Origin of the sequence: Streptomyces lomondensis (genome assembly GCF_014651035.1) — a bacterium.
Classification (GTDB): Bacteria; Actinomycetota; Actinomycetes; order Streptomycetales; family Streptomycetaceae; genus Streptomyces; species Streptomyces lomondensis.
On the sequence record NZ_BMWC01000005.1, the window covers coordinates 112,258 to 169,928 of the forward strand.

At 71.7% G+C, this 57,671-nt stretch carries 47 protein-coding genes and 1 pseudogene (2 of these 48 only partly in view); 28 read left to right on the forward strand and 20 right to left on the reverse strand.

Features of this window, described 5'->3' with window-relative positions:
• Nucleotides 1-52: the 5' end (the start) of a helix-turn-helix transcriptional regulator gene (locus IE255_RS18875; RefSeq protein ID WP_190051486.1), read on the reverse strand. 299 nt of this gene lie to the left of the window's left edge; the window shows 52 of its 351 coding nt (coding positions 1-52); its start codon is at nucleotides 50-52; its stop codon lies off the left edge, out of view.
• A gap of 228 nt (nucleotides 53-280) precedes the next feature.
• On the opposite strand from IE255_RS18875, the gene IE255_RS18880 reads away from it, so the two are divergent.
• The 10 genes from IE255_RS18880 to IE255_RS18925 all read left to right on the forward strand — a co-directional run bounded on the left by IE255_RS18880 (nucleotide 281) and on the right by IE255_RS18925 (nucleotide 12,871).
• Nucleotides 281-1,057: an ANTAR domain-containing protein gene (locus IE255_RS18880; RefSeq protein WP_229906475.1), complete on the forward strand. Its 777-nt coding sequence runs from the start codon at nucleotides 281-283 to the stop codon at nucleotides 1,055-1,057.
• A 195-nt stretch (nucleotides 1,058-1,252) separates the two neighbouring features.
• Nucleotides 1,253-2,500, forward strand: coding sequence for an ROK family transcriptional regulator (locus IE255_RS18885; protein WP_190051488.1), 1,248 nt, complete (start codon nucleotides 1,253-1,255; stop codon nucleotides 2,498-2,500).
• Nucleotides 2,501-2,720: 220 nt separating this feature from the next.
• Nucleotides 2,721-3,986, forward strand: a complete 1,266-nt coding sequence (locus tag IE255_RS18890) for an ABC transporter substrate-binding protein (protein WP_190051489.1) — start codon at nucleotides 2,721-2,723, stop codon at nucleotides 3,984-3,986.
• A gap of 20 nt (nucleotides 3,987-4,006) precedes the next feature.
• A complete protein-coding gene (locus tag IE255_RS18895; RefSeq protein WP_190051490.1) occupies nucleotides 4,007-4,978 on the forward strand; it encodes a carbohydrate ABC transporter permease in 972 nt (323 codons plus the stop codon).
• A complete protein-coding gene (locus tag IE255_RS18900) occupies nucleotides 4,975-5,859 on the forward strand; it encodes a carbohydrate ABC transporter permease (RefSeq protein WP_190051491.1) in 885 nt (294 codons plus the stop codon). Before IE255_RS18895 ends, IE255_RS18900 begins: the two co-directional genes overlap by 4 nt.
• A gap of 12 nt (nucleotides 5,860-5,871) precedes the next feature.
• Nucleotides 5,872-8,742, forward strand: a complete 2,871-nt coding sequence (locus IE255_RS18905; protein ID WP_190051492.1) for a glycoside hydrolase family 2 TIM barrel-domain containing protein — start codon at nucleotides 5,872-5,874, stop codon at nucleotides 8,740-8,742.
• 139 nt (nucleotides 8,743-8,881) lie between these two features.
• The gene (locus IE255_RS18910) at nucleotides 8,882-9,877 is read left to right on the forward strand and encodes an ABC transporter ATP-binding protein (RefSeq protein ID WP_190051832.1); all 996 of its coding nucleotides are present in this window, start codon (nucleotides 8,882-8,884) and stop codon (nucleotides 9,875-9,877) included.
• 1 nt (nucleotide 9,878) lies between these two features.
• Complete coding sequence (locus tag IE255_RS18915; protein WP_190051493.1) at nucleotides 9,879-10,682, forward strand: ABC-2 family transporter protein; 804 nt, start codon at nucleotides 9,879-9,881, stop codon at nucleotides 10,680-10,682.
• A gap of 1 nt (nucleotide 10,683) precedes the next feature.
• Nucleotides 10,684-11,490 carry an ABC transporter permease gene (locus IE255_RS18920; RefSeq protein WP_190051494.1) on the forward strand — a complete coding sequence of 269 codons (807 nt, stop codon included), beginning with the start codon at nucleotides 10,684-10,686 and terminating at the stop codon, nucleotides 11,488-11,490.
• Nucleotides 11,491-11,905: 415 nt separating this feature from the next.
• A complete protein-coding gene (locus IE255_RS18925; RefSeq protein WP_190051495.1) occupies nucleotides 11,906-12,871 on the forward strand; it encodes an AraC-like ligand-binding domain-containing protein in 966 nt (321 codons plus the stop codon).
• A 37-nt stretch (nucleotides 12,872-12,908) separates the two neighbouring features.
• Here IE255_RS18925 and IE255_RS18930 read toward each other — a convergent pair whose 3' ends face one another.
• Nucleotides 12,909-14,207 carry an MFS transporter gene (locus tag IE255_RS18930; protein ID WP_229906476.1) on the reverse strand — a complete coding sequence of 433 codons (1,299 nt, stop codon included), beginning with the start codon at nucleotides 14,205-14,207 and terminating at the stop codon, nucleotides 12,909-12,911.
• A 116-nt stretch (nucleotides 14,208-14,323) separates the two neighbouring features.
• Here IE255_RS18930 and IE255_RS18935 point away from each other — a divergent pair, with 116 nt between their 5' ends.
• Together IE255_RS18935 and IE255_RS18940 are read left to right on the forward strand one after the other, a co-directional pair.
• Complete coding sequence (locus IE255_RS18935; protein ID WP_229906477.1) at nucleotides 14,324-15,397, forward strand: glycoside hydrolase family 10 protein; 1,074 nt, start codon at nucleotides 14,324-14,326, stop codon at nucleotides 15,395-15,397.
• Nucleotides 15,398-15,470: 73 nt separating this feature from the next.
• A complete protein-coding gene (locus IE255_RS18940) occupies nucleotides 15,471-16,238 on the forward strand; it encodes a hypothetical protein (protein ID WP_190051496.1) in 768 nt (255 codons plus the stop codon).
• Between the two features lie 28 nt (nucleotides 16,239-16,266).
• On the opposite strand, the gene IE255_RS18945 is transcribed toward IE255_RS18940, so the two are convergent.
• On the reverse strand, nucleotides 16,267-16,779 hold the full coding sequence (locus IE255_RS18945) for a hypothetical protein (RefSeq protein ID WP_190051497.1): 513 nt from the start codon (nucleotides 16,777-16,779) through the stop codon (nucleotides 16,267-16,269).
• Entirely contained in the window at nucleotides 16,776-18,470 is a 1,695-nt protein-coding gene (locus IE255_RS18950; protein ID WP_190051498.1) for a PHP domain-containing protein, read from the reverse strand. Before IE255_RS18950 ends, IE255_RS18945 begins: the two co-directional genes overlap by 4 nt.
• Nucleotides 18,471-18,718: 248 nt before the next feature.
• Here IE255_RS18950 and IE255_RS18955 point away from each other — a divergent pair, with 248 nt between their 5' ends.
• Entirely contained in the window at nucleotides 18,719-20,038 is a 1,320-nt protein-coding gene (locus IE255_RS18955) for a jacalin-like lectin (RefSeq protein WP_190051499.1), read from the forward strand.
• 5 nt (nucleotides 20,039-20,043) lie between these two features.
• Here the strand turns inward: IE255_RS18955 and IE255_RS18960 are convergent, their stop codons facing one another.
• Nucleotides 20,044-20,745, reverse strand: coding sequence for a CPBP family intramembrane glutamic endopeptidase (locus IE255_RS18960; protein ID WP_190051500.1), 702 nt, complete (start codon nucleotides 20,743-20,745; stop codon nucleotides 20,044-20,046).
• 103 nt (nucleotides 20,746-20,848) lie between these two features.
• On the opposite strand from IE255_RS18960, the gene IE255_RS18965 reads away from it, so the two are divergent.
• A complete protein-coding gene (locus tag IE255_RS18965) occupies nucleotides 20,849-21,436 on the forward strand; it encodes a TetR/AcrR family transcriptional regulator (protein ID WP_190051501.1) in 588 nt (195 codons plus the stop codon).
• Nucleotides 21,429-22,184, forward strand: a pseudogene (locus tag IE255_RS18970) (aminoglycoside phosphotransferase/kinase family protein); the annotation flags it as partial. The gene IE255_RS18965 and the pseudogene IE255_RS18970, both read left to right, overlap by 8 nt.
• A 62-nt stretch (nucleotides 22,185-22,246) precedes the next feature.
• Here IE255_RS18970 and IE255_RS18975 read toward each other — a convergent pair.
• Together IE255_RS18975 and IE255_RS18980 are read right to left on the reverse strand one after the other, a co-directional pair.
• Nucleotides 22,247-22,738, reverse strand: a complete 492-nt coding sequence (locus IE255_RS18975; protein WP_190051502.1) for a nitroreductase/quinone reductase family protein — start codon at nucleotides 22,736-22,738, stop codon at nucleotides 22,247-22,249.
• Nucleotides 22,735-24,264 carry a GMC family oxidoreductase N-terminal domain-containing protein gene (locus IE255_RS18980; protein WP_190051503.1) on the reverse strand — a complete coding sequence of 510 codons (1,530 nt, stop codon included), beginning with the start codon at nucleotides 24,262-24,264 and terminating at the stop codon, nucleotides 22,735-22,737. The genes IE255_RS18975 and IE255_RS18980 overlap by 4 nt, the downstream gene beginning before the upstream one ends.
• Before the next feature lie 76 nt (nucleotides 24,265-24,340).
• Between IE255_RS18980 and IE255_RS18985 the strand changes: the two genes are divergently transcribed.
• The 4 genes from IE255_RS18985 to uppS are packed head-to-tail and all read left to right on the forward strand — an operon-like array spanning nucleotide 24,341 to nucleotide 28,643.
• Nucleotides 24,341-25,786: a cytochrome P450 gene (locus IE255_RS18985; RefSeq protein ID WP_190051504.1), complete on the forward strand. Its 1,446-nt coding sequence runs from the start codon at nucleotides 24,341-24,343 to the stop codon at nucleotides 25,784-25,786.
• A gap of 10 nt (nucleotides 25,787-25,796) precedes the next feature.
• Nucleotides 25,797-26,378 carry a DUF6230 family protein gene (locus tag IE255_RS18990; protein ID WP_190051505.1) on the forward strand — a complete coding sequence of 194 codons (582 nt, stop codon included), beginning with the start codon at nucleotides 25,797-25,799 and terminating at the stop codon, nucleotides 26,376-26,378.
• On the forward strand, nucleotides 26,375-26,767 hold the full coding sequence (locus IE255_RS18995) for a DUF6114 domain-containing protein (RefSeq protein ID WP_190051506.1): 393 nt from the start codon (nucleotides 26,375-26,377) through the stop codon (nucleotides 26,765-26,767). The genes IE255_RS18990 and IE255_RS18995 overlap by 4 nt, the downstream gene beginning before the upstream one ends.
• A gap of 1 nt (nucleotide 26,768) precedes the next feature.
• Nucleotides 26,769-28,643, forward strand: coding sequence for a polyprenyl diphosphate synthase (gene uppS / locus IE255_RS19000; RefSeq protein WP_190051507.1), 1,875 nt, complete (start codon nucleotides 26,769-26,771; stop codon nucleotides 28,641-28,643).
• A 31-nt stretch (nucleotides 28,644-28,674) separates the two neighbouring features.
• On the opposite strand, the gene IE255_RS19005 is transcribed toward uppS, so the two are convergent.
• The 4 genes from IE255_RS19005 to IE255_RS19020 form a co-directional block, all read right to left on the reverse strand.
• Nucleotides 28,675-30,366: a DUF2264 domain-containing protein gene (locus IE255_RS19005; RefSeq protein WP_190051508.1), complete on the reverse strand. Its 1,692-nt coding sequence runs from the start codon at nucleotides 30,364-30,366 to the stop codon at nucleotides 28,675-28,677.
• Between the two features lie 69 nt (nucleotides 30,367-30,435).
• Nucleotides 30,436-31,473, reverse strand: coding sequence for a rhamnogalacturonan acetylesterase (locus tag IE255_RS19010; protein WP_190051509.1), 1,038 nt, complete (start codon nucleotides 31,471-31,473; stop codon nucleotides 30,436-30,438).
• 194 nt (nucleotides 31,474-31,667) lie between these two features.
• On the reverse strand, nucleotides 31,668-33,080 hold the full coding sequence (locus IE255_RS19015; protein WP_190051510.1) for a family 43 glycosylhydrolase: 1,413 nt from the start codon (nucleotides 33,078-33,080) through the stop codon (nucleotides 31,668-31,670).
• Between the two features lies 1 nt (nucleotide 33,081).
• The gene (locus IE255_RS19020) at nucleotides 33,082-34,179 is read right to left on the reverse strand and encodes a glycoside hydrolase family 43 protein (protein ID WP_190051511.1); all 1,098 of its coding nucleotides are present in this window, start codon (nucleotides 34,177-34,179) and stop codon (nucleotides 33,082-33,084) included.
• Nucleotides 34,180-34,423: 244 nt separating this feature from the next.
• Here IE255_RS19020 and IE255_RS19025 point away from each other — a divergent pair, with 244 nt between their 5' ends.
• The 3 genes from IE255_RS19025 (at nucleotide 34,424) to IE255_RS40580 (ending at nucleotide 36,027) form a co-directional block, all read left to right on the forward strand.
• Entirely contained in the window at nucleotides 34,424-34,888 is a 465-nt protein-coding gene (locus IE255_RS19025) for a hypothetical protein (RefSeq protein ID WP_190051512.1), read from the forward strand.
• Between the two features lie 145 nt (nucleotides 34,889-35,033).
• Nucleotides 35,034-35,546 (forward strand): hypothetical protein, encoded by a 513-nt coding sequence (locus IE255_RS40575; RefSeq protein ID WP_308280874.1) that lies wholly within the window; start codon nucleotides 35,034-35,036, stop codon nucleotides 35,544-35,546.
• Between the two features lie 325 nt (nucleotides 35,547-35,871).
• The gene (locus IE255_RS40580) at nucleotides 35,872-36,027 is read left to right on the forward strand and encodes a hypothetical protein (RefSeq protein ID WP_308280873.1); all 156 of its coding nucleotides are present in this window, start codon (nucleotides 35,872-35,874) and stop codon (nucleotides 36,025-36,027) included.
• Between the two features lie 49 nt (nucleotides 36,028-36,076).
• On the opposite strand, the gene IE255_RS19035 is transcribed toward IE255_RS40580, so the two are convergent.
• Both IE255_RS19035 and IE255_RS19040 read right to left on the reverse strand, forming a co-directional pair.
• A complete protein-coding gene (locus tag IE255_RS19035; RefSeq protein WP_190051835.1) occupies nucleotides 36,077-36,931 on the reverse strand; it encodes a class I SAM-dependent methyltransferase in 855 nt (284 codons plus the stop codon).
• A 356-nt stretch (nucleotides 36,932-37,287) separates the two neighbouring features.
• Entirely contained in the window at nucleotides 37,288-38,667 is a 1,380-nt protein-coding gene (locus IE255_RS19040) for an amino acid permease (RefSeq protein WP_190051513.1), read from the reverse strand.
• Nucleotides 38,668-38,799: 132 nt separating this feature from the next.
• Between IE255_RS19040 and mmuM the strand changes: the two genes are divergently transcribed.
• The 3 genes from mmuM to IE255_RS19055 all read left to right on the forward strand — a co-directional run bounded on the left by mmuM (nucleotide 38,800) and on the right by IE255_RS19055 (nucleotide 41,781).
• On the forward strand, nucleotides 38,800-39,711 hold the full coding sequence (mmuM, locus tag IE255_RS19045; protein ID WP_190051514.1) for a homocysteine S-methyltransferase: 912 nt from the start codon (nucleotides 38,800-38,802) through the stop codon (nucleotides 39,709-39,711).
• A gap of 153 nt (nucleotides 39,712-39,864) precedes the next feature.
• Nucleotides 39,865-40,926 carry a LacI family DNA-binding transcriptional regulator gene (locus IE255_RS19050; protein ID WP_190051515.1) on the forward strand — a complete coding sequence of 354 codons (1,062 nt, stop codon included), beginning with the start codon at nucleotides 39,865-39,867 and terminating at the stop codon, nucleotides 40,924-40,926.
• Nucleotides 40,927-40,980: 54 nt separating this feature from the next.
• Nucleotides 40,981-41,781 carry an SDR family oxidoreductase gene (locus IE255_RS19055; protein WP_190051516.1) on the forward strand — a complete coding sequence of 267 codons (801 nt, stop codon included), beginning with the start codon at nucleotides 40,981-40,983 and terminating at the stop codon, nucleotides 41,779-41,781.
• Between the two features lie 22 nt (nucleotides 41,782-41,803).
• On the opposite strand, the gene IE255_RS19060 is transcribed toward IE255_RS19055, so the two are convergent.
• The 7 genes from IE255_RS19060 to IE255_RS19090 all read right to left on the reverse strand — a co-directional run bounded on the left by IE255_RS19060 (nucleotide 41,804) and on the right by IE255_RS19090 (nucleotide 52,975).
• Nucleotides 41,804-43,405, reverse strand: coding sequence for a carboxylesterase/lipase family protein (locus tag IE255_RS19060; RefSeq protein ID WP_190051517.1), 1,602 nt, complete (start codon nucleotides 43,403-43,405; stop codon nucleotides 41,804-41,806).
• A 161-nt stretch (nucleotides 43,406-43,566) separates the two neighbouring features.
• Nucleotides 43,567-44,814, reverse strand: coding sequence for an alginate lyase family protein (locus IE255_RS19065; protein ID WP_190051518.1), 1,248 nt, complete (start codon nucleotides 44,812-44,814; stop codon nucleotides 43,567-43,569).
• A 25-nt stretch (nucleotides 44,815-44,839) separates the two neighbouring features.
• Complete coding sequence (locus IE255_RS19070; protein ID WP_190051519.1) at nucleotides 44,840-48,181, reverse strand: alginate lyase family protein; 3,342 nt, start codon at nucleotides 48,179-48,181, stop codon at nucleotides 44,840-44,842.
• A gap of 26 nt (nucleotides 48,182-48,207) precedes the next feature.
• Nucleotides 48,208-49,740 carry a glycosyl hydrolase family 28 protein gene (locus IE255_RS19075; protein WP_190051520.1) on the reverse strand — a complete coding sequence of 511 codons (1,533 nt, stop codon included), beginning with the start codon at nucleotides 49,738-49,740 and terminating at the stop codon, nucleotides 48,208-48,210.
• A gap of 33 nt (nucleotides 49,741-49,773) precedes the next feature.
• On the reverse strand, nucleotides 49,774-50,637 hold the full coding sequence (locus tag IE255_RS19080) for a carbohydrate ABC transporter permease (protein WP_190051521.1): 864 nt from the start codon (nucleotides 50,635-50,637) through the stop codon (nucleotides 49,774-49,776).
• A complete protein-coding gene (locus tag IE255_RS19085) occupies nucleotides 50,634-51,629 on the reverse strand; it encodes a carbohydrate ABC transporter permease (RefSeq protein WP_190051522.1) in 996 nt (331 codons plus the stop codon). Before IE255_RS19085 ends, IE255_RS19080 begins: the two co-directional genes overlap by 4 nt.
• Nucleotides 51,626-52,975: an extracellular solute-binding protein gene (locus IE255_RS19090; RefSeq protein ID WP_190051523.1), complete on the reverse strand. Its 1,350-nt coding sequence runs from the start codon at nucleotides 52,973-52,975 to the stop codon at nucleotides 51,626-51,628. Before IE255_RS19090 ends, IE255_RS19085 begins: the two co-directional genes overlap by 4 nt.
• Nucleotides 52,976-53,606: 631 nt before the next feature.
• Between IE255_RS19090 and IE255_RS19095 the strand changes: the two genes are divergently transcribed.
• The 3 genes from IE255_RS19095 to IE255_RS19105 form a co-directional block, all read left to right on the forward strand.
• Entirely contained in the window at nucleotides 53,607-54,620 is a 1,014-nt protein-coding gene (locus IE255_RS19095) for a hydroxyacid dehydrogenase (protein WP_190051524.1), read from the forward strand.
• A 562-nt stretch (nucleotides 54,621-55,182) separates the two neighbouring features.
• On the forward strand, nucleotides 55,183-56,271 hold the full coding sequence (locus tag IE255_RS19100; protein WP_031119424.1) for a LacI family DNA-binding transcriptional regulator: 1,089 nt from the start codon (nucleotides 55,183-55,185) through the stop codon (nucleotides 56,269-56,271).
• 553 nt (nucleotides 56,272-56,824) lie between these two features.
• Nucleotides 56,825-57,671, forward strand: the 5' portion of a protein-coding gene (locus tag IE255_RS19105) for an ABC transporter substrate-binding protein (protein ID WP_190051525.1). The gene runs 491 nt beyond the window's last position; the window shows 847 of its 1,338 coding nt (coding positions 1-847); it begins with the start codon at nucleotides 56,825-56,827; the stop codon falls past the right edge of the window.

Genomic DNA, 57,671 nt, shown 5'->3' on the forward strand with positions numbered 1-57,671 from the left:
CATGGTTGGTGAGGAACGTCCATCCGATGTGTGGCTCGGGCACTCCGTCCATGCTCCAACTCTAGCGACCGAACATTCACGCACCCAAAAACACGTACTGCGTTTCGTGTATTGGTTGACGTGTTTGGGGTAGAGGGGCAACGCTGGAAAGCGGAGGCAGGGCGAACAGACAAGGGAGACGACAGCCATGCCGGAGCCGGCGTACTCTGCGCGGCCGCACGCCCGGGAGGGCGCCCGACCCGCGGCGGCAAACGCCGCGGCGACGGCGATCCCGCCCTGCATGGCGACCGTGGACGTCGCACCGGACGGCGACCGGATGAGCGTGACCCTGTGGGGCGAACTCGACCTGGGCAGCCGGCGGCTCCTGCCCGAGCTGCACGACATCCTCACGCTCTCCGGCAGCGGCATCGACCTGCGCCTGGACGCGGTCGGGTTCTGCGACGGCTCCGGCCTCAACGTGCTGCTCGACCTGCGCACGCGCGCCCTCGACCAGGGCAAGACCGTCACCGTCCGCTCCAGCGGTCTCGCGGTCGAGCGGCTGCTCGACCTGACGGGCACGCGGGAGCTGTTCACGGAGCCGGACCCGCGGGAGAACGCCGTACGCCCGGCCGCCCCCGGCACCGGGCCGGAGACCGAGACCGAGCCCGGGGCCGCGACCGACGCCGAGCCCGGAGCCGTGACCGACGCCGAGCCCGGAGCCGTGACCGACGCCGAGCCCGGAGCCGTGACCGACGCCGAGGCCGACCAGGACCTCCGCGCCGAAGTGGCCCAGCTGCGACGCGCGATGCAGACCCGGCCGACCATCGATCTGGCCCGCGGCATCCTGATGGCGTCCTTCGGCCTGAGCCCCGAGGCGGCCTGGAGCGTGCTGGTGAGGACCTCCCAGAACACCAACACCAAGCTGCACCACCTGGCCCGGGACCTGGTGGGCAGCGTGCACGGCAGCACGCTGCCCGAGCCGGTGCGGCAGCAGCTCGCCGCCGCGGTCGCCGGCGCGAGCACCCGGAGCGAGACGGCGATGTGCCCGGCGAGCGGTCCGGCCGAGGACGGGGACTGACGCACCCGCCTTCACCCCCTCCAGGGCATCATGGTCGGGCCACGTCCGACCGCCACCGGCCCTCACCAGCGCCGCACTTTATAAAGCCCCTTTCCTAACCCCTTGTCGAAAGTCCCGGCAGCCCATAGCCTTGCGCCGCGCCGGTGCCGACGTCGACCCGGCCCGGGCCGGCCTGGGAGAGGATGGGGCACTCCGGTGAAGCGCACATCACGTGACATCCGCACCGCGAACCGCTACGAGGTGCTGCGCCAGATCATCGCCGCGTCACCCACCTCGCGACAGGAGCTGGCCGCCGCCACCGGCCTCAGCCTCGCCACGGTCGCCACCCTCGTGGGCGAGCTGCTCGACCTCCGGATGATCACGGAGGTCGGCTTCGAGGACTCGGCCGGCGGCCGCCCCCGGGGCCTGGTGGCGGTCAACACCTCGGGCGGGGCGCTGATCGGCGTCGACATCGCCGAGACGTACGTCCATGTGGAGCTGTTCGACCTGGGGCTGAACGTCCTGGCCCGCGCCGAGGAGGACGTCCGGGCCAGCGAGAGCCTGCCCGAGCAGGTGGTCGCCCATGTCGCCACCGCCGTCGGCTCGGTGGTCGCCCAGGCCGGGATCGAGGGCGCCCGGGTGCTCGGGGTCGGCGTGAGCGTGCCGGGGCAGGTCGACCGCGCCACCGGCATCTCGGAGTACGCGCCCAACTGGGACTGGCACGACGTACCGCTGCTCCACCTGCTCACCGAGCACATCGCCTACCCGCTGTACCTGGACAACCCGCTCCGGGCGAGCGCGGTGGCCGAGCTGTGGTTCGGGGCCGCGCGCGGGCGCGGGAACGCCGTGGTGGTCAACCTCGGGACCGGGGTGGGCGCCGGGCTCGTCCTGGGCGGCGGGCTGCACCGCGGGGTGAGCAACAGCGCCGGGGAGTGGGGCCACACGACGATGGTGCTGGACGGGCGGCTGTGCCGCTGCGGCAACCACGGCTGTGTGGAGGCGTACGTCGGCGCGCGCGGCATCATGATGAACCTGCGGGAAGCCGGCCCCGACAGCACGCTGCTGCACCCCGAGGACCAGACGGCGACCATCGACGCGCTGGCCCGCGGGGTCGCGGCGGGCGACCCGGTGGCGCGCCGCGCCGTCCACGAGACCGCCCGCTACCTGGGCGCCGGCGTCGCCGACCTGGTGAACCTGTTCAACCCCGAGATCGTCGTGCTGAGCAGCTGGGTCGCCCTCGCCCTGGGCGAACCGCTGCTGCACGAGGTGCGCGAGGCCGTGGCCCGGCACGCGCTGCCGCGGCCGCTGGCCGCCACCGAGATCGTCCTCTCCCCGATCCCCACCGATCCGGTGTGCCTGGGCGCGGCGACGTTCGCGCTGGAGGGCGCGCTCCAGACCGTCGGGCAGAAGAACGGCAAACGCACCACCCCCGTGCGGAGCCGCACCACCGCACCACCCTCGTAACGGCGGAAGCAACTCCTCCGCCACCTCCGCGTGTTCGAAATCGCGAACCGGACGCAACGCTTCGAACAGACTTCGTCCAACCCCTTGCCGAAGCCTTAGTCGAAGCTTTAGCGTCCCGCACCGCACCTTCCTTTGAGCCATCTGGCGCGAGCCACCGGGCCATGCGCCATCAGGCAGTGAGCCGAAGAGCCGCAGCCGCACTCGAGACAAGGACGTCAGCATGTCGGCATCGAGCAACAGCAACTGGGACCGCCGAACCGTACTGCGGGCCGCGATGGGCCTGGCCGCCGCCGGCGGACTGGCCGCGTGCGGCAGCAACACCGGCCGGGGCGGCGGGGCCGGGTCCGGCGAGGGCCTCGTCCAGTACTTCCACGCGTACGGCGAGCCCGGCGTGGAGCAGGCCGTCAAGCGCTACGCGAAGGCCTACAAGGAAGCCAACGTCACCACCCAGTGGATCACGGGCAACAACTTCGAGCAGAAGCTGTTCGCCGCGCTGCTCACCAAGAACGCGCCGGACGTCTTCGAGTTCCACCCGCAGATCCAGATGGTCAAGAGCGGTCAGGTGGCGGACCTGACCGACATCATCGAGCCGGTCAAGAGCGACTTCAACCAGGCCGACATCAAGTCGCACACGGTCGACGGCAAGATATACGGCATCCGGATGATCGACGACCCGCAGTTCCTCTTCTACCGGCCCTCGCTGTTCGAGAAGGCGAAGATCGAGGTCCCCACCACGCTGGAGGAGCTGATCGAGGCCGCCGACAAGCTGACCACCAGCAAGGTCAAGGGCCTCTTCCTCGGCAACGACCTGACCCCGGTGGTGCGCCCGCTGATCTGGTCGGCCGGCGCCGACACCCTCACCCCGGACAACAAGCCCGCCTTCAACACCGACGCGGTCGCCGAGGGGCTCAAGCAGCTGCGCGGTCTCTTCACCAGCGGCAACCTGCTCCTCGACGCCCCCGCCGACTCGTGGGACCCGTCGGCCCTCATCCAGGGCCTCACCGCGATGCAGTGGTGCGGCATGTGGGCCATGCCGGCCATGCAGAAGGCGCTCGGCGACGACATCGGCATCTTCCCGTTCCCGAAGGTCGGCTCGGCCGGCAAGCAGTCGGTCTACAACGGCGGCTGGTCGATGTTCGTCAACGCCAAGGGCAAGAACGTCGACGCGGCCAAGGAATACGTCAAGTGGCTGTGGATCGACCAGAAGGAGTACCAGGAGGACTTCGCCACCTCCTACGGCTTCCACATCCCGCCGCGCACCTCGCTCGCCGAGTCCGCCGACAAGCTGAAGTCCGGCCTGCCGGCCGAGGGCGTGAAGCTCTTCAACGAGTTCGGCCACTTCGACAACATCGGCTGGACGCAGGCCATGATCGCCGCGACCGAGGACGTGTTCGCCAACTCCGTCCGCAAGAACGGTGACCCCAAGGCCCAGCTCGACGCCGCTGAGAAGAAGGTCGACGCCGAGCTCAAGAAGCTCTTCGGTTAGGCCGCCGGACGGATCTCGACATGTCGACCACCACCACACCCGGGGTCGCCGAGAGCAGCCCCGCCCCGGCCAAGGTCTCCAAGGGCCGGCCGCGGCGGGGCCTCAGGGCGAGCAGCACCTTCAACTTCTGGCTCTTCACCGGGCCGTTCCTCATCGGCCTGATCATCTTCGTCTTCGTGCCCATCGGCTGGAGCATCTGGCTCAGCTTCTTCGAGGCGCGCTTCACCGTCACACCGAGCGAGTTCGTCGGCCTGGAGAACTACAAGTCGATCCTGACGAACGACGACTTCCTGAACTCGCTCGTCACGTTCACCGTGTTCGCCGCGTTCATCGTGCCCGCCACCTGGGCCATGTCGCTGGGACTCGCCCTGCTGGTGAACCGGCTGCGGTTCATGCGGGCGTTCTTCCGGTCGGTGTTCTTCCTGCCCACCGCGGTCAGCTACGTCGCCGCCGCGCTGATCTGGAAGATGTCCATCTTCAACGGCGTCCGCTTCGGCCTGGCCAACACCGTCATCGGCTGGTTCGGCATCGACAACGTCGCCTGGCTGGCCAACCCCGATCCGCCCTGGTACTGGCTGGTCATCGTGACCGTCCGCCTGTGGCTCCAGTCGGGCTTCTACATGATCCTGTTCCTGGCGGCGCTGCAGAACATCCCGCGGGAGCTGTACGAGGCCGCCTCCATCGACGGCGCCAAGCCGGGCTGGCAGACCTTCCGGCACATCACCCTGCCCCAGTTGCGGGCGACCTCGACCGCGGTGATCCTGCTCCTGCTCATCGCGGCCTACCAGGCCTTCGACGAGTTCTTCAACCTGCTCTCCAAGGCCACCTGGGGCCAGCCGCCGCTGGTCGAGCTGTACAAGATGGCCCTCGGCGAGAACCAGAACTACGGCGTGGGCAGCGCGGGCGCGGTCGTCCTGACCCTGCTCATCTGCGTCGTCACGCTGTTCCAGGGCAAGATCATGGGCTTCGGAAGGGGTGAGGAGTCCAAGTGACCACCACAGCACCCGACATCAAGAAGGTCACGAAGCCGGCCAAGGCCAAGCGCGGCGGCGGTGTGATCGGCAACACCGGTCTGTACATCGCGACCGGCATCGCCGCCGTCCTCTTCCTGATCCCCTTCTACCTGATCGTCCGCAACGCCCTGATGACGGACCAGGAGATCACGGGCGAGAACTGGAAGTGGTTCCCCACCACCATCCAGTGGGGCAACATCACCGAGCCGTTCGACGACGTCACGGTCGACTTCGCCCGCTCCCTGTGGAACTCCGTGGTCGTGGCGGTCCTGCACACCGCCGGCATCCTGCTGATCTGCTCGCTCGCCGGGTACGGTCTCGCCCGGATCCCGTACAAGCACGCCAACAAGGTGTTCTACGCCGTCCTGGCCACCCTGATGGTTCCCACCGCGGTCACCTTCGTGCCGAGCTTCGTCCTCGTCTCGTCCCTCGGCTGGGTGGACAGTTACCGGGGTCTCATCATCCCGGGCCTCTTCAGTGGTTTCACGTGCTTCCTGTTCCGGCAGTACTTCCTGGGGTTCCCGAAGGAGCTGGAGGAGGCGGCGCGCGTGGACGGGCTCGGCTACTGGGGCGCGTACTGGCGTGTCGTCGTACCGAACTCGCTGAACTTCTTCGCGGCGATCGCGACCATCACGTTCATCAACGGCTGGAACTCCTTCCTGTGGCCGCTGGTCATCGGCCAGGACCCGAGCGCCTGGACGGTCCAGGTGGCACTGTCGTCGTACATGACCAACCAGACCGTCAACTACCACCTGATCTTCATGGCCACCGCCATCTCGATCCTGCCCCTGGTGTTCGTCTTCCTCTTCCTCCAGCGCTGGCTGGTGCAGGGGATCGCGCAGACCGGCATCAAGGGCTGAGCTAGGAGACCGATGTCTTACCGCACCTCCCCATCCGCCGACTACGTCGAGGACGTCTCCCCGGGCCGCGGGGCCCTGCCGCCCCGCGCCTGGTACGCGTCCTCGGACGCGCCGTCCCTGTCGCTCAACGGCAGCTGGCGGTTCCGGCTGTCGGCGACGGCCGACGCCGAGGACGACGCGTTCGCCGAGCCGGGCTACGACGCCGGGGGCTGGGCCGAGGTCGCGGTCCCCGGGCACTGGGTCCTCCAGGGCGACGGGGCGTTCGGCTCCCCCATCTACACCAACCACCTCTACCCGTTCCCGGTGGACCCGCCGCACGTCCCGACGGAGAACCCGACCGGTGACCACCTGCGCGTCTTCGACCTGCCGTCCGACTGGCCGTCGGACGGCGGGGCGGTGCTGCGCTTCGACGGGGTCGAGTCCTGCGCCCGGGTGTGGCTGAACGGCACGGAGCTCGGCGAGTTCAAGGGCTCCCGGCTGCCGCACGAGTTCGCGGTCGGGCACCTGCTGAAGCCGGGCGGCAACGTGCTGGCCGTGCGCGTCCACCAGTGGTCGGCCGGCTCGTACCTGGAGGACCAGGACCAGTGGTGGCTGCCGGGCATCTTCCGTGACGTGACGCTGCTGCACCGCCCGGCGGGCGGCGTGGGCGACTTCTTCGTGCACGCCTCCTACGACCACACCACCGGCGAGGGCACCCTGCGCGTCGACTCCGACGTCGACGGGCGGGTGACCGTCCCCGCCCTGGACATCGATATCGCCACCGGCGAGTCGGTGACGGTCGCCGTCGAGCCGTGGACCGCCGAGACGCCGAAGCTCTACGACGGCGTGCTGGCCACCGAGGGCGAGCGGGTGCCGCTGCGGATCGGGTTCCGCACGGTCGTCCTGGAGGACGGCCTCATCAAGGTCAACGGCAGGGCCGTCCTCTTCAAGGGCGTCAACCGGCACGAGTGGCACCACGAGAAGGGCCGCGCCCTCGATCTGGAGACCATGCGCGAGGACGTGCTGCTGATGAAGCGGCACAACCTCAACGCCGTGCGCACCTCGCACTACCCGCCGCACCCGGCCTTCCTGGACCTGTGCGACGAGTACGGGCTGTGGGTCATCGACGAGTGCGACCTGGAGACCCACGGCTTCACGGAGCAGGACTGGCGGGACAACCCCGTCGACGACGACCGCTGGACCCCGGCCCTGCTGGACCGCGCCGCGCGGATGGTCGAGCGGGACAAGAACCACCCGTCGATCGTGTTCTGGTCGCTGGGCAACGAGGCCGGCACCGGCCGCGGGCTCACCGCCATGGCCGAGTGGATCCACGACCGCGACCCCGAGCGGCTGGTGCACTACGAGGGCGACTGGAACTGCCGCGACACCGACGTGTACTCGCGGATGTACGCCTTCCACGACGAGGTCGACAAGATCGGGCAGCGGCTCGACGGCGGCACCCGCAAGCGCCGCGAACTGCCGTTCATCCAGTGCGAGTACGGCCACGCCATGGGCAACGGCCCGGGCGGGCTCGCCGACTACCAGGAGCTGTTCGAGAAGTACGAGCGGCTCCAGGGCGGGTTCATCTGGGAGTGGATCGACCACGGCGTCAAGCACCCCGAGCTGGGCTACGCCTACGGCGGCGACTTCGGCGAGGAGCTGCACGACGGCAACTTCGTCTGCGACGGACTGGTCTTCCCGGACCGGACGCCGTCGCCGGGTCTCGTCGAGTACAAGAAGGTCATCGAGCCGGTCCACATCGAGGGCGACGGCGCGAACGGCATCGTGCGGGTCACCAACAAGCAGGACTTCGCCGACCTGTCCGCGCTGGCCTTCGAGTGGTCGTGCCAGGTGGACGGCGAGACGGTCGAGTCGGGCGCGCTCGCGGTGCCGGCGCTCGCGCCGGGCGAGAGCGCCGAGGTGAAGCTGCCGGAGCCGCCCGTGGACGGCCGCGGCGGCGAGCGGCAGTGGACGGTGCGGGCGCTGCTCGCGGACGACACGCTGTGGGCGGCGAAGGACCACGTCGTGGCCTGGGGCCAGTTCGCCGCGGGAGCACGGCCGCTGCCGTCCTTCCCGGCGACCGACCGGCCCGTGCGCGAGGCGGACCGGATCACCCTCGGCCCGGCCGAGTTCGACGCCCGCACCGGTGCGCTGCGGTCGATCGGCGACGTCGAGGTGAGCGCCCCGCGGCTGGACGTGTGGCGGGCGCCGACCGACAACGACGCCGGCGCGGAGTGGCAGACCGACACCCGCTACGGGATGCTGTGGCGCACGCTCGGCCTGCACCGGATGCGCCACCGCTTGGTCTCGGTCGAGGCCGGTGACGACGCGCTGACGGTGCGGACCCGGGTGGCGCCCGCCGCCCGCGAGGTGGGCCTGGACACGGTGTACCGCTGGACGTCCGACGGCGAGCGGCTGCGGCTGTCCGTGTCCGTGACGCCGGAGGGCGACTGGACGGTGCCGCTGCCCCGGCTCGGCGTCCGCTTCGGGCTGGCGCAGGCCGACCGGGTGGAGTGGTTCGGCGGCGGCCCGGGCGAGGCGTACCCGGACACCAGGACGGCGTCCATGATCGGCCGTTGGCAGTCGAGCGTGGACGAACTCCAGACGCCGTACCTGCGGCCGCAGGAGAACGGCGCCCGCGCCGACGTCCGCTGGGTGGAGCTGGGCGGCCTCAGGATCGAGGGCGACCCGGAGTTCTGGTTCACGGCACGGCGCTGGACGACCGAGCAGCTGGACGCGGCCCGCCACCGCACCGACCTGACGCCCGGCGACACGGTGTGGGTCAACCTCGACCACGGGCAGCACGGCATCGGCTCGCAGTCGTGCGGTCCGGGCCCGCTGCCGCAGTACTTCCTGAAGGCCGAGCCGGCGGAGTTCGCGTTCGTGTTCTCGACCACCACGTAAGAAATCGAGGTAAGAACTCGATTAATCGATTGACCAATTGATCGACATTCCGACAGTGTCGGGACGTCATCCGCGGCCGGTCGGCCCTCGTAGCCGACCGGCCGCGACTGCGTTCACCGCAAGGAAGTTGGTGGGTCCGTTGAGTGTCGCCATCGAGGTCCGCGGGTTGTCCCGCACCTTCCACACCACCGTCCGCCGCCCCGGCTTCCTGGGCGCCGTCCGCTCCCTGGTCAACCCGGAGCGGGTGGCCAAGCACGCCGTCACCGACATCACCTTCGACGTGGCCCCGGGCGAACTCCTCGCGCTACTGGGCCCGAACGGCGCCGGCAAGTCGACCACCATCAAGATGCTGACCGGCATCCTCACGCCCACGGCCGGCGAGGCCCGGGTCGCGGGCGTGGTGCCGTACCGCGAGCGGGAGCGCAACGCCCGCAATGTCGGCGCGGTGTTCGGGCAGCGAACGCAGCTGTGGTGGGACCTGCCGGTGCGCGAGTCGTTCGCGATCCTGCGGGACATCTACGAGGTGCCGAAGGCCGAACACGCCGCCCGGCTCAAGGAGTTCGACGACATCCTGGACCTGTCGTCGTTCTGGGACACCCGGGTCCGCCACCTCTCCCTGGGCCAGCGCGTGCGCAGCGATCTGGCCGCCGCGCTGCTGCACGACCCGCCGGTGGTGTTCCTCGACGAGCCGACCATCGGCATGGACGTGGTGGTCAAGGAGCAGGTGCGGGAGTTCCTGCGCCACCAGGTGGAGCAGCGCGGCCGTACGGTGCTGCTGACCACGCACGACATGACGGAGGTCGAGCGGCTGGCCGAGCGGGTGGTGCTGGTCAACCACGGCCGGCTCGTGCTCGACGGCACCCTCGACGAGATCCGCCGGAAGTTCGGCTCGACCTGGCAGGTGCGGGCCACGCTCGCCGACCCGCACGCCGAGGTCGTGCCGCCGCCCGGCACCACACTGCTGCGGCACACCGGCGCGCAGGTCGTCTTCGGCCCCGACGGGGCGGACGCGCCCACCGTCCACCAGGCGCTCAAGGCCGTGATCGAGCGGTTCGAGGTGACCGACATCGCCCTGGACGAGGCGGACCTGGAGGACGTGATGCGGGCCGCGTACGTGCACGTCGGGGAGGTCTGACGTGGCCGTCCCGCATGCCTGGCGCGCCGCCCGCGTCACCCCGCTGGGCGAGCTGAACGCCCCGCCCCGGATGACCGCCGTCGCGCTCCGGCTGACCGTGCAGGTGGTGCTGGTCTGGTCGCTGTGGCGCGGCCTGTACGCGCACACCGGCACGACCGCCGGGCTGAGCCGCGACCAGGCCGTCACCTACGCCGTGCTGGCCGTGCTGGCCTCCCGCCTGCGGGAGCTGGACCAGTACGCGGGCCGGGACACGGTCCTGCAGCACATGCACTTCGGCACCATCGTCTACTGGTACCTGCGCCCGCTGCCGCCGCAGCGCTACTACGCCCTGCGGGCCGCCGGCGAGCAGCTGTACGGGCTCGCCTGGGCGCTGACCGGCTACCTGGTCTGTCTGGCCTTCGGGCTGGTCGAGCCGCCCCGGTCGGCCGCGGTGGCCGGGGTGTTCGTGTTCAGCATGCTGCTGGGGCAGTGGGTGCTGTACTACGTCATGCTCGTGCTCGACCAGTTGTGCTTCTGGACGATCCGCAACACCGCCGCGATGCTGATCCTGCTGTTCGCGCAGAACCTGCTGTCCGGGGTGTACGCGCCGCTGTGGTTCTTCCCGGACTGGTTCGTGACGATGAGCGCCTTCCTGCCCTTCCAGGCCACGCTGAGCGTGCCGCTGTCGCTGTACGTGGGGCGGATCCCCCTGTCCGACGCGGCGTTCCAGCTGTCCGTCCAGGCCGCGTGGGTCGTGGTGCTGGCGCTGTTCACCCGGCTGCTGTGGCGGCGGGCCGCCCGGCGCGTGATCTCGCAGGGAGGCTGAGATGTCGCTGAAGGCACTGCGGATCGTGTGGCGCGTGACGGCGCTCAACTTCCGCGCGCAGATGGAGTACCGCACCGAGTTCCTGCTGATGATCGCCATCGGCGCGATCTGGCAGGTGTCGGTGATCGTGTTCGCGACGGTGCTGCTGTCCCGGTTCGCCGGGATGGGCGGCTGGGACAGCTCGGACGTGCTGCTGATCCCGGCGACGCGGATGCTGGCGCACGGGCTGTTCGTGCTGTTCCTGGGGCGGATGCACTGGGCGGGCCGGCAGATCCAGGAGGGCCGGATCGACATCTACCTGATGCGTCCGATGCCGGTCCACCGCCAGATCCAGCTGGCGTTCTTCCCCACCAACGCGATCGGCGACCTGACGGTCGCGGCGGGCCTGATGGTGGGCGCGCTGTCGCGCAGCGACCTGGACTGGACGGCGGGCCGCGTCTCGTACCTGATCGCGGCCGTCCTCGGCGGCATGCTGCTGGAGGCCGCCCTGTTCACGCTGGTGGCCTCCGCGGGCCTGCGCTTCCCCGCCGCCGACTACTGGGGCCGCTGGCTGGAGGAACTCCTCGGCACCTTCGGCAGCTACCCGCTGAACGTCCTGCCGAAGGCCGTGGGCGGCCTCCTGACCTACGGTCTCCCCCTCGCGTTCGTCGCCTACTTCCCGGCGGCGGTCCTGACCGGCCACGGCCACACCACCGGCGTGCCGTACTGGCTGGCGGCGTCCGCACCGCTGCTCGGGCTGCTGGCGTACCTGGGGGCGCGGCTGGTGTGGCGGTGGAGTCTGCGGCACTACACCGGGATCAACGGATGACGCCTGGAGGGCCCGCAGCCGACTGCGGGCCCTCCCTTCCTCGTGCGGGCACGCCGCCCCCTCGCACAGCCTCCCCCGCGGCTGTGCCCCCGTGCCGACGCGTCGGCCCCCCCCGTTGGCCGACGCGTCGCCACTGCCCCTGTGGGTGCCCCTCGAAGGCGGCGTACCCGGTGGCGCGTTGGCACGCCGCATCAGGATGCTGCCGGGCTGCGGCCCTGTCGTTAGCACTCAGCGCCTCCCTTTTGGCGCTCAGCGCCAACAGGGCTGACGCCCGACGGCTCCGCTCGGGTGTAACCTCCGGCCTGCCGGGGATAGTTGACGCAGATGGTGCCTTCCCGTGCGATTGTGGTGACGCGGTCCGGGGATCGGCCATGGGCTGCTGGGGACTGACCGGGGGCTTCTGTTGTTCAGGACGGTGCTGGATACGGACGGCCTGCTGCGGGACGAGAAGACCGCAGCCTGGATGGAGGCCGCAGCGCTGGCCTTGGTGCCGAAGCGCTGCCTGGTCCCTGAGCCCGAACGCTTCGCGGCGCGCATCTCTGTCATGGAACTGGGGCCGGCCCAGCTCTCCGCGAACGTGTTCACCCCCTTCTCCTGCTACCGCTCGCCCCGCCATGTCCGGCAGTCGGACCTGGAGCTGTACCAGCTCGCCGTGATCACCTCGGGGCGGCAGGGCATCGAACAGGCCGGTCACCGCACGTCCCTCGACCCGGGCGAGCTGATCTTCTACGACAGTTCCCGGCCCTTCGAAGCCTCGGTCGGAACCGACGGGCGGGGAGCCGGCTCGCTCCTGGTGCAGTTTCCCAGGGAACTGATGCCGCTGCCCGACAAGGTGGTTGCCCCCTTGTGCGGGTCGAGGCTGTCAGGATCCACCGGCATCGGTCACGTCTTCCGGCAGACACTCAGCGCCCTGGCCGATACGGAGACCGACCTCACCGACCGGGACCGCGCCAGGCTCGGCACGACGATCGTGGATCTCGCGGCCGCTGTCGTCGCCCGACAGTGCGAGCAGACGTCCGCACTGGCACCGGAGGCACGCACCGAGGCTCTCTACCACGAGATCCTCGCGTTCATCCGCCGCCATGTGGACGACCCCGACCTCACGCCTCCCGCTGTCGCCGCGGCACACTGCATCTCCACACGAACCTTGCACCGCATTTTTCAAACGCGTGGTGAGACCGTGAGCGGAATGATCCGCGGCGAACGGATCAACCGCTGCCGCAGGGACCTGGCCGACCCTGGCCTGCGCGCCGTACCGGTCGGCAGTGTCGGTGCCCGATGGGGCTTTCCGCGGGCCTCGGACTTCACCCGCGCCTTCAAGGCCGCGACAGGCATGACACCCACCGTGTACCGGGCCAGTCTGCAAGAACAGGGTTCCTGACCGGCGCCGGCGCCGGTGTGCGCGCCGGTGTGCTCCGTCAGCCCCGGCCCGCTCCTCGGACGGGGGTGAACAGCGCGGCCACGGCGATCAGGACGCAGCAGGTGCCGGCGGCCAGGCTGACCGGGGCGGTGCCCCGGTGTTCCGCGGCCCAGGTCATGACGGCGGCGCCGATCGGGGCGGCGGCGTACTGGAGGGTCCAGAAGGCGGAGGTGACGCGGCCGAGGAGGGGTTCGGGGGTCACCTCCTGGCGCAGGGACATGGAGCAGGTGCCCGCCATGCCGACGCAGGCGAGGAAGGCCGCGCAGAGGGCGGCGACGACGGGGACGTCACGGGCCCAGCCCAGTCCGGCGAACGCGAGTCCGCACACCGCGACGGATCCGGTCCAGGTCGGCCCGAAGCCGAGCCGGCGGCGGATCCGGGCGACCAGCAGGGCGCCGGTGATGGTGCCGAGCGCGCCGACGGCCATGACGGTGCCGACCGTGCCGTCGCCGTGGCCGAGGTCGTGCTTGAGGTGGTAGATGACCAGGTCGTTCAGGCCGAGGGTGAGGAAGCTGAACACGAACAGCAGGGCGGTGAGGGAGCGCAGGACGGGGTGGCCGCCGAGGAAGGCGATCCCGATGCGCAGGTCCTGCCACAGTCCGGCGCGTTTGCCCGTCCGCTCGTCTCCCGGGCGGGCGCGGAACCGCACGAAGAACAGGCACGCGGCCGACACCCCGAAGCTGGCCGCGTCCACACCGACCGCGGCGGCCGGGCCGGACCAGGCGGCGACCAGCCCCGCGCACAGCGGCCCGAGGACGCCCGCCGCCGCGGCCGTCGCGTTGAGGCGGCCGTTGGCCTCGGTGAGCCGCTCGGTGCCGACCAGGCCGCGCACGACGGTGACGTAGCCGACCGCGAAGAGCATGCCGCCGGCCTCGCACAGCGGCAGCACCGCGTACAGCAGCCAGATCTGCGGGCCGAACAGCCACACCAGCGGGATCACCCCGTACAGCCCCATGCGGACGAGATCGCAGGCGATGAGCAGCCGGCGCCGGTCCACCCGGTCCACCACCGCCCCGGCGAACACGGCCGCCACGACCGCCGCCGCGCCGCCCACCGCCGTCAGCAGGCCCATCCGGGCGATCGACCCCGTCGCCTCCAGGACCAGCAGGGGCAGGGCGATCAGCGCGAAGGAGTCGCCGAGCACGGAGAGGGTCTGCGCGGCCCAGAAGATCCCGAAGTCCCGCTGCCGCCACAGCGGCCGGGCGCCGCGTAAGGCCTCGTCGGCGGTGTCGGAGGAGATGTCGGAGGCGGTGCCGCCGCCCGGCTCGTCCGCGCGCCGCGCCGCCTCGTGCGTCATGCCGCCTCCCCGCGTCCCGAGTCCCAAGTCCCATGTCCCAAGTCCTGGGCAACCTTATGGCGCCCGGCGGCGACCGGGGGATGTCGCACCCGCATCCCCACCCCACAGGAGGAGCCGTGCCGCACACCCCCAGAGGCCGCCGGGCCCCGCGTCCCCTCACGCTCGCCGCCGCCGGCGCACTCGTCGCCTCAGCCACCGTGGCGCTCCCGCAGTTCACCCCTGACGCCTCCGCCGCCACCACGCTGCGCGGCTACGCCGACGCCCGCGGTGTACGGATCGGCGCGGCCGTCGCCGACGGGCCGTTGCGCACCGAGTCGGCCTACACCACCGTCCTGAACCGGGAGTTCAACTCGGTGACGGCGGAGAACGCCATGAAGTGGGACGCGTTGGAGCCCAGCCGGAACAGCTACAACTGGGCCGCCGCCGACCGGCTGGTCAACCACGCCGCCGCCCACAACCAGGGCGTACGCGGCCACACCCTGGTCTGGCACTCCCAGCTGCCGTCCTGGCTGGCGAACGGCAACTTCTCGGCGTCCGAGCTGAACACGATCCTCAAGAAGCACATCGACACGACCGTCGGCCGCTACAAGGGGAAGATCTACTCCTGGGACGTGGTCAACGAGGCGTTCAACGAGGACGGCTCGATGCGCAACTCCGTGTGGCAGAGCAAGCTCGGCACCGGTTACATCGCCAACGCCCTGCGCTGGGCGCACGCGGCCGACCCGAGCGCCAGGCTGTACATCAACGACTACAACATCGAGGCGGACAACGCCAAGAGCGACGGCCTGTACAACCTGGCGCGGCAACTCCTCGCCCAGGGCGTGCCGTTGCAGGGCATCGGTTTCCAGGCCCACTTCGTCGTCGGCCAGCTGCCCGCGTCGATGAAGGCGAACCTGAAGCGCTTCTCCGACCTCGGCCTGGAGGTGTCGATCACCGAACTCGACGTGCGCATCCCGCTGCCCGCCTCCTCGGCCGAACTCGCCCAGCAGTCAGCCGACTACAAGACGGCCAGCGAGAACTGCCTGGGCGTGCCGCGCTGCGCCGGCGTCACGGTGTGGGGCATCACCGACAAGCACTCGTGGGTGCCCGGCACGTTCAACGGCTACGGGGCGGCCCTGCCGTACAACGAGAGCTACGGGGCGAAGCCCGCGTACACCGGTCTGTCCAACGGGCTCAACCCACAGGCCTAGACGTAGGCGTAAATCGATACCGGCGGGCGGTGCGGGCGGGGTAACGTCCGCACCGCGAGGTGAAGAGATCACGATGGGCATCACCCTGGGCGAAACTCCTGACGACACGCTGGCCGCCTTCACCGCACGGGCGGCCGCCGATCCCGGCGTCGTCGGGCTGGTCCTCAGCGGCTCCCGGGTGCACGAGGGCATGCCGACGGTCCACTCCGACTACGACCTGCACGTGATCCTGAGCGACCAGCATGCCTCGCCGATCGCCGAGTTGGACTGGTTCCGCTCCGCTCACCTGGACCTCGTGGTCATCCCGCTGGCGGAGTTCCGCACCCGCGGCATGCCCGGCCGCCCCGACAGCTTCGCGCGCTACTCCTACGTCCACGCCGAGGTCCTGCTCGACCGGCTCGACGGGGCGATCGCCCGGATCGTCGACGAGAAGCGGACGCTGCGCGCCGAAGAGGCCCGGGCCGCCGTCGACGGCTGGCTCGACGCCTACGTCAACCAGACCTACCGCTCCCTGAAGAGCTACCGCGACGGCCGCCCCGACATGGGCCACCTGGATGCCGCCGAGACCGTCCCGTACGCCCTGGAGGTGCTCTTCGCCCTGCACCGCCGCGTCCGGCCCTACAACAAGTTCCTCCGGTGGGAGCTGGAGCGGCAGCCGCTGGGCGAGCCCCGGTGGGACGCGAGCCGGCTCCTGCCGGTCCTCCGTCGCATCCTGGCCGACGGCGACCCGCCCACCCAGCGCGCCCTCTTCACCGACATCGAGGAAGGGGCGCGCCGGGCCGGCCACGACCGGGTCCTCGACTCCTGGGGCGAGGACCTGAAGCTGCTGCGGCAGCCCTGAACGACGGACGCGGTCCACTGGACGGACGTCAGTGGTCCGCGCAGCACGGTGTCGGGTCCGGGACCTCGAACGGGACGAGGGTGCCGCCCGCGGCGGGCATGGCCGTCAGCACGAGCACGCCGTCCTGCCACTGCGGGCGTACGTGGTCCCGTGTGGCCAGCGGCGTGTCCGGGGCGGGTGGCTCCGGCGTGCCGAGGACCGTCACGCGGTCGATCGCGGACCGGGACAGCACGTCCCCGACCGGCAGCGTGCCGGTGAGCGACGCGGCGCCCGGGTAGAGCACCGCGCGCCCCACCGGGTCCGGCACGCCGAGCGTCACCTCGTGTCCCAGGGCCGTGAGCCGCTCCAGGGCGGTGCGCTGGAGCGGCTCCGACGGCAGGGTGAGGGACAGGACGACCCGGGGGCGTTCGCCGCGCACGAGGTGCGTGCAGCCGAACGCCCCCTCGGGCAGGGCGAGTTCGGCGGCCAGGGTGTGCAGCAGATGGTCGGCCGGGCGCAGCTCCCTGATCCCCGCGTCCACGGTGAGGGCGTACGGCGTCACGAGGGCAGGACCCACACCGGGTTGGAGTAGAACCACAGGTCGCGCCACGGGTCGGCGTCGCCGGCGAGGTCGAGGGCGGGGCCCGCCGGGTCGACCGCCGCGCCCATCGCGCCGACGGCGGAGCGGTTTCCGTCCGCGCCGCGCAGCCGGAGGTACACGGGCCGTTCCACGCGCCCGAGTTCGAACGTGAGGCGGACGGTGCCGGTCGCCTTGCTCACGTCGTACGCCTTGACGACCTTCGCGGTCGGCGCCGTGAAGGTGTCGCGGTCCGCGACCGGGCCCGTCACATCGCCCTGGATGACGTCGACCCGGGACAGGTCGGGGACGAATCCGGCCCAGTTGGGGCCGCCGGCCGGGGTCACGTCGACGGTCAGCGTGGCCTTCGTGCCCTTGCGCACGTGCAGGGCGCCGCCGAGCGTGGCCCACCGGCCGCCGCCGGACACCCGGACATCCAGGGCGCTGAGGAGCTGTCCGTGGTCGACCCAGACGCGGCCGGCGCGGATGCCGTCCATGACGGCGGCGTAGGAGAAGCCGTCCGCGCCCACGTGGGTGCGGCTGTACTGGCCGGGCCAGTAGTCGCCCTGGGTGAGGTCGATCTTCCCGCCGTAGACCGGGTCGGTGTGCCTGCCGTTGGCGGCGTAGTCGCTGTCGGGGCCGCCGCGCACGGCGGTGTCGGCGTAGACCTGGTGAGAGTCGGAGTTGGCGGTGATCCACCAGGGCTTGCCCTCGGCGAGGAGGCTGTCCCACAGGCCGCCGACGGTGGCGGTCATCCAGTCGAATCCGCCCCAGGTGCGGTAGCTCTCCGGCGGGTAGCCGGGGAAGGAGTTGGCGCCGGGGTTGTTGTCGTAGAGGCCTCGGGAGCGGGCCATGCCGAGCGGGGCGGGGAGGCCGGCGGCCTGGTGGCCGGGCGCGCCCTCGAAGCCGACGGCGATCCGGTGCCGGGTGCCGGTGGCGTCGCGCCAGGCGCGGATCTCGTGCGGGGAGTCGACGCCGCGCCGCGCCGGGTGGTTGGCGAGCATCAGGGCGTCCTTGACCTTGCGCCGCCGGACCTGCTCGGCGAGGAAGTTCAGGCCCGCGACGGCCAGCGCCTCGTTGGCGGGCGTGGAGTCGGAGGCGCCCTTCACGCTGCCGTCGTAGTCGGTCTCGAACTGCTTGAGGACGGCGACCTCGTTCCGGCCGGGGTGCACGAAGACCGTGCCGTGCTCGGCGGCCGGGATGTTCCACTCCAGGCCCTGGAAGACAAGGGTGTCCTTGTAGGCCGACCGGGCGTCGCGGATGTCCGGGTTGACCTTCTCGACGCCGATCTTCGCGTGCGTGGCGTTGCCGTGGTCGGTGATGACCAGCCAGTCCATGCCGTGCTTGGCGCCCTGGCGGACCTGGTCGACGACGCGGTACTTGCCGTCGTTGCTGTACTGGGTGTGGATGTGGTGGTCGCCGGCCAGCCACAGGAAGCCGTTCGTCCGGCGGCCGTTCGTGGCGGCGGCGGGAGTCGCCTGGGCGAGGACGCTCCCGGCCGCCAGGCCCGCGCCGAGCAGTCCGGCGCGGCGCAGCAGCGAGCGGCGCGAGCGCTGTTCGGGGCTGAGGGCCTCGTCGGGGACGGCGGGGTCGAAGGCGGCGGGCAGGGCCGGCGCGGCCTCGTGCTCGTGGTCGTGCCCGTGGTGGTGATGGCCGTGTGCGTGCCCGTGTCCCATGCAGTGCCTCCTGTGTGCCGCTGCCGTCCGCGGCTGCCCTCTACGGCGCGTGACCGCGCCGCGTGTGGAGGATCGAGGCGAAACATGAACGTTGAACAACCAGGGGGTGATCGACAGACGGCCCGGGTGCGACGGCTCGCCTCATCCCTCACTGTTTCCTCAACTGACCTTGTCCGTCACACTCGTTGACATCAAATCTGAGCACCGTTCATGTTCCTCGCTGCTCCTCCGACCCGGAGACACCCCCCATGAGACGACTCCTCGGCACCCTCGCCGCCGCCTCCCTCACCGTCACCGGACTCGCGGTCACCTCCGCGACCCCCGCGGCCGCCGCGGACTCCGGCACCTTCGACGTCCTGACGTACAACATCGCGGGCCTCCCGCTCGGCCTCGGCGACAGCGACCCGGAGACCAACACCCCGCTGATCGGGCAGCGGCTCGGGCCGTACGACATCGTCAACGTGCAGGAGGACTTCAACTACCACGCCGCGCTGTACGCCAACGACAAGCACCCGTACCGCACGCCGACCAGCGGCGGCGCGGCCTTCGGCGACGGCCTCAACACCCTCTCGGACCACCCCTACGAGGACTTCCAGCGGGTCAAGTGGAACAACTGCACGGGCACCAACTGCCTGACGCCGAAGGGGTTCTCGCTCGCGCGGGTCAGGCTGGCGGAGGGCGTCTTCGTCGACCTGTACAACGTCCACACCAACGCCGACTCGGACGACGCCGCCCTCGCCGCCCGCCGGGCCAACATCGAGCAGCTGTCCGACTTCATCCAGGCCAACTCCGCGGGCAACGCGGTGATCGTCATGGGCGACACGAACACGCGGTACACGCGCGCCGGCGACAACATCCGCACCCTGCTGTCGGAGAACGGCCTGAGGGACCCCTGGGTGGACCTGGTCAAGGGCGGCACACCGCCCGCGCAGGGCGGCGACGCCCTGGTCTGCGACGCGGCGGCGCCGACGAACGACTGCGAGGTGGTGGACAAGGTCCTCTACCGGGGCAGCCCGCTCGTGAACCTGAAGGCCACCCGCTACGACAACGCCTGGGAGTCCTTCCTGCGCTCCGACGGCAAGCACCTCTCCGACCACTTCCCGCACACGGTCGACTTCTCCTACACGCTCAACCCGGGCCTGCGCGCGAGCGACTTCTTCGGCGGCCCGCACGGCACGGCGTTCAACGACGCGGACGACCTGCCGGCGACCCCGGCCCCCCGCACCCTCGCGCTGCGCGGCAGCGCCCGCCTGGACGCGGTGTCCCTCACCCACGACGGCGGCACGACCCTCGCCCACGGCGGCACGGGCGGCACGGCGACGTCCCTCACCCTCGCCTCCGGCGAGCACCTGACCTCGGTGAAGCTGACGCAGGGCCAGAAGGACGGCCGGACCCGGATCTTCTCGGCGTCCTTCACGACGGACCAGGGCCGCACCCTGTCCGCCGGCACGGCCACGTCCGCCGCGAAGACCTTCACCGCCCCGTCCGGCTGGCAGATCGTGGGCTTCACCGGCCGCGCGGGCGAGGAGATCGACAAGCTGGGGGTGGTGTACGCGCCGATCCGCTGAACCGTTCAGCCGGCGAGCCACCACCGGTTCGCCGCCCAGGTGAAGGCGTAGCTGAAGCCGTTGACCGCCCAGTGCAGCGCCGCGGGCGCCAGCAGGCTGCCGGAACGGCGTCGCAGCTCGCACAGGACCGCCCCGGCGGCGATCATCGCCACGATCGCCGCCGCGACGGCCGGTACGACACCCGCCGAGCCGCCGCCGAAGACCTCGCCGACGGCGGTGTTGGAGCGGTTGAGGCCGCGCGAGGGCATGAGGTGCCACAGGCCGAACAGCACCGACGACACGGCGGTCGCCCAGGCCGTTCCGCGCCGCCGCCGGATCATGGCCCAGAGCACACCGCGGAAGGCGGTCTCCTCCAGCAGCACGGTGCCGAAGGGCACCCGCACCAGCGCCCGCCACAGCACCTGTCCCAGGGACAGGTCGACCGCTCTGGCGTCCCGGAACACATCCTGGCCGGCCGGGACGGCGAGGAGGAGCACGAGGACGAGGAGGACGGCACCGGCCAGGAGGGGCGCCCACCGCAGCCCCCGGCGCACACCCGCCGCGTCCAGCCCCAGATCGGCCAAGGTGAGACCGTCCCAGCGGGCGAGCAGCAGCAGGACGCCCGTGGCGGCCACACAGACGACGACGTACGCGACCTGCCCGGGCAGCAGCCAGTTGTTGAGCAGGTTCACGGCGGCCAGGACGGCGATGACGCAGACGATCGGCATGGTCGTTCCAGGATCCCCCTCGCGGCAGCCGGGGGCACACGGGACACGTACTAGGATCTCTCGCCGGGAAGCTCCAGGTCCGGCCGTGACGGAGGCGGATGCCATGCCGAGAGCCGGTCTCACGGCCGAGCGGGTCGTCGCGGCCGCCGCCGACCTCGCCGACGAGATCGGTTTCGAGAAGGTCACCGTCTCCGCGCTGGCACGCCGCTTCGGGGTCAAGGACGCGAGCCTGTACTCGCACGTCCGCAGCCTCCAGGACCTGCGCACCCGCGTCGCCCTGCTGGCCGGGGGCGAGATGATCGACCGCATCGCGGCGGCCGTCGCCGGGCGGTCCGGCAAGGAGGCGCTGGCCGCCTTCGCCGCCGCCTACCGGGGTTACGCCCTGGAACACCCGGGCCGGTACGCGGCCACCCAGATCCGCATCGACCAGTCCCTCGTCGCCGATGCCCCCGCCCTGCGCCGCACCGCCGAGATCACCTACGGCCTGCTCCGCGCCTACGGCCTGGACGAGCCCGACCTCACCGACGCCGTCCGCCTGCTGCGCAGCGCCTTCCACGGCTACTGCTCCCTGGAGGCCACCGGCGGCTTCGGCGCGCCCCGCGACGTACAGGCGTCCTGGGACAGGGCGGTCGACGCGCTGCACGTGGCACTGGAGAACTGGCCACGCGAGGAGAGGACTCCCCATGCCTGAAGGCGCCCGTCCGGGCCACACAGCCACGTCCATCGCGGAGGCCTACGCGCTCGGCCCCGGCCCCTGGACCAGGACGCCCGTCACCCGGGGCGCGCTGGGCCGGATCTGGAAGCTCTCTCTCCGGGAACGGCTCCTCGTGGGCCGTGAAGGAGCTCCTCTTCGGCTGTGACGAGGCCCAGGTCGGCCGCGAGGTCGCGTTACGGGACTCCGCGGCCGGCCTGGGCATCGCCGCGCCGCGCCTCTTCCGCAACCGGCACGGCGCGCCCGTCTCCCGTCCCGGCTCCCCGGGCGGCTCCTGGGTGAAGCTGTACGACTGGGTCGACGGCACCCGTGCGGACCCTTCCGATCCGGAGGTCCTGGACTGGTTCGGCCGGACCATGGCGCTGCCGCACCGGGCGGGTGAGGGGGCGGCCGGGACGCCGAGCGACTGGTACGAGAGCTGTCCCGACGGCGCCGACTGGGACGCCGGCCTGCCGTGGTCGGACGAGCTGGACCGGTTTGCCGCCGGCTCCGCGCCCCGGCTCGCCCACTGGGTGACTCCGTCCGCCCCCCCGGCCTCCTGGTGACCTCGCACCTCGACCTCCAGCCCCAGAACGTCCTGGTCGGCCCGGACGGCCCGGTCCTCCTAGACTAGGTGAACGCCGATGCGGCCCGGCGCCTGGCGCGGGCGTACCGCGCGGCCGGGGGCCGGGCCGTCGTCACGGGCCCCGAGTCGTTCTCGATGCTCTTCGCCACGGCCCTCAACTGGCCCGCCCCCTCCCCCTCGCGCTCCTTCCGCACGTCTCTCTCCGCCGCCGACCCGCTCGACGTCTAGGGTCTGTCGTTTGGATCAGGTCGCGGACGCGGGGTGAGGCAGAAGACGCGGATGTCCCGGCCGGCGCGGGCGGCGTAGGTGTCGTAGAAGGGGATGGCCAGCAGGATGCGGTGGCGCTGCTGTTCCTTTTCGTGCGCGGTGAGTTGGCGGGCGCTGACCTGCCAGGAACGTCCTCGCGCGGTGACCGTGGCCTCAGGGCGGTGCAGGAGGTTGGTGCTCCAGGCCGGGTGGTGGGGCCGGCCGAAGTTGCTGCCGACCACCAGCCAGGTGCCGTCCGCCGCCCGGTGCGCGGCCAGGGGCGTGGCGCGGGGGATTCCGCTGCGGTGACCGATGGTGCCCAGCACGATCGTGTCCAGGACGAGTCGGCTCGGCAGCAGCCGGCCCCGGGTCAGGCGGTGGAGGAACAGGTCGCAGCGCGGCAGCACATGAGGGGCGATCCGGAGGACGGCACGGCTGGTGGCGAAGCGGACGAACAGCGGGTGGGTCACAGGGCGTCCTCCGTCTTCGGAAGCGGTACGCGCCGGTACGGCTCGCTCTGGGTGGGGCGTCGGTCGGGCTGACCGGCTGCGGGCCAGGCGGCGCAGGCCCGTTCGGCCATCGCGGTCACGGTGAGCGCGGGATTGACGCCGAGGTTGCCGGGCACGGCGGAGGCGTCGGTGATGTGCAGGGTCGGGTAGCCGTGCACGCGGTGGTAGAGGTCGGCGACGCCGGTGGCGGGGTCGCTGCCGATCGGGCAGCCGCCCAGCAGATGGGCGGTGACGGGCAGGCCCAGGGCGGTGTTCCACAGCAGTGCGGCCCGGCCGTCGGTCTGCCGGGCGTAGTGGTGCGCCACCGCCTCGGCCGTGGCCAGTCGTACGGGTTCGGGCTGGGGGCTTCCCGGGTGGAGGGTCAGCCTTCCGCGCCGGTAGCGGCTGGTCAGCTGGGAGTCGCCGCGCTCCATGGCGAAGAGGACGGCGGTACGGCGGCCGAAGTCCCGCCAGGGGAGGCCGGCCGTTCGCGTGAGCAGTGCGGCCGGGTGGGAGCCCGGCCCGAGTCGGCACAGCTGGACCAGGAGGTCCGGGTGCGGTCGCAGCGCGGAGCTGATCGCGACGCCGGGCCCGACGTCGAAGCCGTCCGCGGACACGGTGGCGAACACCTCGCGGTTGGTGCGGGTGCGCGTACCCAGCGCGGATGACAGCTTCGGCAGATGCGGCCGGGAGCGGTGCAGGAGTTCCGCGGTGCCCCAGGCCCCGGCCGCGAGCACGACCTGACGCGCCGTCAGTACCGCGCGGTGCCGGGCGATACCGGTGCCGTGGCGTGTGTGCACCCGCCAGGTGCCGTCCGGCTGCGGCACCAGGGTCCGGGCCTCGGTCAGCGGCCGGATGTCGGCTCCGGCCCGTTCGGCGAGGTGCAGGTAGTTGTGGTCCAGGGAGTTCTTCGCGCCGGCGCGGCAGCCGAGGGTGCACCGGCCGCACTCCGAGCAGCCGGTGCGGGCCGGGCCCCGGCCGTCGAAGAAGGGGTCCGGCACCGCGCGGCCGGGTGGGCCGAAGTGGATGCCGACCCGGGTGGCTCGGACGCCGCCGGGCACCCCGAGAGCGTCGGCCGCTCGGCACAGGGCGTCGTCCCCCGCCGCCTGCCGGGGGACGGGGGTCGTGCCCAGTATCCGTTCCGCCGACGCGTAGTGGGGGGCGAGTTCGCTCTCCCAGTCCAGGGACGGATCCCAGCAGGGGTCACGGAACACGGTCGCGTCGGGCCGGTAGTGCACCCCCGCGTAGACGAGGGACCCGCCGCCGACTCCGATGCCCGTCAGCGCGATCAGCCGACGCCGTACCCGCAGGCGGGCGATGCCGCGCCAGCCGAGCCAGGGCGCCCACAGCAGGCGGTGTGCCTGCCACGGGGAGGCGGCGAAGTCCTCCGGCCGCCAGCGCCGCCCGGCCTCGACGACCGTGACGCGGTAGCCCTTCTCCGCCAGCCGCAGCGCCGCGACACTCCCGCCGAACCCGGAGCCCACGACGAGCACCTCGTGCAGAACCACCCCACCTCACCCTTCCGCTACGGCCGGTACATTACCGATCACAGCATGTGTACATGATCCGACTCAGAGAGAGCCCGTGGCTGCCTCCGTGCCTCCCCCCGCCGTCCCGACCGCTCCTGGAGCACTGCCCCTGCTCGGGCACGGCCTGAAGCTCCTGTGTGACCCGCTCGGCTTCATGACGTCCCTCAACGAACTGGGCCCTTTGGTGCGAATGCGCGGCCCTGCCTTCACACCCGACGTCTATCTGGTCAACTCGCCGGAACTCCTTCACCAGCTCCTGGTGACCGACGCCCGCAGCTACTCCCAGGCACGGATCACCGCCGGAATCGGCTCCCAGTTCGGCATCAGCCTGGTGATGGACATGAATTTCGACGGGTTGACACTCTTCGCCTCGCACCTGAGGCACCGCCGTGCCGTGCAACCGGCGTTCCACCCCCGCCGGATCGCCGCCGGGACACCCGCGCTCCGGCAGGCCGTGGAAGAGGCCGTCGCCGGCTGGGCCCTCGGCAGCACCCTCCGCGTGGACCAGGAGATGGCCCGCCTCGCCTACCGCGTCAACGCCCGCGCCGTGTGCGGCGACACACCCGCCCTCGACCGGGTGACGGCCGAACTCGCGGCTCTGAGTTCCCAGACCACCCCGGGCATGTACTGGCGCCTCGCCCTCCCGGGACTCGCCCACGCCCGGCACGTGCCGGGCACCGGCAGGTTCCTGCGGGCGCTGTCCGGCCTGCGCGCCGCCGTCGCGGCCTCCCTCGCCCACCACCGCGCTCAGGGGGCGACCGGCGACGACGTCGTCTCCCAGCTCCTGCGGGCCCGCTACCCGGACACGGACGAGCCGCTCGACGACCGGCAGATCATCGCCGACACCCTGTTCCTGCTCTGGGCCGCGACCCACGGCCTGAAGGACGTACTGCCCCACGTCTTCCACGAGTTGGCACTCAACCCCGACGTCGAGCAGCGGGTGCACGAGGAGATCGGCTCGGTCCTCCAGGGGCGGCCCGTGCAGGCCGAGGACCTGCCCGCGCTCGACTACACCCGGCGGGTCGTCAAGGAGACCCTGCGCCTGCACCCCGCCCCCTGGATGCTGGGCCGGCGCGCCCTCGTCCCCGTACGCCTCGGCACCGCCGAGCTCCCGGCCGGTACCGAACTCGCCTACTGCACCTACGCGTTGCACCGCCACCCCGACATCCACCCGGACCCGCTGCGTTTCGACCCCGACCGCTGGCTGCCCGACCGCGCGAGGGGCCTGGCACGCTGCTCCGACCTCGCCTTCGGCGCGGGGGTGCGCAAGTGCATCGGCGACGCCCTGACGATGAACCAGGTCCTCACCGCCGTGGCCACCATCGCCGCCCGCTGGCGGCTGCGCCCCGTACCGGGACACCGCTACCGGCCGCGCGCCCGCATCGTCATCTCCCCCGGCCCGCTGCCCATGACGTGCCATCCGCGCGATGTCCTACCAGCCGATGATGAGTTCGGCGGTACTTCGGTCCGGGATGATCGTTGGGCTGATCGTGATCGATGACGACGTCCCCATGAGGACATACGGCGGGCGGACGAGCCGCCGGCGGTTCGCTCTGGCCCTGACTCCCCTGCTCGTCGGCGCCTCCGTCCTGCTGGCCGGAAGCGCCGCGGGGGCCGTCTCCGTGGCGTTCGCGGGGGAGGTTCCCGTCACGGTCCATGCCGCGCGGATCTCCGGGTCGGGTGTGTCGGCCTCCCCGGCCGCCTCGGGCCGCGGCGGACTGCTGCCGGCGCTGGCCACGCGGGTGGAACAGGCGACCGTGGAGGACGCCTGCGTCACCTCCACCGCCCGCCTGCCGGTCGTCGGAGCGGTGACGGCCGTCGTGCGGATCGAGCGCGCGTCGGCCACCGGCCTGACGGTGGAGGCGGGCAAGGCCACGGCCGGGTCCGTGAAGCTCTCCGGAGCGGAGTTCAGCACCCCGCGGATGTCCCTGGACCGGCCCACGGGCCTGTTCACCGTCGGCGCGCGGAAGGTCAGCGGCAGGGATGTGGTCACGCAGCCGCATGCCTTCACCGCCGGGACGATCACGTCCCGGGGTGTCGCCGTCGAGATGCGCCGGGGAGAGGGCGGCTGCGGGCCGGGGACCACCCGATGACCACGGCGATGCGACCGGAGTGGCGGTCCGGGTGGCGGGGGTGGCGCCGGGGCCGCCCGTTCGCGGCGGGGCTGCTGCTGGGCCTCGGCGGACTCGAGCTGATCTGCGTCTCCTGGGTGGGCCTGGGCTTTCTGCGGTTCACCGGCACCGCGGGCGCCGCCTCCTGGGGCCTGGGCGCGCTGTTCGTGGTCGCCGGTGTGACGACGTGGCGCAACCCGGCCCTGCGCTACTTCTCCGGCGTCCTGGCCGCCGTGCTGTCGCTGGTCAGCCTGGTCGCCGCCAACCTCGGTGGCCTGCTGCTGGGCTTCCTGCTCACCGCCGTCGGCAGCGCCCTGGCCCTGGCATGGGTCCCCCAGCAAGCACCTTCGACCCGAGAAGAGGAGGCGTGAGGTGAGTTCTCCCGCCGTGCCCGCCACCTGTGTCTACCGGCGCAGCGGCATCCACGACGCGGCCCTGCGCAGCGGTTACGAGGCGTGCCGCCGCGCCACCCGCGCGACGGGCGAGATCGAGTACGCCGTCTCGCTGCTGCTGCCGCCGCCGCTGCGGACCGCCACCTGGGCGCTGTACGGCGCCGTCCGCGCCGTGGACGACCTGGCCGACGCCGCCGGACCCACCGGCGAGGCGGATCCGGGGCGGGCCGGGTGGCTGGAGGCGTGGATCTCGGCGTTCGACACGGACCTGCGTGAAGGACGCGGCAGCGACCCGGTACGGCAGGCGCTGATCCACACCATGCTGACCTGGAACCTGCCGCCGGGATTCCTGCACACGCTGTTCGAGGAGCTGCGCCAGGACGTCCACGGACGGCAGTTCGCCACCTGGGAGGAGTGGCGGCGCTACAACAGCCTGATCAACACCCCGCTCGTGCTGCGCGCGGGCTCGCTGCTGCTGCGGGCCGCGGGCCTGTCCGCCGAGCCGGAGGCGATCGCCGTGAGCGTGCCGGACGCGGCCGTGGCCTGGCATACCGCCGTGGAGGCGCTCTACCTCACCGACGCCCTCGTCGACCTCTCCGACGACCTCGGCCGGGGCCATGTGGCGCTGCCGCAGGAAGCCCTGGACGAGGCCGGGGTGTGCCGTACGGACCTGCTGGCCCGGCGCGCCACCCCCGAGTTCGAGGACCTGGTGCGCCACCTGGCCGACCGGGCTCGCACCTGGCTGGACCACGCGTCACTGCCGCCCGTCCTCCACCCGGCGGTCGGCATCGCGCTCGGCGCCTACACCGACCTGTACCGGCTGCGCCTGAAGGCCGCGGCCGATGCCCCCGCCGCGCTGCTGCACCGCCGCCCGGCCCTGCCGCGCGGCGCCCGGCTGCGCCTGCTGCTGCCCGCCCGGGCGAAAGCCGCGCTGGCCTGGGGCCTGTTCCCCTTCCCCATCCAGCCCTGCCCGCCGGAACTCGCACCGGCAGAGACGCCCGAAGGGCCCGACGAGCCCGAGGAGACGCGCTCGCAGGCCGCCCGGCGGCCCCCGGCACTTCCTCCGCCTCCCCACCCCTCCGGCGCCCGCCCGCCCCGGCTGCCCGCCGAGGCCATGCCCCGCCACGTCGCGATCGTCATGGACGGCAACGGCCGCTGGGCCACCGCCCGCGGCCTGCCCCGCCCCGACGGCCACCGGCAAGGCGCCGAGGCGCTGGTCGACGTCGTCCACGGCGCCCTGGAGATCGGCCTGAAGCACCTGACCCTGTACGCGTTCTCCACCGAGAACTGGAAGCGCCCCGCCGACGAACTCCAGGCCCTGATGTATGAGATCCCCCAGGTGGTGCTGCGTCTGGTGGACGAGGAACTGGACGTCCGCGTGCGCTGGGCCGGTACGCGCTCACGCCTCCCGGCCGACGTCATCGGGACGCTCCTCCAGGCCGAACGGGCCACCCATGACCGCACCGGACTGACCCTGACCATGTGCGTGAACTACGGCGGCCGCGCCGAGATCACGGCAGCCGCGGCGAGACTCGCCCAGGAAGCGGTCGCCGGGAGGGCCGATCCCGGCTCCGTCTCCGAGCACGCCTTCGCCCGCTACCTGTACGTCCCCGAACTGCCCGACGTGGACCTGCTGGTGCGCACCGGCGGCGACCAGCGGACCTCCAACTTCCTTCCCTGGCAGGCCACCTACGCCGAGATGCTGTTCCTCGAAACCCCCTGGCCCGCGGTGGACCGCCGCACCCTGTGGGACGCGATGGAACAGTACGCCCGCCGCACCCGACGCTACGGCTCGGTCCCCCGCATCCCCGCCCAGACCGCCTCCCTGAGGGGACAGGAAGCACCGACGCGGTGAGACCCGCCCCCGCCGGGGTACCGACGGCCCGTCACTCCGCCACCGTGACGTCCGCCCCCGAACCGTCCAGCCGGACCCGCACCCCGCCCCCGTCGCTCCAGCGGACCTGCAGTTCCCCGGTCTCCGCCACCCGTACGGAGACCAGGTCCCCGAGCGGGGCAGGGTTCGGCTCGGCCGTCAGGCGGGCCAGGGCGGCGAACAGGGTCGGACCCTCGGCGGTGGCGCCGGTCAGGTCGTCGCCGAGCCCGACGGCGGGCAAGAGTTCGGCGCGGACACCCTCCACCTCGCTCCACCCCGTCACCCGCACCTGAGTCCCGGGCTCCGCCCCGGACACCAGATGCACCCGCACCTCCACCGCCCCGCGCGCCAGGACCACGCTCGTCACCCGCGCTCCCCCGCCCGCCGCGTGCCGCGAGGCCACCCAGCCTTCTCCCACGCCCAGGGGTTCGATGCCGGTGCGGCCCGGGTCGCCGCCCACGATCACGCTGTTGTCGTACGACTCCGCCGGGGCCGTCACCGTCGAATACGCCAGCCGCGTGTAGTACGGGTCGTAGCGGACGTCCTCGCTGCCGTGGTTGTGGAGGCGGACCACGCCGTCGGAACGTGTGGACTGGAGCAGCCAGTTGGGAGGGCCGAGGGGGGTGACGGCGTCCGCACGCTCGGCCGGGCCGGGTTCCTCCAGCGCCGTCCACACCTCGTGGTCCGGCGGCAGGAGCAGGCCGAGGAAGCCCTTGCTCGCCCAGTACGGGGAGGCCGGGCCCGAGTAGCCCTGGAGGACGGACGCGTCGGGGCCGTGCCAGCCCAGGGACAGCAGGCCCCGGTCGTCGACCGCGCCCCGGTCGAGGAAGTACCGCAGGGCCCCGGAGGCCAGGCGCCGCGTCTCCCCGGGCGACAGCGGCGTACGGCCGGTCAGCGCGCCCAGCCACAGCGGGGCCGTCGTCGCGAAGCGGTACGTCAGGGAACGCCCCTGGCGCATCGGGGCGCCGTCGCCGCCGAAAAGGCGGGCGTAGTCCGCGAGATGCCTCTCGAGGCGGCCCCCGTACAGCTCCAGCAGCCGCTCGTCCCGCTCCAGCCAGGCGTGCAGCACCGGGTAGAGGTGCATCGCCCAGCCGTTGTAGTAGTCGTACTTGCGGCCGTCGCCGTCGGTGTACCAGCCGTCGCCGGCGTACCACTGCTCGATGCGCTCCAGGCCGCGGTCGATCGCCGCGCGGGAGGCGTCCGGCCGGTGGCCGATCTCGGCGAGGAAGCCGCCGACCGTGACCGGGAACAGCTCCCAGTTGCAGGGCCAGGGTTCGGCCGTGAGCGCGTCGGCCAGCCAGGCCGCCGTGCGCTGCCGTACGTCGTCGTCGAGGCGGTCCCACAGCAGCTCGCGCGTCAGCCGCAGGGCCAGGGCGACGGACGCCGCCTCCACCAGGGGCTGGCCGCGGTCCTCGATGCGGGGCCAGACGCCCGAGACACCGGCGGCCAGGCCGTCGGCGTAGCGCTCCAGGGCCTTCTCGTCGCGGCGGAAGGCGGCCAGCAGCAGGGTGCGGGCGTAGCCCTCCAGGCCGTCGGAGAGGCGGCCCGACCAGCTCGTCCGGTCACCGGGCAGGTGGTAGAGGGCGCGGTCCTCGCTCGCGTGGGGCTCGACGGCGCGGAGCAGGGCGTCGGCCGCCGCCTCCCAGTGGGCGCGGGTGTAGCCGGTGAGGGGGCTGGTCGTGCGGTCGGCGGGCGGCAGCTGCATCGGGTCTCTTTCGCGCTCGGACGGTTCGGACCTGGAGCGCCCCGGTTCCGGTCGGGGCGCCCCAGGGGTTCATCCCACCCGCACCTTGCCCTTCGGCACCAGATGCCGGGTGACGAGTTCGTCGCGGACCAGACCCGCGTAGAGCGTCGCACCGCGCACGGACGTGTGCGTGTTGTCGCGCGCCTCGTTGGTGAGGTACAGCGCCTTGGAGCCTTCCACGCCCAGGGACTCCACCAGCGCCTTGGTCTTCGCCGTGAGGTCGATCAGCGGGACGTCCCGTGCGGCGGCGACGGAGCGGATGACCGCCGGGTGGTCGACGCCCAGGCCGTTGACCAGGAGCGCGGTTCCGTTGTTCAGCGTGCCGTCGGGGCTGAACCAGCGACGCACGATCGGAGTGACAAGGACCGGCTGTCCGCCCCGCTCCCGGATGCCGGCCACCAGGGTCTCCAGGTTGGCCCGGTAGGTGGCCTCGTCCGTGGTCTTGTCGTTGTGGGCGAGCTGGACGAGGACGAGGTCGCCGGGGCGGATCAGGGGCCGTACGGTGGCCCACAGTCGCGGGTTCCCCAGATACGAGACCGTACTCTCGCCGGAATCGGCGTAGTTGGCGACGGACAGCCCCTTGCCGAGGTACTGGGGCAGTTGCTGGCCCCAGCCGGAGTACGGGGCGCCCGGCTGGTCGCAGACGGTGGAGTCGCCGACCAGGAAGATCTGGCGGGCGTGCCGGGCGGGAGTGACCTTGATGCCGGCCAGGGCGGGGGCGGACCCGCCGATCCGCAGGTCGAGGCCGGGGGTGCCCTCGGGGCCGGTGGGCTCGCCCTCGGGGGTGCGGACGTTCACGGTGAAGCTGCGGGTGACGTGCTCGCCCGCCGGGGCCGCCGTCTCGGGGAGGAGGGAGCGGCGGGTCTCGCCGCTGACGCTCGTGCTCGACGCGGCCTGCCCGCCGAGCGTGACCCGGACGTCGTACGTGCCGGGCGGGACGTCGAAGTGGCAGGTGCCGGCGGCGCATTGCGCGAGGCCCGCGTGGGTCTCGGCCGATGCGGCCGGTGTGGACGGCAGGGCGGTTCCCAGGGCCACCGCCGTCACGACGGCGATACTGAAACGTCTCACTCGCGGCTCCTCCCAGCGGACGACACGATCTGGGGGACCGTACCGCTTGGGACAAGCGCTTTCCATACATTGAGCAGCTTCCACGAAGATTCCGGCCGCACCCCGTCGAAAGCCCTTTCACGGCCGTCCCGTCCCGGCGTCCGCCCTGGAGGGTGGACGCCGGGACGCGATCGGCGCGCTCGCCCGAGGTGTGGTCAGGTCCCGCGCGTCCACTGCTGGTTGGTTCCTCCGTTGCAGGTGTACGTGATGATCGCGGCGCCGTTGGCCGTGGACGCGCCGTTCACGTCCAGGCACTCGCCGCTCGCCCGCGACTTGACGTTCACGTACGAGCCGGTGGTGGTCAGCGACCACTGCTGGCTCGTGGCGGAGGCGTTGCAGTTCTCCTGCGTGACCGTGCTCGCGTTCTCCTGCACGCACAGGGAGTTGTTGCGGACCATCAGCTGGTAGTAACCGCTTCCGACGGACTTGAACCAGTACTTCTGGTTGGTGCCGCCGTTGCAGTCGTACTGCTTGATCTGGGCGCCCTGCCACAGCGACTGGCTGGTCACGTCCGCGCACCGGGCGGAGTGGCGGGCGATCAGGGTGTTGTACGTGGCGCTCGTGCCGCTGATCGTCCCGGCGGCCGTGTCGACGGTGACCTCCGGCGACCAGGACATGGCCATCGTGGTCGAGTTGGAGAAGGTCAGCGGCAGCCACACGTACCGGGAGTCGTTGACGGTGCCGCCGAAGGAGTTGCCCCAGCGGTCGCCCATGTACAGGTACGAGGTGCCCGAACTGCCCTGTACCGGAAGGACGTAGGCGGTCTGCGAGCCGTACGTCGTCGCGTCGCCGATGTTCTTCATGGCCGACCAGGGGCCGGCGATGTTCGTGGCCGTGGCGTACTGCTGCTGGTTGGGGTTCCAGCCGGTGGCGCCCGAGGTCAGCATGAAGTACACGCCGTTCCGCTTGAACAGCGCCGGGGCCTCGCGGTGGCCGCCGGGCCAGGGGTTGGCGACCAGGCTCGCGATGCCGGTGTAGTCGGCGGTGAGGCGGTAGATGTGGAGGTCGTAGTTCTCGCGGGCGGCGGAGATCATGTACCCGGCGCCGTCCGTGTCGGTGAAGACCGTGATGTCACGGGACATGTGCTGGCCGAGCGGCCGGAAGCTGCCCTTCCAGGTGTAGTTGCCGTCGACGGTGTCGGAGACGGCGACCGCGGCGCGGGCCTCGCTGTAGTCGGTGCCGTTCTCCTTGTGCATCCACATCACGAACTTGCCGGTGGCCGCGTTGTACATGACCTTCGGCCGCTCGATGTTGGCGGTCGCCAGCTCCGGGGCACTGGCCTCGGTCAGGACGTGGTTGCGGAACTCCCAGTTCTTCAGGTCGGTCGAGCGGTAGGCGTCGACGTACCGGAAGGTGTTGTCGGCGTTGCGGTGCTCGCCGAACCAGTAGTAGTAGGAGCCGACCTTGACGACCCCGCCGCCGTGCGCGTGCACGGGGTTGCCCGAGGTGTCCGTGAACTGGGTGCCGTTGGTGATCGTCTGGGGCGCGGCCTGGGCGGGCCCGGCGGTGGCCAGGGCACCGAACAGCCCGAGGCACAGGGCGAGGAGGGTGGCGTACACGCGTCTCATGTCACTCACCCGCCGGGGCCGTGTCGGCGACCGGGATGCCGAAGTCGGGGGTGCCGTCGGGCTTCCAGCCGAGCTTCTGCACGCGGGTGTGGCGGTTGGGGTCGTTCAGCGGGTCGCCGTTGATCTCCTTGTACTGGCGGGCGTGGTAGACGAGGACGTCGGTGCGGCCGTCCTCGGCGACCGTGAAGCAGTTGTGGCCGGGGCCGTACTGCTTGGTGGTGTCGTTGCTGGTGAAGACCGGGGTCGGCGACTTGGTCCAGCTCATGGGGTCCAGGAGGTGGCTGTCGGCGTCGGCGGTCAGCAGGCCCATGCAGTAGTTGTGGTCGGTGGCGCTCGCCGAGTACGTCATGAACAGGCGGCCGTTGCGCTTGAGGACGTACGGGCCCTCGTTGACCTTGAAGCCGATGCACTCCCAGTCGTACTCCGGGGTGGAGAGCCGCACCTGCGGGCCCTTGAGGGTCCACGGGTTCGCCATCTCGGACAGGAAGATGCCGGTGTTGTTGTCCATGCCGGGCTCGTGCTGCGCCCAGGCGAGGTAGCGCTTGCCGCGGTGGGTGAAGGTGGTGGCGTCCAGGGAGAAGGTCTCCCAGGCCGTCTTCACCTGGCCCCGCTCCACCCAGGCGCCCTTGAAGGGGTCGGGGTGGGCGTTCTCCAGCACCCATATGCGGATCGCCCACACGTCCTCGGCGGGCGCCGAGGCGAAGTAGATGTACCACTTGCCGCCGATGCGGTGCAGTTCGGGCGCCCAGATGTGCGCGCCCATGGGGCCGGTCGGGTGGGCGCGCCAGATGACCGACTCCGCTGCCGTCCCCAGGCCGTTCAGGGTGCGGGAGCGGCGCAGGATGATGCGGTCGTACTCGGGGGCGGTGGCGGTGAAGTAGTAGAAGCCGTCCTTGTGCCGGTGGATGTGCGGGTCGGCCCGGTTGCGGACGAGCGGGTTCACGAAGGGCGCCGGCTTCGGCCGCCCGGCCTGGGCGGCCGCGTGGGCGGTGCCGGAGACGGCGGGGACGGCGGCCAGGGCGCCGGCGGCTGCGGCGCCCATCAGCAGCGTTCTGCGGCTGGGGGGTTCGGGCAGAGCGTGGTCGCGGTCGCGGCTCATGCGGAGGGGCCTGCCTCTCACTGGGGGACACACGGCGTTGTCTGATGCGTCGTCTGACATTTCGAACACCATCTGTCATTACGAACGCCGAAAAGGTAAGGGGGTGACACGAGGAGGTCAACGGGTCTGACGGGACGAACCCGGCCCGGCCCCGGCGGCGGGCTCGCCTGGCATGCCTGTCTCTGGCGCGTTCGCTTCACCTGCGTGCGAACGGTCGTGCAGCGATACGGCGAGAATGCTCCTCATGCAGAACAACGACGAGGACACAGAGCCAGTGGACGAGACGCGATTGTCCGACGAGGAGGCTGAGGAGCTCTCCAAGCTGGTGAGTGACCTGACGGGACTGATGGTCTCGGTGAAGGTCGAGGCGGAAACCCCCGTAGCGGGGGCGGCCGTCCGGTTCGCTGAGCGGATTCGCGCAGAACTCGAGCAACCGGACTGCCGCATCCAGGAAGACAGCGACGGTGCAGACGCGGTGTTGGGACCGATCAGCGGGGACGCCGACGACCCCGGGCCCGCGTTGAGAGCCGCGATGACCGCTCTCGGTGGCAACTGGGGGGATGTCACCGTCACGACGAACATCGCGGGACCTGTGCACTACGTCGTCCGCGCCGCCGAACAGAGCCCGGACAAGGCCGGTGCCACACGGATCCATCTATGGGCGGCAAGCGCATGGGCACTCGTCCGCTACGCCGAAGAACACTCGTAAGCTCCTGCGCGCCGTGCCCTCACAGGCAGCACGCTGACCAGCGGCGGGCCCGGTCCACCTTCGGTGGCATACGGTCCAGGTTCACCGTCACAGGACAGCGGGCGCCCTCGCGGCGGTCGCGTCCCTGGTCACCGCTCACCCGGCGGTGGCCGCCGGACCCCGGGACGTCACGGCCGACGTGCTCGCCGGCCGGGACGTGACCCTCCGCGGCGACACGGTCGTCACCGTGCCGCCCGGGACGACGACGTACGACGGCGTGTTCCGGGGGCGAGGGCACGCTCCCCGTGCGCGGCACGGGGACCCTGGTCCTCACCGGGACCTGCCGGGCACCCACTCCTTCTCCGGTGTCATCGACAACGGCACCCAGCTGAACGCCGGCCGCCCGGAGTACGCGACGTCACTGCCCCGGGTCCGCAAGGTCCTCAACCAGGGCACCTGGACCGTCGACACCCCGCTGGGGCAGACCGTCACCCTGGGCATGGACTTCTACCAGCGCGAGTACGGCAGCGACATCAACTTCGACTACAACGGCCCGGTGACCCTGGGCGCCTCCATCGGCGGCGGCCGGTTCCACGACACGCTGTCGGCCCCCGGCGCCGGCGACGTCGTCATCGCCGGGACCCCCGGCAACGACGTGACCTTCGCGGCCGTCCAGTAGTACGACGGCTCGACGACGGTCGAGAAGGGCGCGGTGCTGCGGCTGGGCAGCGGGCGGCGGGGCGGGGACGGCGGGCTGTACACCGAAGGCCCCCACTACAAGGTCCTCAACAACGGGTCCCTGGTGCTGCGCAACACCGGCCGGCCCCTCACCCGGCAGGATCTCGGGAACCTTCGAGGGGCTGAGGCAGGGCGCCTTTCTGCGGCTCGGCGACACCACCTACCGCATCGACTACCGGGCGGGAGACGGCAACGACGTCGCCCTGACCGCCGAAACCGCCCCGAGCGCCTCCCCCACGGCGCCCGAGGCGTCCGCGTCCGGCGCCGTGGCGCCCCGGAGCGCCGGCGCGTCGGAGGACGTCGGCTTCGGCTGGTGGCCGTACGCCCTCGGGCTCGCCCTCGTCGTCAGCCTCGCCATACGGGTGGCGACGCGACGCGGCCGGGGCCACCGACCCGGCGGCCGGCACGCCGCGCGGCGCTGACGGCCCCGGGCGCTTCAGCCGGCCAGTCCGGCGGATGCCCTACGCGGCTCTACGCGGCAGGCCCGGTAACCGGCTGCCGGTGCCGGGCCGGTTCGTCGTGGTCGTCGGAGCCCGGCAGCGGCGAGCGGCTCACCCGGATCTTCGACTGGCCGTGGGGGCGCTGCTCCCAGTCGTCCATGAAGCGCGCGTGCAGGCCGTGCTTGCGTGCCAGGGACAGCAGGGTCTCGGTGCGGTAGTAGAAGTCCTCGCCCAGCACCTGGTGTTCGGTGCCTTCGGTCCGGTCGAAGGTGAAGTCGAAGAAGCCGGTGTCGGTCAGTACGCGGCCGACGTGGGCGAGGCACTCCTCGATCACCTCTCGCGGCGAGTGGGAGAAGACGCTGTGCGCGTGCACGACGTCGAAGTGGTCGCCGGGGAGGAAGTCCAGGGTGAGGTCGCCGGTGAGGGTCAGGTGCGGCAGCTTGTCCTGGATCCCGCGCTCGACGAGCGTCTTCTTGGCGGCGATCAGGATGTCCGGCGAGATGTCGATGCCGTAGTAGTGGCCGGTGTCGAGGTAGTCGATGAAGCGCCAGCCGCCGCGCAGGTTGCCGCAGCCGATGTCGAGCATCCGGTGCTCGGGGCGCAGCCCGTGCTCGACGAGGTAGTCGAACTGCATCTGCCCGAGGGCCAGCCAGCGCTCGTGGGTCTGGCTGCCGACCGCGGCCTCGGGGTTGCGGCGGGTGTCGGAGGCCATCACCGCGCGGTAGTAGCCGACGTGGTCGGGGTGCTTGAGCCTCAGCCAGGTGTCCCGGGCGGCACGGCGGAGATACGGGGCGACGCGGCCGGGGTGGGTCAGGGCGTAGCCGACCTTGTGGGTGACGGTGGAGCGGTTGCGCTTCAGCGCCTTAGGGGACTTCGGGGACTTCATGTCCTGGGCCATGGCGGTGACCTCCGTGCGCGGGGCGCCCACCATGCGGGGAGCGCCCCTGACGAGAGTGGAATGGGTACGGGTGTTACGGAACCCCCCTGCGGCACCGCTCCCCCCTCCGCATACCGGCACAATCGGCCGGTTCCGGGCGGGCCGCAGGTCAATGTAACGGGCCGTCGCACACGCCGTACGCCACCACGCGCACGGTGGCCGGCCCGCAGCCGGCGCCCGGCTTCGGAATCACTCGGGGCCGCGGGTCCGGCACGCACCGGCGGCGCACAGCCGCCGATCACCGGCTCCCCCGCTCGAACGGACTCGCACGGGAGTAGCCCCGTCACGCCCGCTTGACGCCGGGCCTAGGCAGCCGCCTCCCGCCGCCCCCGCAGCCACACGTACACCGGGATCCCGGCGAACAGGAACAGCACGCCCTGGTAGACGGCCGCGTATCCGGCGCCCGCGATCAGCCAGAAGGAGAAGCCGAAGGAGAGGACGGCGACGGTCAGGTCGCGCACGAGACGTGCGGGGCGGATGCCGTCGCGGGTGCCGCGGGCCAGCCAGTACAGCTGGGCCGCCGCCGACAGCAGATACGGCACGCAGCCGGTGAAGGTGGTGATCAGGACGAGGACGCGGAAGGTGGTGTCCGGGCCTGCCGTGTAGTTGAGGGCGATGAGGAGCGTGCCGAGGACCACGCAGGCCCACACGCCGAAGCCGGGGACGCCGCCCTTGCCGACGCGGGCGAAGGGCGCGGGGAAGAGGCCGTCGCGGGCGGCGGCGTACGGCATCTGCGCGGCCATGAGGATCCAGCCGTTGAGGCAGCCGGTGATCGAGGCGACGGCGACCAGGGCGATGGCGGTGCCGCCCCAGCCGCCGCCGGTGATCGCGTTCACCGCGTCGGCGAACGGGGCGCCGGAGCCGACGAGTTCGCGGTGCGGGACGAGGCCGAAGACGGCGACCGTGCCGAGGACGTAGACCAGGGCCGAGGCGAGGGTGCCGAGGACGCTCGCCCGGCCGACCGTGCGCTCCGGGTCGCGGACCTCGCCCGCGCTGACCGCAGCCGACTCCACCCCGAGGAAGCTGTACAGCAGCAGCGCGGCGGAGGCGGCCAGCGCGCCGGAGACGCTCTGCCCGGAGGCGTTGAACGGGCCGAAGTTGTCCGCGTCGACGAAGAACAGGCCGACGGTGGCGAGCAGGAGCAGCGGCACGAACTTCAGGACCGTGGAGACGACCTGCACCGCGCCGACCCACCGCGTGCCCGCGAAGTTCGCCGCGGCGGGCAGCCAGAGGGCGGCCAGGGCGACGGCGGCCTGGAGGGTGCGGTCGCCGTGCAGGGGTATGAGGACGTCGACGTAGCCGACGACCGCGACGGCCAGGGCGGCGATGCTGACCCAGCACATCGTCCAGTACGACCAGGCCGACAGGAACCCGGCGAACTCGCCGAAGGCGTCCCGCGGATAGACGTACAGCCCGCCGGTGACCGGGCTGCGCCGGGCCAGCCTGCCGAAGAGCAGCGCGAGCAGCATGGCTCCGACGGAGAGCACGAGGAAGGCGAGCAGGCTGACCGTGCCGTAGGGGGCGACGGTGGCGGGCAGGGCGAAGATGCCGCCGCCGATGATGTTGCCCATGACGAGGGCGGTGGCGGCGGCGAGGCCGAAGGTGCGGCGGGGCGCGGGCGCCGCGGCCGTGGGGGCGGCCGGCTCGGCGGGTTCGGCGGCCTCGGCGGGGCTGGGGACGGTCATGGGTGTTCCTGTACGGGAGGGAGGGGGGAGGGGCGTGATCGTAACCCGCGATCCCACATGCTGGGCAACCTGTTCATGTACTGGACACACTCGGCTGGGGTCCGCCGTCGGATCTCGACTACCGTCACCGGTATGACGAGCACCCTCACCCTCGCCGAAGCCCTCGCCGCCGGGACGGTCGTCCTGGACGGCGGCATGTCCAACCAGCTCGAGTCGGCCGGGCACGACCTGAGCGACGAGCTGTGGTCGGCGCGGCTGCTCGCCGAACGGCCGGAGGCGGTCACCGAGGCGCACCTCGCCTACTTCCGGGCGGGCGCGGACGTGGCGATCACGTCCAGCTACCAGGCCACGTTCGAGGGCTTCGCGAAGCGCGGGATCGACCACGACCGGGCGGCGGAACTCATGGCGCTCAGCGTGGAGCTGGCCCGGGAGGCGGCCCGCCGCGCCCGCGTCTCGCGGCCCCTGTGGGTGGCGGCCTCGGCCGGCCCGTACGGGGCGATGCTCGCGGACGGCTCGGAGTACCGGGGCCGCTACGGGCTGACGGTGGACGAGCTGGAGCGTTTCCACCGGCCCCGCCTGGAGGTGCTGGCCTCGGCCCGCCCCGACGTGCTCGCCCTGGAGACGGTCCCCGACGCCGACGAGGCCGCGGCCCTGCTGCGGGCGGTACGCGGGCTCGGCGTGCCGGCCTGGCTGACGTACTCCGTCGCGGGCGGCCGCACCCGGGCCGGGCAGCCGCTGGAGGAGGCCTTCGCCCTGGCCGCCGACGCCGACGAGGTGATCGCGGTCGGCGTGAACTGCTGCGCGCCCGAGGACGTGGACGCCGCCGCGGCGACCGCGGCCCGGGTCACCGGCAAGCCGGTCGTCGTCTACCCCAACAGCGGCGAGACCTGGGACGCCGGGGCGCGTGCCTGGACCGGCCGCTCCTCCTTCACCGCCGACCAGGTGCAGGGCTGGCGGCAGGCGGGGGCCCGGCTGATCGGCGGCTGCTGCCGGGTGGGGCCGGAGGCGATCTCGGGGATCGCGGGGGCGCTGCAGGCGGCGTAGGGCCGCGTCCGCGCTCTGCCACGAGTCGGCGCACACCCCTCCTCCCCTCCCTCCTCCACTGCTAGCCTCCGTCGTGGGAACCGGTTGCTACGGCGTTGCCGCAGTTCCCGAGGGGGTGGGCGCGGACCGGTGCCCGGGAGAGACGAGGCAGGCATGACGAGGAAGAGCGGGGACGCCGGCCGCAGCACCATCCGGGACGTGGCGGCGCGCGCGGGGGTCTCGGCGTCGACGGTGTCCCGGGTGCTGGGCGGCGTGTACCCGGTGAGCGCGGCGACGCGCGGGCGGGTGATGCGGGCGGTCCGGGAGCTGGACTACGTGGCCGACGCGCGGGCGAAGGCCATCGCGGGCGCCGGCACGCCCACGCTGGCGTTCGTGCTGGAGGACATCACCGGCCCGTCGTTCGCGCACATGGCCCACGGCGTGGAGCGCGAGGCGACCCGGCTCGGCCACCTGTGCCTGGTGTGCAGCACGGAGGGCGACGTCCGGCACGAGCTGGAGTTCGTCGAGATGATGCGCGCCCAGCGGGCAGCCGCCGTGATCCTGGTCGGCGGCACGGCCGACACCCCCGAGTACCGCGAGCGCACCCACCGCATGGCCGACTCCCTCGCCTCGGCCGGTTCCCGCCTGGTCCTGTGCGGCCGGCCGCCGCTGGATCCCGGCGCCCCGGTGACGGTCATCGAGTACGACAACGAGGGCGGCGCCTACACGCTGGTCGCGCACGTCCTCGCCCAGGGCCACCGCCGGGTGCTGTTCCTCGGCGGCCGGGCGGACCACACCACGGCCCTGGGCCGCGAGCGCGGCTACCTCGCGGCCCACCGGGCCCGGGGCCTCACCCCCGACCCGTCGCTCCTCCTGCACGGCGACTTCACACGCGACGCGGGCCACCGCCTGATGCAGCAGGCCCTCAAGGACGGCCTGGAGTTCACGGCGGTGGTGGCCGCCACGGACATGGTCGCGGCGGGCGCCCTCACCGCCCTGCACGAGGCGGGCCTGACGGTGCCGGGCGACGTCTCCCTCGCCGGCTACGACGACATCCCCTTCGCCCGCGACCTGCACCCCGCCCTGACGACGGTCCACGTCCCCTACGAGGAGCTGGGCCGCCTGGCCGTCCGCACGGCCCTCGAACGCACCCCGGGCGCCCCGGACGAGCACCTGCTGCTGGGCACGCACGTGGTGGTACGGGACTCGGTGGCGGCGCCCTCTTCGCCGCGCTAGTCGTTTCGGAAAACGGGGTGCCGAGGCGGGCGGTGTCGGCCCAGGATGGCGATCATGACTGCCACGACGGACAGGAACGGCCCACAGGGCGCGGACGGCACGGCCGGGCGCCCGCTCGCCCTGGTCACGGGGGCCGGACGGACGGCGGGCATCGCCGCGTCCGTGGTCCTGGACCTGGCCCGGGCAGGCTGGGACGTGGCGTTCACGTACTGGACCCCTTACGACGCCCGGATGCGGTGGGGCTCGCAGCCCGGGGCGCCCGAGGAACTGCGGAGGAAGGCGGCGTCGCTCGGCGCGAGCACCCTCGCGGTCGAGGCGGACCTGAGCGATCCGGCGGTGCCGGCCGGCCTGTTCGACCGGGTCGAGGGCGAACTGGGCCCTGTGACCGCGCTGGTGCTGTGCCACTGCGAGTCGGTCGACTCCGGGCTGCTGGACACCACCGTGGAGAGCTTCGACCTGCACTTCGCGGTCAACGCGCGGGCGACGTGGCTGCTGATCCGGGAGTACGGGCTGCGGTTCCAGGGGCGGCACGGCAGCGGGCGGATCGTCAGCCTGACCAGTGACCACACCGCCGGCAACCTGCCCTACGGCGCGAGCAAGGGCGCGATGGACCGGATCACGCTGGCCGCCGCCCGGGAGCTCGCTCACCTCGGGGTGACCTGCAACGCGATCAATCCCGGGCCGACCGACACGGGGTGGATGACAGAGGAACAGAAGACGGACATCGCCCGCTACACGCCCCTGGGCCGCCTCGGCACGCCCCAGGACTGCGCGCACCTCGTGACGTTCCTCTGCTCGCCGGAAGGCGGCTGGATCAACGGCCAGCTGCTCCAGAGCAACGGAGGGCTGGGCTGAGCCCGAGGGCCCCGGCGAACGGTCAGTGGCGGCGCAGCGCGCCGGAGCGGCGGAGTCGTCGTACGGCCGAGCGGAGTTCCGTGCCGCGTGGGAGCGCGCCGTCGGCGGAGGGCACTACGGACGGGGGTTCCGGAGGTGTGGCGGCGTCGGTCGCCCAGAGGGCGAGTTCGCGGTCCCGGGGGCCGTACGCGGTGTAGGCGAGGCCGTCCGGCGCGTCCGGGGCGCGGTCTCCGAACACCCGCACCGGGTGCCCCGCGTCCCAGCGTTCCCAGCCCGGGTCGCCGTCCGCCGCGAAGCGCACCCACGCCGCGTGCATCGCGTCCGCCAGCTCCTGCGGCGCGCCCTCCCCGGCGAGCTTCCGGGACTCCGGGACGTCACCGGTGTCGAAGACGAAGCCGAGCTCCAGGGCGTGGCAGGCGCCGAGGCCGGGCAGGTTAGAGGGCCAGGCGAACTCGTAGACGTACGACGGTTCGGTACGGGCGTCGGCCAGGTGGTGCAGGGGGATGCGCAGGAGGTGGTCGGTGACGAGCTGGCCGACGATCTCCGCCGGGCCGGCCTCGGGGTGCAGGGCGCGGTAGCCGCGCGGCACCTCGCTGCCGCAGTGGCAGCGGGCCATGGCACCGGCCAGGGCGACGGCTCCCAGGCGGTCCACCCGGTCCACGAGGCCGCCCGGCACCAGCCAGAGCCGGTACTCGTCGCGGGTCCAGCCCATCAGCAGCTCCACGCCCGGGGCGGCGCCCTCGACGAGCGCGTCCAGGGGGTCGCGCGGGACGACGTCGCCGTCGACGACGATGCCGAAGGCGGGGCCGCCGAGCACCGGGCTGCTGAGCCTGCCCACCTCGGCCTGGGTGCGCAGCAGCAGGTCGCGGTCGACGGCGGCGAAGGCCTCGGCGGTGGCGGGGATCTTCAGCCGGGAGGCCATACGGCGCACCATCCGCCGTACCTTGGCCCGCTCGGACGCCTCGGGCGGACCGCTCTGGAGGACCGCCCGGCGGACCAGCCCCTGGGTCTGCGGGGCGGCGATGAGGGCGCCGATGCTGATCGCCCCCGCGGACTGGCCGAAGAGGGTGATGCGGCCGGGGTCGCCGCCGAAGGCCTCGATGGCCTCGTGCACCCAGGTCAGGGCGGCGATCTGGTCGCGCAGGCCCGGGTTCGGGGGCGTGTCCGGGAACAGGCCGTAGCCCTCCACGCCCAGTCGGTAGTTCACCGACACGCAGACCGCGCCGTCCCGGGCGAAGGCATGCCCGTCGTAGACGGGGACGGCTGAGGAACCCCTGGTCAGGGCGCCGCCGTGCAGCCAGACGAGGACGGGGAGGCGGGCCGCGGGGTCCGGGGCGGGGGTCCAGACGTTGAGGTTGAGGCAGTCGTCGCCGGGCACGGCCGGGTCGGACAGGTAGTGGGCGAAGGCGTCGGAGTACGGCGGTTTCGGCGGGGTGGGGCCGAAGGCGCCCGCGTCGCGGACGCCCTCCCAAGGCTTCAGGGGCACGGGCGGGCGGAAGCGGCGGGGGCCGAAGGGAGGCGCCGCGTACGGGATGCCGCGGAAGACCGCCACGCCGCGCTCGTACCGGCCGCGCAGGGCGCCGTAGGGCGTGCTCACCACGGGGTCTGCCTGGACTGTCGTCATCCGTCCACCAGCCTCCTCACCGCGCTCGTGCACCGTGAAGATCAGAGCAACTCATTGTGGCCCGGTATTCCGGTGCACGAGCGGGTGGGAGGGCTGTTCGGCGTACGCGGCTACACGGCGTGGACGGCTACTCGGGGTGGACGGCTACTCGGGGTACACGGTTACTTCGCGTACATCAGCGTGCCGAACCCGAGCTGGTCGAAGCCGCCGCTTGTGGTGCCGTAGTCACCCCCTCCGCCCTCGGGGGCGACGGAGAAGCACATCTGGGCGATGTACCTGTCGTCGAGGAGCAGGCGCCGTCCGTAGTGGTAGTGGAGCATCGCCCACACCGGACGGACCTGGCCGCGGGAGCCGGAGCCGATCACGGTCTGGGACTGCTGGGCGCAGTTCTGGCCGCTGCCCCAGGTGTAGGTGGTGTAGGGGACGTTCATGCCCAGGTTGTACTTGGCGACGTACTGGGCGGCCTTCATGAACCGTCTGCCGTCGTAGGAGTACAGGTCGTCGCCCTGGTTCCAGGCCATCTCGCACAGGGCGCCCATCTGGCCCATGCCCATGACGGTGTGGCCCTGGTCGCGGCCGGACTCCTGCCACTGGCCGAGGTCGTAGCCCTCGACGCCCGGGTACAGGAACGGCACCGCCCGCTGGATCTGGCCGTTGCCGCCGCCGCTCTTGAAGTAGTTGACGGCCTGGTCGTACTTGGCGCCGTCGTCGCACAGGATCCCGATGGCCATGATCGAGGCCATGTTGCACAGGTCCCAGTTGGCCCAGTAGTTGGTGATGCAGGCGTCGTTGTGCTCCCGGAGGAACCGGTCGTTGAGCGGGTAGAAGACGTTGAGCATCATCGTCTTGAACCGGTTGAGGTCGAACCCGGCGTAGCCGCGCATGAGCTCGGCGGCGTTCGCGAACTGCCAGCCGTAGAGGCCGGCGGCCAGGTACCGGTCGGCGTTTCCGGTGATCTCGGTGAGCGTGGACGACCAGGCGTTGAGGATGCGCACGGCGCAGTCGGCGTTCGCGGCGGTGCCGCCGACGTGCCAGCGCAGCGCGTTCTGGTAGGCGGCGTGGATGTCGTTGTAGAGCTGGGGGTAGTTCTGGCCGTCGCCGCCGCGGATGATCGTGGCCGTGGGGCGGGGCGTCCAGGTCGACTGGGAGTGGGAGTTGGCGACCAGCCGGTTCCAGCCGGACAGCCAGGGGTCGTCGCCCGCGGCGACCCTGACCTTGGCGCGGTTGATGTCGCCCCAGTTGTGGAGCATGCCGGGGTGAGTGAAGGTCGCCGGGGCCGCGTCCGCCGTGGTGGCGGTGGCGGTGGCGCCGAGGGCGAGGGCCGCGGTGAGGCCGCCGACGGTCTTGAGCAGACCGCGGCGGCTCACCTGGCCGCCCTCGTGGTGCGTGTGGGGGGAAGTGCGGCTCATGTGTGCTTCTCCGATCCGTGAAGTGCTACATGGGGGTGATGCTCACCTCGTCGAACTCGGTGGTGCTGTGGGCCAGGGGGCTGCGGGAGCAGACCACGAGGCCCACGTGGTAGGGGGCGTCACCGAAGCCGGGGATGTCTCCCTCGGCGAGGGGGGTCCAGGTGGCGCCGTCGTCGGTCGAGGCGGAAGCGGTGAAGTGCGTCCCGGTGCGCTTCAGCCGCAGCAGGCAGCCGGCGGTGACCGCCGCGTTGCCCGTGAACGTGGACCGTCCGGCGACGGTCGGGCGCAGCATCAGCTGGGCGCTGGTGCCGCCGGTGACGATCGCCCCGGCCGCCTGGTCGAACGGCGACAGGGACTTGGCCATGAGCAGGCCGACCCGGTCGCCGGTGGCTCCGGCGCGGGAGACCAGGCGGGCGGTGACCTCGCAGTCGCCGCTGACGGGCCGTCGTACGAACTGGCCCGTCATGCCCTGGTTGTTGGCGTTGAGCTCGTACCCGGCGCCCCGCACCACGAAGGTCCCGTCCTCGTGGGCGGTGCTGCCGGGGGTGCGGACGGCGACGACGCCGAGGGTGCCGTAGGCGCGGTCGTCGAGGACGACGTCGCCGAGGTCGCCGTAGGTCCAGGGCGCGGGCGGCGGGGTGCCGACCGTGAGGGTCAGCGTGCCGGTGGCGTCCCCGGCGGCGTTGCCCGCGCTGGTGGTGACCTTGAACTCGCCCGTCTGTGTGGGCGTTCCGGAGATCAGGCCGGTGCGCCTGTCGACGCGCAGGCCGTCGGGTAGCCCGTCCGCGGTGAAGCGTACGGGTTCGTGCGTGGCGCGCAGGATGTGCTTGAAGGGCACGCCCTTGTTGGCGAACGCGGCGGTGGCAGAGGTGAGTTGGGGTGTCGACGGCATCGGCATCGTCGACGCAGCGGACGGCGACAGGGGGCCGCGTCCGGCGCTGTTGGTCTTGGCGACCGCGTAGTGGTACGTGGTGCCGGGGGTGCCGGTGGCGTCGGCGTACCGGATGCGGGTGCCGAAGCCGACCGGGCCGATGCCGGTGGCGATGGTCTCGTACGGGCCGTCGGGCGCGGTGGAGCGCAGCACCTTGTAGCGGGCCGCGAGGTCCGGGTCGGTCCAGGCCAGTTCGACGGCGTCCGCGCCCGCGGTGGCCCGCAGGTCACCGGCCGCGCGGGCGGGGCGCGGCACCGACCAGACCTCGCCGGCGGTCCGGGAGACCACGCTGACGTTGTCGAAGGCGCCCGTGCCGGTCTCGGCGTACTCCTCGTCGACGCCGAGGCAGGAGGTGAGGGTGAGACCGACGTACGCGGTGGCGCCGAGGTCGACGTCGGTGGAGCCGACCTCGGTCCAGCGGATGCCGTCCGGGGAGATGGCGCCGGTGCAGCGGTCGCCCCGGCGGGTCACGCGCACCCAGTACGGCATGCGCAGCCGGTAGCCGTCGCCCGCGCCCTCGACGTACGGGGCCGTCAGCGGGGTCGCCGACTCGGGCAGCGCGCCCAGGGAGGAGATCGGGAAGGCGGCGCTGGTGGTGATCGCCTGCTGCTGGGAGGGCGGCACGGGCGTGCTGCCGGTCCCCTTGACGGGCTCCCCCGCCCTGGCCCGTACGGACCACACTCCGCTCCAGGTGTGCAGGGGCAGGCCCTGGATCAGCATGGCGGCGTGGGGGGCGTCCGCGTCCAGGCCGGCCCGTACGGTGACGCCGATCTTCGAGTACTGGGAGCTAAGCGGGTAGACGATCCGCGCGGTGATCGTGCCGTCGCCGCGCAGCGGCAGGTAGGCCAGGCGGTGCGTGTCGGCGGTGCCGGACGCCTCCAGCAGGAACCGCTCGCCGTCGAAGACGGCCGAGCCGGGGATCTTCACGTCCCCGACGTCCCGTGTCGCCCAGGGGTCGGGCAGGCCGGGGACCGTCGCCGCCCAGAGTGAACGGGCGCTGGTGCCCTGGGAGTTGGTGGCGGTGACCTGGTAGTACGACGCCTTGCCCGGGCGGGCGTCGCGGTCGGTGTACGTCGGCTCGTCGAGACCGGTCGCGATCTCCTCGTACGGTCCGTCGGCGGTGGTGGCCCGCAGGACGGTGTACGACTCGGCCCACGCCGACGGCAGCCAGGCCACGGTGACGGACTTGTCGCCGCCGACCGCCGTGACACCGGCCGGGGCCGTGGGCACGGCCGGGGCGGGGGCCTTCGTGCCGGCGAAGGTGAGGGTGCCCCAGCTGGGCAGGTCGTCGTTGCTGCCCTCGACGACCCGGGCGCCGCCGGTGCCGCGGAAGACGGCCGCCCTGGTGTAGGGCGTGTCGAAGCCCCGGACGCCGGCGTAGTGCGCGTACGCCATCTCGTAGATGGGCGGAAGGTTTCCGCGGCCGACCGCCGACACGGTCTTCTTGATGTACTTGCCGGTGCGGTCGAGGTCGGGGACGAAGGGGACGTCGCCGCCGAGGTTGTACCGGGCGGCGTACTCGACGTTCTTCAGCAGCCGGTCGCCGTCGAAGGCGTACAGGTCGACGCCCTGGTTCCAGGCGACCTGCGCGGCGTCGGCGAGCAGACCGACGGCGAGCTGCTCGTGGCCCTGGTCGCGGCCCGACTCCTGGCCTTGGCCGGCGTCGGTGACGATGCGGTTCCGGACACTGCCGTTGCCCGCGCCCGCGGCGGCGAAGCGGAGCGCGTCCTCGAAGAGGGTGGGCTCCTCGCAGAACACGCCGATGGCCAGGATCGACTGGACGGCCGTCAGGTCCCAGTTGCCGTTGGCGTAGAGCATGTAGCCGGAGATCGCCGGATACCAGACGCGCAGGAACGACTCCTCGCAGCGGGCGATGTCCTCCTTCGCCCAGCCGTCGTAGCCGCTGTGCCGGAGCAGTTCGGCCGCGTTGACGAACTTGAAGACCTGGAGCCCGGCGCCCAGCGGCCCGTCCGCGCCGGTGACGGCCTTCAGTGACGCCGACCAGGCGTTGAGGATGTCGCGGGACTTGTCGGCGTACGCCCGGTCGCCCGTGACGCACCACATCAGCGCCGTCTGGTACGCGGCGGCCGAGTCGGCGACGGCCTGGCTCTGGAAGTTGGTGGGGCCGCGGCCCCAGGAGGTGATCTGGCCGGTGTTCTGCACGGCGTACGTCGCCTTCGAGCGCGCGTGGGCGGCGAGGGCGAGGAAACCGTCGTGGATCGGGGACTCCTTCGCGGCGACCGCGGCCTTCATGCGGGCCAGGTCGTCGGCGCTGTGCAGCAGCCCGGGGTGAGTGAAGGCGCGCGCGCCGGTGCTGTCCTGGGCGGCGGCCCGGGCGGTGCCGGACGCGAGCAGTCCGCTCGCGCCCGACACCAGCAGCAGGGCGGCCGCGCCGCCGAGGAAGCCCCGGCGGCTCGGTGCGGGAATCGTTCTCATGGGCGTTGCTCTCACGGGGTCGGCGCTCATGACGCGGCGGCCGCCGCGGCCTCGGCGGTGGTGAGGAACTTGAGGTTCGTCACGTGCTCGTTGACGAACATGGGCACGCCGTCCGAGGCCAGGTACCACCTCGGCTTGCCCGTGCTGTCCGCGATCACCCTGCCGTTGACGCGGAGGTTCTCGAAGGTGACGTCCTTGACAACGTGCTCCTTGTCGAGGCCGACGATCATCGAGAGGTCGGCGTTCTTGCCGTTGTAGCTGAGGTCCTTGATGTAGACGTTCTCGATGCCGCGGCCGGCCGAGGTGTTGTACTTCGGGTTGTACTCGACCCGCATGTGGATGAGCTGGCCCCAGCGGAAGTCCTCCACCCGGATGTTGTCGAACTTGACGTCCCGGACGAGGTTGCTGTCGCCGACCATGAAGGCGATGGCACCCTGGTAGGTCACCTGCGGCTCGCGGTGGTCGAGGATGTCGATGTTCTCGTAGCGCAGGTTCTCCAGCATCTCCGGGTTCTCGGAGTTGCCGTGCACGCCGATGTTGATCGGGTGGGCGACGTCGGCCCAGAGGGAGCAGTTCCTGACGGTGATGTTGCGGGTGTCGCCGTAGAAGTCCCAGCGGTGGGTGTAGAGGGCGACGCAGTCGTCGGAGGTGCGCAGGAAGCAGCCGTCGATCGTGACGTTCTCGGAGCAGTAGAGCTGGATGCCGTCACCCCAGCCCTGGTGGCTGAAGGCGCGCAGATTCCTGATGGTGAGGTTCCTGGACTCGGCGACCCTGACGTTCTCGTACCGGGGGTTGAGGATCGTGATGCCGTCGATCGTGACGTTCTCGCACTTGCGGATGAACATCGCGCCCGACGTGGAGTTGTAGAGCACTCCGCGGCCGATGATCCGGGAGTTCTCCACCCCCTCGATGTTCACGTGCGCCTGGACGACCGCACCGGGGGCCAGGTAGACGGTGGTGTTGCTGGGCACCTTCAGCACCCCGTCGGTGGGGGTGTGGAAACCGGGCCCGAAGTACATGACCTTCTTGTCGCCCTCGGTGGGCACGTCCTGCTCGATCGGGTTCGCGAACAGGTGCAGGCAGTCGAAGATCTTGTCGTCGATCTGGACGACGAGGTTGCGGGGCCGGTCCAGGGTGAAGCGCGCGGTGCTGCCGAGCACCTCGGGCTTGATGCCGTACGAGTCCGGGCGGATGCGGACCTTCTCGCCGCCGCCCGGGTTGTACGTGACCTCGACCTCGACGGTGCCGGAGAAGTCGAAGGCGGCCCAGGAGGAGTTCTGGGCCCTGTTGCTGCCGGTGACGGGGTCGATCAGGGCGAGCTTGGCCAGGTAGACGTCGAGTCTGTGCCAGCTGCCACCTGCCGGCCGGACCCTGACGGTGAAGGAGTTGTTGACAGGCACCTTCGGAAGCGTCGGGTGGATGACCACGCTGTCGCCGGTGGTGCCGGTTTCATCCGCCGCGGCGGCCTGCGCGGTGCCCGCGATGCTGCCGGCCAAGCCGGCGGCAGCGATGACACCGGCGGCCTGGAGGGTGGTCCGGCGTGACAGGGGCGTGTTCATGCGTACTCCTTGCAAAAGGTTCGGTAAGAGGGGCTACTTCAGTCCGGTCGTGGACATCCCGGCCACGAAGCCGCGCTGGGCGATCAGGAAGATCAGCAGAATCGGCACCACGTACATCACGGAGGCCGCGGCCTGGAGGTTGGCGACGGGCGTGCCGGCCGAGGTGACGTAGGTGGACATCACGGCGACGGCCAGGGTGGACTTGTCGGTGGAGAGCAGCAGCTGCGGGGCGATGTAGTCGCCCCAGGACCAGGTGAAGGCGATCACGAAGCTCGCGGACAGCACCGGCCAGGACTGCGGCAGGAAGATCCGCCAGAAGATCGTGCCGTAGCCGCAGCCGTCGATGATCGCAGCCTCCTCCAGCTCCCGGGGCAGCCCGGCGAAGAACTGCCGGAAGAGGAAGACCAGATAGGGAGCGGCGGCCAGCCCCCAGAGCACCCACGGCCAGTACGTGTCGACCATGCCGAGCTTCGCGAAGATCAAGTACGTCGGCAGCAGGGTGATCATCTGGGGCAGCATCATCGAGCCGATGAGGATGCCGAACAGCGTCTTCTTGCCGGGGGCGTCCAGCCGGGCGAAGCCGAAGCCGACCCAGGCCGAGCTGAGGGTGACGAGGGTGGCGTAGATGAGGGCGATGATCAGGGAGTTGCGGGCGTAGCCGAGGAAGTCGATCAGGTTGAAGGCGTCGGCGAAGTTGTGCCACTGGAAGTCGGTGGGCAGCCAGTGCACGGGCGAGGCGGCCAGCTCCGCCGGGGTCTTCAGGCCGCTGAGTATGAGCCAGCCGAAGGGGCCGATGAACAGCCCGGTGATGACGACGAGGACCGTGTAGAGGACCAGGCGGTGGACGCGGATCCGCGCCCGGGGCGCGGAGTCGGGGAGCGGACTGGTGGCGGTCACTTCTTCGCCTCCGGGTCGACGTTGTAGAACACCACGCCGGACGTGAACTTGAAGATGAGCCCGGTGGCGATGAGGATCAGGACGAAGAGCACCCACAGCAGTGCGGAGGCGTAGCCGTAGCGGCCTAGCGCGAAGTACTGCGAGAACACGTGCATCATGTAGAGGTAGTTCGACTGCGGCAGCGCGGTGACGCCCGCCGTCGTGCCCTCCGGTGTGAGCAGCAGCGGCATGATGGTCTGCACGGACGCGATCACGCCGGTCACCGTCTGGAACAGCAGCACCGGCGACAGCAGCGGCACGGTGATGCTGCGGAACGTCCGCCAGGCGCTCGCCCCGTCGATCCGGGCGGCCTCGTGCAGTTCCCGGGGCACGTCCTGGAGCCCCGCCAGCGAGATGATCATGACGTTTCCGGCGGCCCACAGCACGCTCATCAGCAGCACGTAACGGGCGTAGGGGTCGGAGAGCCAGCCGAGCGCGTCGAAGCCGAACAGGGTGATGACGCCGTTGGCGGCACCGGAGTTCTGGTCGAAGAGCGCCTTGAAGGTGAGGCCGACGCCCACCGGCGGCACCACGGCCGGCAGATAGAGCAGCGTGCGGAACAGCCCGCGCCCCTTGATCGGCCGGTTGACCAGCACGGCGAGCCCGAGCCCGGCGATGATCGACAGCGGCACCGAGGTGAGGGCGAACAGGCCCGTGCGGCCCAGGGAGTTCCAGGTCTGCGGATCGGAGAACAGCTCCGTGTAGTTGCCGAGGCCGACGTACGTCCAGTGCGGCGAGATCCCGTCGTACGTGGTGAAGCTCAGCCACAGCGCGTACGCCATCGGGACGATCGTCAGCAGCAGGAAACCGATGATCCAGGGCGAGGTGAACAGGTAGAAAGCGCGCTGCCTGCGCGCGGTCATGGAGATCCCGGGCCGCTGGGCCGGTGTCGCGCGGCCGGTGCGCGCGGCCGGGCCGGTCCGGTCCGGGACGGATATCTGGTCGACCGTCATCCCACCTGCTCCTTACCGCGCTTCAGCTGCTCGTTCATCAGCGAGTTCAGGCGGCCCGCCAAGGCGTCGACGGACATACGGCCGTTCATCGCTGCCGGGGCCTCCTGGTTGAAGAGGGCGTAGAGCGAGTCCGCCGTCGCGTAGGGGGTGTAGGCGATCACCGAGAAGTGCTCCAGCTCGGCGTTCTGCACCTTCAGCACCCGCTTCTGGTAGTCCCCCTGGGCGGGCATCAGCGGGCGCAGCGACTTCAGGGTGGGGATGCCCCAGCCGCTGGAGGCGCGGGCCTTGGCCGGCCCCTCGCCGAAGAACCACTCGAAGACCCGCCAGGCGGCGTCCTTGTTCCTCGCCTTCTTCGGCATCCACAGGCCGGTGCCGGCCTGGCACGGGCTGACCCGCCGGCCGCCCTCGAAGACCGGGGCCGGGGCGAGGCGGGCGAGCGGCGCCAGCTTCTTGTCGGTGTTGATCAAGCCGCCGAGCCAGTAGCCCGAGTTGGACATGGCCATCCGGTTCGCCTGGAAGGTGGGTCCGTCCCAGGTGTTGGGGTCGGGCTGGACGATGCTCGGGCCGACCCTGCTCCGGCCGTACTCGATGTACCAGGCCAGGGCCTTGCGGGCCTCGGGGGTGGTGAAGTCGACCCGGGAGAAGTCGTCGTTGAAGAGGCGTCCTCCGGCTGCGACCGTCAGGCTCGCCAGGAGGTTCGGGGTGGACACGCCGTTGTAGCTGCCGCCGAAGACGGTCGTCTGGCCGCTCTTGCGCCGGGTGAGCCGCTTGGCGTTCTCCAGCCACTCCTCGTAGGTGACCGGCTCGGTCTCCGGCGGGTAGTCGACGCCCGCCTTGTCGAAGAGCGCGGTATTGTACCAGAACATGGAGTCCTGGGAGAAGTCCTTCGCCATGCCGTAGCGGGGGCCCTTGCCCTGGGTACGGCCGTCATAGCGCCACAGGTCGTTCACCGGGTCGAGGTCGTCGGTCCTGAGGATGCTGCTCCGGGCGAAGTAAGGATCCAGGTCCTCCATCACGTCCCGCGCCGCGAAGTAGGGCGCGTCCGTGGCACCGACGCCGCGGACCAGGTCGGGCGGGGCGCCGTTGGTCATCATGCCGATCAGCTTGGTGATGTCGTACCTCACCGTGGTGATCTTGACGCCGATGTCCTTCTGGGCCTGCCTGACCAGCTCCGGGGAGAGGTCGTCGGGCTTGACCATCAGCGTGACGGTCTCACCGCCGCCGCTGACGCCGGTGGACACCTGCATCGCGCAACCGCTCAGCGACGCCGCGCCCGTGGCGGCGCCGGCTGCCGAGAGGGCGAGGAATCGGCGGCGGCTCAGGGAAGCACCAGCACGTGGGTGCATGAACGCACCACCTCCTGCTCTGCTGTTCGAGATACCGGCTATGTGCCGGAGCGCCGACCATGCGGGTCGGCTTGGCAACCGGTTGTTGTGCGTGGGGCAGAGCTTCTTCCGGTCAGGATGGCGCGTCAAGAGCTCCGGCGAACTTTCGAAAAGACTGTGTAACCTCGATGTCATGGGCCGAGATCGCGGTCAGTTCCAGTTTCGGCCGCAGTGATCAGGCCACGGAGCTGCAGCCGAACCGGCCGTGACCAGGGGTGAACGGGGCATGTAGTCGGCAACAATTCCGGGAACCGGTTGCTGCACCGGCCATCCGAGCCGCGATACGCCGACGGCGGCACGCACCGCGCCGGCTCCGGCACGCCGAAACTTCAGTAATCGATTTCCATGAACACCTCGGACTCATGGCTCGGAACACGGATCGGCCCTGGACAGCCGAGCAGCACCCCGATCCCCCACGTCACCTGCCCCGCCCCCGCCTTCTCCTGCCACGACGTGGCCACCAGGAGGCCATTGCCCCGAACCGGCACCTTCGGAGTTACCCCCCGCCCTGGCGATTGACCGCCGCTTCCCGGCGGATCTACGGTAGAAGGCGCTTTCTGAAACGTTTTCCATCCTCAGCTCCAGGAGAGTCATGCCCAGCCCCCAGCTGCCGCGGGCCGTGTTCGCGATGGACCCGGTGCACCTCCCGCTGCTCTTCCCTCCGCCGCTGATGGAGCGGCTGAGGCGCACGGCCGACATCGACCCCGGGTTGGTGGTGCGGGACTTCGCCGATCCGGCCGCGGCCGACACCCTGGCCTCCGCCGAGATGCTGATCACCGGCTGGGGCTGCCCCCACCTGGACGCCGGCGTCCTCGCGGCGGTCCCGAAACTCGGCGCCGTCCTGCACGCGGCCGGGTCCGTCCGCTCCCTGGTCGGCGAGGCCCTGTGGGAACGCGGGGTCACCGTCCACAGCGCGGTGACGGGCAACGCCCTGCCGGTCGCCGAGTACACGCTCGCGATGATCCTGCTGGCGGGCAAGGACGCCTTCGACCACCGCGAGCGCTTCCGCCGCACCCACGCCTACCCCAGCCCCGCCGAGACCGCCGCGACCGGCAACCTCGGCCGCCGGGTCGGTGTCATCGGCGCGTCCCGCGTGGGCCGCAGACTGCTGGAGCTGCTCCGGCCGTTCGACCTCACCGTCCTGCTCCACGACCCGTACGTCAGCCCCGCCGAGGCCGCCGCCCTCGGTGCCGAGTCGCTGTCGCTGGAGGACCTGCTCCGGCACAGCGACATCGTGAGCCTGCACGCCCCCGACATCCCCGAGACCCACCACATGCTCGACCGCGACCGGCTCGCCCTGATGCGGGACGGCGGCGTGCTCATCAACACCGCCCGCGGTGCGCTGGTCGACCACGAGGCCCTCACCGACGAGCTGGTCTCCGGCCGGCTCAACGCGGTCCTCGACGTGACCGACCCGGAGCCGCTGCCCGCCGGTTCCCCGCTGTACCACCTGCCCAACGTGTTCCTCACGCCGCACATCGCCGGCTCCCTCGGCACCGAACTGGAGCGGCTGGGCCGCATCGTCGTGGAGGAGCTGGAGCGCCTGGTGGCGGGCCTGCCGCCGGAGCACGAGGTGCGGCACGCGGACCTCGCGCGGGTGGCGTGACGCCGTGGCGGGCGGGCCGTCCGGCCCGCCGGCGGGCCCGAGCCGGCACCGTGGCGGGCAGGGCCTTCGGACCGTTGTCCACAGGCCCTCCTGCCTGGGGTGACGATGGGATACGGTTTCCGCACCGGAGCCGGAGCCGGAACCGGCATCGGCGCGGGCGTCGGCGCGGGCGTGGGTCCGACCAGCGGCGCGACCGGGCGGGGAACGTCCGGACCGCGGCGGCTCGATTCGCGACCGGACCGGATCGCGTGACACCGGATCGCGTGACACCGGATCGCAGGACGGCAACGGACTGTGCGGCGGCACCGGACCGTACAGCGGTACGGGACCGTGCAGCGGTACGGGACCGTGCAGCGGTACGGGACCGTGCAGCGGTACGGGACCGTGCGACGGGCCGGGTCACAACGGGCCGGGGCACGACGTACAGACCGCGCACCACCGGCCGCGACAGACCGGTGGAACCTGCCACCGGCCGGGCCGCCACCGCCCGGACCACGAGAGACCGGACCACGACGGACCGGGCCACGACGGGCCGGGCCACTACCGCGAAGGAGCCGCAAGGGTGAGTCAGCGCAAGGCGACGAACGACGCCGGCCGGGCGACCATCCGCGACGTCGCGGAGCGCGCGGGCGTCTCCGTGGCCAGCGTCTCGCGGGTGCTGTCCGGCAACTACCCGGTGTCGGAGGAGCTGCGCCGCCGGGTGATGAAGGTCGTCCGGGACCTGGACTACGTCACCAACGCCCATGCCCGTTCGCTGGCCGGCGGCGGCACACCGACGGTGGCGATCCTCATCAACAACATCACCGGCGCCGCGTTCGCGCACGTCGCGAAGGGCGTCGAGGGCGCGGCCACGCTGCGCGGCTGGCTCTCCCTGGTCGGCACGACCGGCGACGACCCGGAGCGGGAGCTGGCCCTGGTCAACCTCATGCGCCAGCAGGGCGTGGCCGCCGTGATCCTGCTCGGCGGCGCCTACGACTACGACGAGTACCAACTGCGCATGGCCCGCTTCGCCCGCTCCCTGGACGCGGCCGGCTCGCACCTGGTCCTGGTGGGCAGGCCCCCGCTGGAGGGCGACGTCCCGGCGACGACCGTCGACTACGACAACGAGGGCGGCGCCTACGCGATGGCCAGCCACCTACTCTCGGCCGGCCACCGACGCGTCCTGGTCCTGCCCGGGCACGCCGAACTGACCACCGCCCAGGGCCGGTTGAGGGGCGCCCAGCGAGCCTTCGAGGCCTATGGAGTGCCGTTCGACCCGGGGCTGGTGCGGCACGGGCACTACGACTACGAGCACGGGTACGAGGCCGTCGAGACGGCCCTGCACGAGACACCGGACTTCACCGCGGTGCTCGCCGGGACGGACGTGGTCGCCGCGGGCGCCATGCAGGCCCTGCGCGCGGCAGGCCTGCGGGTGCCCGAGGACGTCTCCATCGTCGGCTACGACGACATCCCGCTGGCCTCCCAACTCACACCCCAGCTGACCACGGTGCACGTGCCGTACGAGGAGATGGGGCGCGTGGCCCTGCGGGCGGTGGCCGACCGCCGCGAGGGCGGCGCGGGCCGCCGCAAGAGCGCCGACGGCGACCATCTGGTGCTCGGCACCCATGTCGTGGTCCGCAACTCGGTCCGCCCACCGGCACAGCGCGGATAGGCGGGGGCTGGGCGGTGGTGGCCGGGGTCTGCGTCAGCCACGCGAGGTGAGCCGCCCGAGGTCGACCGCGAGGTGAGCCGCCCGAGGTTGCGCAGGGGTGGCCCGTGTCCGTGCCGGATCGGCCGGATCGTCGGGGTCCGCCCGGGGCGCGCCGCCTCCGCGCCGGATCGTCGACGCCCGTAGAAGTCGTTACGTAACCGGTTTCACCGGGCCTCACCGCTCGTTCCGCACTCCCACCGCCTGCCGACCCCGTCCCGCCCCCAAGCACCTGACGGCCCGTTGACCTGCACGGAAGCGCCACACACGGGCCGCGTCTGCCCTGCGCCCGGCGATAACCCGGCGGACAATCCGCCGTAACAAATTTCCGCGCACCTCTTGCTATGAGCCAGAACCTCCGCCTACCGTCCCAGCAACCGCTTACTACAGCTTCCGCTTGGCCGACCCCCCGCAACCGCGAGCCGACGGTTTCCGGCCGCCGTTCCTGGCCAGCACAACCGAGCCGTCGCCGTCCTCTCGTTCTGAGAAACGCCCTATTCCGAAGGATCACGGTCAGATGAACTTCACCAGCCCCCGGAGAAGGTTCGCCTCCGCCGCTGTCGCGGGCATCGCGCTGACAGGTCTGCTCTCCGCCTGCGGCGGATCCGGCTCGGGTGACGACGCCGCCGCGAAGTCGGGCCCGGTCACCCTGCCCTTCTGGGGCTGGGCCAACGGCCAGGAGGCGGTCGTCAAGGCGTTCAACGCCTCGCACAAGGACGTCCAGCTGAAGTACACGAAGGTCACCGACCAGCTGACCATGCAGAAGCAGCTGACCAACGCGGTGAAGGCCGGCAACGCCCCCTGCCTGGTGCAGAACACCGCCGAGTACGTGACGAGCTGGGTGTCGCAGGGCGCGCTCGCCGACATCACCCAGTACGTCGAGGGCGAGCAGGACAAGTTCAACACCGGCTCCTGGGCGAGCGCACAGGTGCAGGGCAAGATGTACGGCGTCCCGACCAGCTCGGCGCCCCAGTTCACGATCTACCGCACGGACATCTTCGAGAAGTACGGCCTGAAGCCCCCGGCCACCTGGGACGACTTCATCGCCGCGGGCAAGGAGCTGAAGAAGCACGGCATCAAGATCACCAACTACGCCGGTGAGGACCCGAGCACCCTGGAGGTGCTCGCGATGCAGGCCGGGGCGCACTGGTACGCGATCGACGGCGACGCCTGGAAGGTGAACTTCCAGGACGAGGGCACCCTGAAGGCCGCGAAGGTGATCCAGGAGATCATCGACAACGACCTGAACGCCAAGCTGTCCTTCGCCGACTACGCGGCCGTGCAGCGCAGCTACGACACCGGCGCCACCGCGACCCGGCAGATCTCCACCTGGCAGATGGCCGGCATGGTGCAGAACTTCACCA

Coding starts and splice junctions, on each gene's coding strand:
- IE255_RS18940 (WP_190051496.1), top strand. CDS start 15,471: ATGGGCATCACCCTGGGCGAAACTCCTGACGACACGCTGGCCGCCTTC.
- mmuM (WP_190051514.1), top strand. CDS start 38,800: ATGACGAGCACCCTCACCCTCGCCGAAGCCCTCGCCGCCGGGACGGTC.
- IE255_RS19065 (WP_190051518.1), bottom strand. CDS start 44,814: ATGAGCCGCACTTCCCCCCACACGCACCACGAGGGCGGCCAGGTGAGC.
- IE255_RS18950 (WP_190051498.1), bottom strand. CDS start 18,470: ATGGGACACGGGCACGCACACGGCCATCACCACCACGGGCACGACCAC.
- IE255_RS18995 (WP_190051506.1), top strand. CDS start 26,375: ATGACCACGGCGATGCGACCGGAGTGGCGGTCCGGGTGGCGGGGGTGG.
- IE255_RS19015 (WP_190051510.1), bottom strand. CDS start 33,080: ATGAGACGCGTGTACGCCACCCTCCTCGCCCTGTGCCTCGGGCTGTTC.
- IE255_RS18895 (WP_190051490.1), top strand. CDS start 4,007: ATGTCGACCACCACCACACCCGGGGTCGCCGAGAGCAGCCCCGCCCCG.
- IE255_RS19090 (WP_190051523.1), bottom strand. CDS start 52,975: ATGCACCCACGTGCTGGTGCTTCCCTGAGCCGCCGCCGATTCCTCGCC.
- IE255_RS19095 (WP_190051524.1), top strand. CDS start 53,607: ATGCCCAGCCCCCAGCTGCCGCGGGCCGTGTTCGCGATGGACCCGGTG.
- IE255_RS18890 (WP_190051489.1), top strand. CDS start 2,721: ATGTCGGCATCGAGCAACAGCAACTGGGACCGCCGAACCGTACTGCGG.
- IE255_RS18965 (WP_190051501.1), top strand. CDS start 20,849: ATGCCGAGAGCCGGTCTCACGGCCGAGCGGGTCGTCGCGGCCGCCGCC.
- IE255_RS18955 (WP_190051499.1), top strand. CDS start 18,719: ATGAGACGACTCCTCGGCACCCTCGCCGCCGCCTCCCTCACCGTCACC.
- IE255_RS19040 (WP_190051513.1), bottom strand. CDS start 38,667: ATGACCGTCCCCAGCCCCGCCGAGGCCGCCGAACCCGCCGAGCCGGCC.
- IE255_RS19075 (WP_190051520.1), bottom strand. CDS start 49,740: ATGAACACGCCCCTGTCACGCCGGACCACCCTCCAGGCCGCCGGTGTC.
- IE255_RS19050 (WP_190051515.1), top strand. CDS start 39,865: ATGACGAGGAAGAGCGGGGACGCCGGCCGCAGCACCATCCGGGACGTG.
- IE255_RS18905 (WP_190051492.1), top strand. CDS start 5,872: ATGTCTTACCGCACCTCCCCATCCGCCGACTACGTCGAGGACGTCTCC.
- IE255_RS18920 (WP_190051494.1), top strand. CDS start 10,684: ATGTCGCTGAAGGCACTGCGGATCGTGTGGCGCGTGACGGCGCTCAAC.
- IE255_RS19025 (WP_190051512.1), top strand. CDS start 34,424: ATGCAGAACAACGACGAGGACACAGAGCCAGTGGACGAGACGCGATTG.
- IE255_RS18930 (WP_229906476.1), bottom strand. CDS start 14,207: ATGACGCACGAGGCGGCGCGGCGCGCGGACGAGCCGGGCGGCGGCACC.
- IE255_RS19070 (WP_190051519.1), bottom strand. CDS start 48,181: ATGAGAACGATTCCCGCACCGAGCCGCCGGGGCTTCCTCGGCGGCGCG.
- IE255_RS18990 (WP_190051505.1), top strand. CDS start 25,797: ATGAGGACATACGGCGGGCGGACGAGCCGCCGGCGGTTCGCTCTGGCC.
- IE255_RS19085 (WP_190051522.1), bottom strand. CDS start 51,629: ATGACGGTCGACCAGATATCCGTCCCGGACCGGACCGGCCCGGCCGCG.
- IE255_RS19005 (WP_190051508.1), bottom strand. CDS start 30,366: ATGCAGCTGCCGCCCGCCGACCGCACGACCAGCCCCCTCACCGGCTAC.
- IE255_RS19020 (WP_190051511.1), bottom strand. CDS start 34,179: ATGAGCCGCGACCGCGACCACGCTCTGCCCGAACCCCCCAGCCGCAGA.
- IE255_RS18880 (WP_229906475.1), top strand. CDS start 281: ATGGCGACCGTGGACGTCGCACCGGACGGCGACCGGATGAGCGTGACC.
- IE255_RS19060 (WP_190051517.1), bottom strand. CDS start 43,405: ATGACGACAGTCCAGGCAGACCCCGTGGTGAGCACGCCCTACGGCGCC.
- IE255_RS19055 (WP_190051516.1), top strand. CDS start 40,981: ATGACTGCCACGACGGACAGGAACGGCCCACAGGGCGCGGACGGCACG.
- IE255_RS19035 (WP_190051835.1), bottom strand. CDS start 36,931: ATGAAGTCCCCGAAGTCCCCTAAGGCGCTGAAGCGCAACCGCTCCACC.
- IE255_RS18960 (WP_190051500.1), bottom strand. CDS start 20,745: ATGCCGATCGTCTGCGTCATCGCCGTCCTGGCCGCCGTGAACCTGCTC.